Annotated in this window: 51 protein-coding genes (2 of these 51 cut by a window edge); 17 read left to right on the top strand and 34 right to left on the bottom strand. The window is 36.6% G+C overall.

What is annotated here, in order from left to right; translation table 11 throughout:
* Window positions 1–136: the start of a COG2958 family protein gene (locus JHT90_RS12085; protein ID WP_236253947.1), read on the bottom strand. 818 nt of this gene lie to the left of the window's left edge; 136 of the gene's 954 nt are visible here — the first part of the coding sequence; it begins with the start codon at window positions 134–136; the stop codon falls past the left edge of the window.
* A gap of 130 nt (window positions 137–266) precedes the next feature.
* Here JHT90_RS12085 and rlmKL point away from each other — a divergent pair, with 130 nt between their 5' ends.
* Window positions 267–2,438, top strand: coding sequence for a bifunctional 23S rRNA (guanine(2069)-N(7))-methyltransferase RlmK/23S rRNA (guanine(2445)-N(2))-methyltransferase RlmL (rlmKL, locus tag JHT90_RS12090; RefSeq protein WP_201091304.1), 2,172 nt, complete (start codon window positions 267–269; stop codon window positions 2,436–2,438).
* A 496-nt stretch (window positions 2,439–2,934) separates the two neighbouring features.
* On the opposite strand, the gene JHT90_RS12095 is transcribed toward rlmKL, so the two are convergent.
* The 7 genes from JHT90_RS12095 to JHT90_RS12125 form a co-directional block, all read right to left on the bottom strand.
* Entirely contained in the window at window positions 2,935–3,621 is a 687-nt protein-coding gene (locus JHT90_RS12095; RefSeq protein ID WP_201091306.1) for a hypothetical protein, read from the bottom strand.
* A gap of 27 nt (window positions 3,622–3,648) precedes the next feature.
* On the bottom strand, window positions 3,649–4,974 hold the full coding sequence (gene brnQ, locus JHT90_RS12100; RefSeq protein ID WP_201091315.1) for a branched-chain amino acid transport system II carrier protein: 1,326 nt from the start codon (window positions 4,972–4,974) through the stop codon (window positions 3,649–3,651).
* Between the two features lie 344 nt (window positions 4,975–5,318).
* Entirely contained in the window at window positions 5,319–6,020 is a 702-nt protein-coding gene (locus JHT90_RS12105; protein ID WP_201091324.1) for an ABC transporter ATP-binding protein, read from the bottom strand.
* Entirely contained in the window at window positions 6,020–6,787 is a 768-nt protein-coding gene (gene livG, locus JHT90_RS12110) for a high-affinity branched-chain amino acid ABC transporter ATP-binding protein LivG (protein ID WP_201091325.1), read from the bottom strand. The genes JHT90_RS12105 and livG overlap by 1 nt, the downstream gene beginning before the upstream one ends.
* Window positions 6,784–8,037 (bottom strand): high-affinity branched-chain amino acid ABC transporter permease LivM, encoded by a 1,254-nt coding sequence (livM, locus tag JHT90_RS12115; protein WP_201091326.1) that lies wholly within the window; start codon window positions 8,035–8,037, stop codon window positions 6,784–6,786. Before livM ends, livG begins: the two co-directional genes overlap by 4 nt.
* Window positions 8,034–8,945, bottom strand: coding sequence for a high-affinity branched-chain amino acid ABC transporter permease LivH (livH, locus tag JHT90_RS12120; protein ID WP_201091327.1), 912 nt, complete (start codon window positions 8,943–8,945; stop codon window positions 8,034–8,036). Before livH ends, livM begins: the two co-directional genes overlap by 4 nt.
* An 85-nt stretch (window positions 8,946–9,030) precedes the next feature.
* The gene (locus tag JHT90_RS12125) at window positions 9,031–10,143 is read right to left on the bottom strand and encodes a high-affinity branched-chain amino acid ABC transporter substrate-binding protein (RefSeq protein ID WP_201091328.1); all 1,113 of its coding nucleotides are present in this window, start codon (window positions 10,141–10,143) and stop codon (window positions 9,031–9,033) included.
* A 245-nt stretch (window positions 10,144–10,388) separates the two neighbouring features.
* Between JHT90_RS12125 and JHT90_RS12130 the strand changes: the two genes are divergently transcribed.
* Complete coding sequence (locus JHT90_RS12130; protein WP_201091329.1) at window positions 10,389–11,162, top strand: SDR family oxidoreductase; 774 nt, start codon at window positions 10,389–10,391, stop codon at window positions 11,160–11,162.
* A 148-nt stretch (window positions 11,163–11,310) separates the two neighbouring features.
* On the opposite strand, the gene satP is transcribed toward JHT90_RS12130, so the two are convergent.
* The 3 genes from satP to JHT90_RS12145 all read right to left on the bottom strand — a co-directional run bounded on the left by satP (window position 11,311) and on the right by JHT90_RS12145 (window position 14,179).
* Window positions 11,311–11,871 (bottom strand): acetate uptake transporter, encoded by a 561-nt coding sequence (satP, locus tag JHT90_RS12135; RefSeq protein ID WP_201091331.1) that lies wholly within the window; start codon window positions 11,869–11,871, stop codon window positions 11,311–11,313.
* Window positions 11,872–12,170: 299 nt separating this feature from the next.
* Complete coding sequence (locus JHT90_RS12140) at window positions 12,171–13,781, bottom strand: cation acetate symporter (protein ID WP_236254121.1); 1,611 nt, start codon at window positions 13,779–13,781, stop codon at window positions 12,171–12,173.
* 47 nt (window positions 13,782–13,828) lie between these two features.
* Complete coding sequence (locus tag JHT90_RS12145; RefSeq protein ID WP_201091335.1) at window positions 13,829–14,179, bottom strand: DUF485 domain-containing protein; 351 nt, start codon at window positions 14,177–14,179, stop codon at window positions 13,829–13,831.
* A 269-nt stretch (window positions 14,180–14,448) separates the two neighbouring features.
* On the opposite strand from JHT90_RS12145, the gene JHT90_RS12150 reads away from it, so the two are divergent.
* Window positions 14,449–15,600 (top strand): MFS transporter, encoded by a 1,152-nt coding sequence (locus tag JHT90_RS12150; RefSeq protein WP_201091349.1) that lies wholly within the window; start codon window positions 14,449–14,451, stop codon window positions 15,598–15,600.
* On the opposite strand, the gene murB is transcribed toward JHT90_RS12150, so the two are convergent.
* The 9 genes from murB to JHT90_RS12195 all read right to left on the bottom strand — a co-directional run bounded on the left by murB (window position 15,595) and on the right by JHT90_RS12195 (window position 23,027).
* Window positions 15,595–16,611 (bottom strand): UDP-N-acetylmuramate dehydrogenase, encoded by a 1,017-nt coding sequence (gene murB / locus JHT90_RS12155; RefSeq protein ID WP_201091357.1) that lies wholly within the window; start codon window positions 16,609–16,611, stop codon window positions 15,595–15,597. The two genes, JHT90_RS12150 and murB, sit on opposite strands and share 6 nt — an antisense overlap.
* Window positions 16,608–17,066, bottom strand: coding sequence for a low molecular weight protein-tyrosine-phosphatase (locus tag JHT90_RS12160; protein WP_201091358.1), 459 nt, complete (start codon window positions 17,064–17,066; stop codon window positions 16,608–16,610). Before JHT90_RS12160 ends, murB begins: the two co-directional genes overlap by 4 nt.
* Entirely contained in the window at window positions 17,066–17,833 is a 768-nt protein-coding gene (gene kdsB / locus JHT90_RS12165; RefSeq protein WP_201091360.1) for a 3-deoxy-manno-octulosonate cytidylyltransferase, read from the bottom strand. Before kdsB ends, JHT90_RS12160 begins: the two co-directional genes overlap by 1 nt.
* A complete protein-coding gene (locus tag JHT90_RS12170) occupies window positions 17,830–18,015 on the bottom strand; it encodes a Trm112 family protein (protein ID WP_201091362.1) in 186 nt (61 codons plus the stop codon). Before JHT90_RS12170 ends, kdsB begins: the two co-directional genes overlap by 4 nt.
* A 57-nt stretch (window positions 18,016–18,072) precedes the next feature.
* Window positions 18,073–19,068 (bottom strand): tetraacyldisaccharide 4'-kinase, encoded by a 996-nt coding sequence (gene lpxK, locus JHT90_RS12175; protein ID WP_201091364.1) that lies wholly within the window; start codon window positions 19,066–19,068, stop codon window positions 18,073–18,075.
* Between the two features lies 1 nt (window position 19,069).
* Window positions 19,070–19,507 carry an ExbD/TolR family protein gene (locus JHT90_RS12180; protein WP_201091366.1) on the bottom strand — a complete coding sequence of 146 codons (438 nt, stop codon included), beginning with the start codon at window positions 19,505–19,507 and terminating at the stop codon, window positions 19,070–19,072.
* Entirely contained in the window at window positions 19,504–20,211 is a 708-nt protein-coding gene (locus tag JHT90_RS12185) for a MotA/TolQ/ExbB proton channel family protein (RefSeq protein ID WP_201091368.1), read from the bottom strand. The genes JHT90_RS12180 and JHT90_RS12185 overlap by 4 nt, the downstream gene beginning before the upstream one ends.
* Window positions 20,212–20,278: 67 nt before the next feature.
* Window positions 20,279–22,498, bottom strand: a complete 2,220-nt coding sequence (locus JHT90_RS12190; RefSeq protein WP_201091370.1) for a DNA internalization-related competence protein ComEC/Rec2 — start codon at window positions 22,496–22,498, stop codon at window positions 20,279–20,281.
* A 4-nt stretch (window positions 22,499–22,502) separates the two neighbouring features.
* Window positions 22,503–23,027, bottom strand: a complete 525-nt coding sequence (locus JHT90_RS12195) for a DUF4124 domain-containing protein (protein ID WP_201091372.1) — start codon at window positions 23,025–23,027, stop codon at window positions 22,503–22,505.
* A 463-nt stretch (window positions 23,028–23,490) separates the two neighbouring features.
* On the opposite strand from JHT90_RS12195, the gene JHT90_RS12200 reads away from it, so the two are divergent.
* The 4 genes from JHT90_RS12200 (at window position 23,491) to JHT90_RS12215 (ending at window position 28,528) form a co-directional block, all read left to right on the top strand.
* Window positions 23,491–24,735: a hypothetical protein gene (locus JHT90_RS12200; protein WP_201091373.1), complete on the top strand. Its 1,245-nt coding sequence runs from the start codon at window positions 23,491–23,493 to the stop codon at window positions 24,733–24,735.
* A 179-nt stretch (window positions 24,736–24,914) separates the two neighbouring features.
* Window positions 24,915–25,697: a cell division protein ZipA gene (gene zipA / locus JHT90_RS12205; RefSeq protein ID WP_201095884.1), complete on the top strand. Its 783-nt coding sequence runs from the start codon at window positions 24,915–24,917 to the stop codon at window positions 25,695–25,697.
* Window positions 25,698–25,751: 54 nt separating this feature from the next.
* On the top strand, window positions 25,752–28,100 hold the full coding sequence (ligA, locus tag JHT90_RS12210) for an NAD-dependent DNA ligase LigA (RefSeq protein ID WP_201091374.1): 2,349 nt from the start codon (window positions 25,752–25,754) through the stop codon (window positions 28,098–28,100).
* Window positions 28,097–28,528 (top strand): hypothetical protein, encoded by a 432-nt coding sequence (locus tag JHT90_RS12215; protein WP_201091375.1) that lies wholly within the window; start codon window positions 28,097–28,099, stop codon window positions 28,526–28,528. The genes ligA and JHT90_RS12215 overlap by 4 nt, the downstream gene beginning before the upstream one ends.
* Before the next feature lie 16 nt (window positions 28,529–28,544).
* Here JHT90_RS12215 and JHT90_RS12220 read toward each other — a convergent pair whose 3' ends face one another.
* The 5 genes from JHT90_RS12220 to JHT90_RS12240 form a co-directional block, all read right to left on the bottom strand.
* Window positions 28,545–29,639, bottom strand: a complete 1,095-nt coding sequence (locus JHT90_RS12220; RefSeq protein WP_201091376.1) for a glycosyltransferase family protein — start codon at window positions 29,637–29,639, stop codon at window positions 28,545–28,547.
* 274 nt (window positions 29,640–29,913) lie between these two features.
* On the bottom strand, window positions 29,914–30,633 hold the full coding sequence (locus tag JHT90_RS12225) for a UDP-2,3-diacylglucosamine diphosphatase (protein ID WP_201091377.1): 720 nt from the start codon (window positions 30,631–30,633) through the stop codon (window positions 29,914–29,916).
* A gap of 8 nt (window positions 30,634–30,641) precedes the next feature.
* On the bottom strand, window positions 30,642–31,139 hold the full coding sequence (locus tag JHT90_RS12230) for a peptidylprolyl isomerase (RefSeq protein ID WP_201091378.1): 498 nt from the start codon (window positions 31,137–31,139) through the stop codon (window positions 30,642–30,644).
* Window positions 31,140–31,394: 255 nt separating this feature from the next.
* Window positions 31,395–31,772 carry a hypothetical protein gene (locus JHT90_RS12235; protein ID WP_201091380.1) on the bottom strand — a complete coding sequence of 126 codons (378 nt, stop codon included), beginning with the start codon at window positions 31,770–31,772 and terminating at the stop codon, window positions 31,395–31,397.
* A gap of 45 nt (window positions 31,773–31,817) precedes the next feature.
* A complete protein-coding gene (locus tag JHT90_RS12240; RefSeq protein WP_201091381.1) occupies window positions 31,818–32,558 on the bottom strand; it encodes an SDR family NAD(P)-dependent oxidoreductase in 741 nt (246 codons plus the stop codon).
* A 303-nt stretch (window positions 32,559–32,861) separates the two neighbouring features.
* Here JHT90_RS12240 and phaR point away from each other — a divergent pair, with 303 nt between their 5' ends.
* Window positions 32,862–33,374: a polyhydroxyalkanoate synthesis repressor PhaR gene (phaR, locus tag JHT90_RS12245; RefSeq protein ID WP_236253951.1), complete on the top strand. Its 513-nt coding sequence runs from the start codon at window positions 32,862–32,864 to the stop codon at window positions 33,372–33,374.
* Between the two features lie 34 nt (window positions 33,375–33,408).
* On the opposite strand, the gene JHT90_RS12250 is transcribed toward phaR, so the two are convergent.
* Complete coding sequence (locus JHT90_RS12250) at window positions 33,409–33,969, bottom strand: phasin family protein (RefSeq protein ID WP_201091386.1); 561 nt, start codon at window positions 33,967–33,969, stop codon at window positions 33,409–33,411.
* A gap of 284 nt (window positions 33,970–34,253) precedes the next feature.
* On the opposite strand from JHT90_RS12250, the gene JHT90_RS12255 reads away from it, so the two are divergent.
* From JHT90_RS12255 to JHT90_RS12275, 5 genes are all read left to right on the top strand, one after another.
* On the top strand, window positions 34,254–36,734 hold the full coding sequence (locus tag JHT90_RS12255; protein ID WP_201091388.1) for a DUF3141 domain-containing protein: 2,481 nt from the start codon (window positions 34,254–34,256) through the stop codon (window positions 36,732–36,734).
* 265 nt (window positions 36,735–36,999) lie between these two features.
* A complete protein-coding gene (phbB, locus tag JHT90_RS12260) occupies window positions 37,000–37,740 on the top strand; it encodes a beta-ketoacyl-ACP reductase (RefSeq protein WP_201091390.1) in 741 nt (246 codons plus the stop codon).
* A 68-nt stretch (window positions 37,741–37,808) separates the two neighbouring features.
* Window positions 37,809–38,993, top strand: coding sequence for an acetyl-CoA C-acetyltransferase (locus tag JHT90_RS12265; protein WP_201091391.1), 1,185 nt, complete (start codon window positions 37,809–37,811; stop codon window positions 38,991–38,993).
* A gap of 80 nt (window positions 38,994–39,073) precedes the next feature.
* Entirely contained in the window at window positions 39,074–40,774 is a 1,701-nt protein-coding gene (gene phaC, locus JHT90_RS12270) for a class I poly(R)-hydroxyalkanoic acid synthase (RefSeq protein WP_201091393.1), read from the top strand.
* A 115-nt stretch (window positions 40,775–40,889) separates the two neighbouring features.
* A complete protein-coding gene (locus tag JHT90_RS12275) occupies window positions 40,890–42,017 on the top strand; it encodes a methyltransferase (protein ID WP_201091396.1) in 1,128 nt (375 codons plus the stop codon).
* Between the two features lie 107 nt (window positions 42,018–42,124).
* On the opposite strand, the gene JHT90_RS12280 is transcribed toward JHT90_RS12275, so the two are convergent.
* The 8 genes from JHT90_RS12280 to sbcB form a co-directional block, all read right to left on the bottom strand.
* Complete coding sequence (locus tag JHT90_RS12280) at window positions 42,125–42,559, bottom strand: type IV pilin protein (protein WP_201091398.1); 435 nt, start codon at window positions 42,557–42,559, stop codon at window positions 42,125–42,127.
* 68 nt (window positions 42,560–42,627) lie between these two features.
* A complete protein-coding gene (locus JHT90_RS12285; protein WP_201091400.1) occupies window positions 42,628–47,979 on the bottom strand; it encodes a pilus assembly protein in 5,352 nt (1,783 codons plus the stop codon).
* A 188-nt stretch (window positions 47,980–48,167) separates the two neighbouring features.
* Window positions 48,168–48,725: a hypothetical protein gene (locus tag JHT90_RS12290; RefSeq protein ID WP_201091403.1), complete on the bottom strand. Its 558-nt coding sequence runs from the start codon at window positions 48,723–48,725 to the stop codon at window positions 48,168–48,170.
* Window position 48,726: 1 nt separating this feature from the next.
* A complete protein-coding gene (locus JHT90_RS12295) occupies window positions 48,727–49,500 on the bottom strand; it encodes a PilW family protein (protein ID WP_201091404.1) in 774 nt (257 codons plus the stop codon).
* Window positions 49,501–49,517: 17 nt separating this feature from the next.
* Window positions 49,518–50,021 carry a type IV pilus modification protein PilV gene (gene pilV / locus JHT90_RS12300; RefSeq protein WP_201091406.1) on the bottom strand — a complete coding sequence of 168 codons (504 nt, stop codon included), beginning with the start codon at window positions 50,019–50,021 and terminating at the stop codon, window positions 49,518–49,520.
* Entirely contained in the window at window positions 50,014–50,640 is a 627-nt protein-coding gene (locus tag JHT90_RS12305) for a GspH/FimT family pseudopilin (protein WP_201091407.1), read from the bottom strand. Before JHT90_RS12305 ends, pilV begins: the two co-directional genes overlap by 8 nt.
* A gap of 182 nt (window positions 50,641–50,822) precedes the next feature.
* Window positions 50,823–51,674 (bottom strand): formyltetrahydrofolate deformylase, encoded by an 852-nt coding sequence (gene purU / locus JHT90_RS12310; RefSeq protein WP_201091417.1) that lies wholly within the window; start codon window positions 51,672–51,674, stop codon window positions 50,823–50,825.
* 162 nt (window positions 51,675–51,836) lie between these two features.
* Window positions 51,837–53,273, bottom strand: coding sequence for an exodeoxyribonuclease I (sbcB, locus tag JHT90_RS12315; RefSeq protein ID WP_201095885.1), 1,437 nt, complete (start codon window positions 53,271–53,273; stop codon window positions 51,837–51,839).
* A gap of 150 nt (window positions 53,274–53,423) precedes the next feature.
* On the opposite strand from sbcB, the gene JHT90_RS12320 reads away from it, so the two are divergent.
* The 4 genes in view from JHT90_RS12320 to JHT90_RS12335 are tightly spaced (each overlapping or abutting the next) and all read left to right on the top strand, a layout consistent with a single transcriptional unit that may run on beyond the window.
* The gene (locus JHT90_RS12320; RefSeq protein WP_201091419.1) at window positions 53,424–54,185 is read left to right on the top strand and encodes an RDD family protein; all 762 of its coding nucleotides are present in this window, start codon (window positions 53,424–53,426) and stop codon (window positions 54,183–54,185) included.
* The gene (locus tag JHT90_RS12325) at window positions 54,182–55,177 is read left to right on the top strand and encodes a stage II sporulation protein M (protein WP_201091421.1); all 996 of its coding nucleotides are present in this window, start codon (window positions 54,182–54,184) and stop codon (window positions 55,175–55,177) included. The genes JHT90_RS12320 and JHT90_RS12325 overlap by 4 nt, the downstream gene beginning before the upstream one ends.
* Window positions 55,164–56,714, top strand: coding sequence for a DUF4129 domain-containing protein (locus tag JHT90_RS12330; RefSeq protein WP_201091423.1), 1,551 nt, complete (start codon window positions 55,164–55,166; stop codon window positions 56,712–56,714). Before JHT90_RS12325 ends, JHT90_RS12330 begins: the two co-directional genes overlap by 14 nt.
* On the top strand, window positions 56,698–57,671 hold the 5' portion of the coding sequence (locus tag JHT90_RS12335) for a DUF4350 domain-containing protein (protein WP_201091425.1). The gene runs 193 nt beyond the window's last position; only the first 974 of its 1,167 coding nucleotides appear in the window; the start codon lies at window positions 56,698–56,700; the stop codon falls past the right edge of the window. The genes JHT90_RS12330 and JHT90_RS12335 overlap by 17 nt, the downstream gene beginning before the upstream one ends.

Here is a 57,671-nt window from a genome sequence, read left to right on the forward strand (position 1 = left end):
TATTTCGTTTATCTTGATAATCTTCTGGATATCGTTCAATAATCGCTTTAGCGATTTCCCTAGCTGTAAACTTTTGATTAGGATGTTCAGCTAACCAAGTAGCAATCTTTTGAGTTTGTGATTGTTTACTCATCATCCATTACCCTTTTACTCTATAATTCTTTTATTACTGAGATTTAGCTGTTCAATATATCATATTCATCACTGCTAAGTCAGAAACAGTTATACTATACACTTTATAAAATATCTATTAGGTTTCACTTGCCATGTCTGATCAGTTTGAAATTATCCTTACCTGCCCTAAAAGCCTTGAAAGTCTTCTTAAAGATGAAGCGAGTGAGTTAGGTTTATTAGAAGCTAAAGAAAGGATAGCCAATGTGCAAGGGTTGGCAGATATGGAAACAGCTTATCGGTTATGTATTTGGTCTCGTTTAGCTAATAGAGTTCTTTTAGTATTAAAGCGTTTTCCTGTCAAAAATGCGCAAGAGCTTTATGATGGTATTTATCATATCGATTGGCGAGATCATTTAGAGCCAACAGGTAGCTTAGCTATTGAGTTTACAGGTAAAGGCAGCGGTATTGATAATACTCACTTTGGTGCCCTGAAAGCAAAAGATGCCATTGTGGATAGACTTAGAAATAAACGTGGTGAACGCCCATCTATTGATAAGCTATACCCAGATATTCGTATCCATGTCCGTTTAGAACGTGGTGAAGCAACCGTTTCTATTGATCTATCAGGGCAAAGCCTACATCAGCGTGGTTATCGTTTACAACAAGGTGCTGCACCTTTAAAAGAGAATTTAGCAGCGGCTATTCTAATTCGTGCTGGCTGGCCTAAAATTGCAGCAGAAGGCGGTGCATTAGTTGACCCTATGTGTGGGGTAGGCACTTTAGTCATTGAAGGCGCGATGATGGCGGCAGGTGTTGCACCAAACTTATACCGTGAACATTGGGGCTTTACTCATTGGTTAGGTGATATTCCTAGTATTTGGAAACGTGTCTATCAAGAAGCACAAGAACGTTCAGAAGAGGGTTTAGCCAAACCACCATTATGGATTCGTGGTTATGAAGCAGACCCTCGTTTAATTAAACCTGCCCACAATAATATTGCACGGGCTAATTTAGATCGTTGGATTAATATCTATCAAGGTGACCTTGCCACATTTGCGCCTCATCCAGATAAAGGCCAAAAAGGATTAGTAGTATGTAACCCTCCTTATGGTGAACGATTAGGTGATGAAGCTAGCTTACTCTATCTTTACCAACATTTTGGTGAGGCTTTAAGAGCTGAATGCCAAGGTTGGCAAGCAGGTATTTTTACAGGTGCGCCTGAATTATGTAAGCGGATGGGCATTCGTAGCCATAAGCAATACGCTTTCTATAATGGCACTATACCTTGTAAGTTAGTATTAATGGATATAGTGCCTGAAAAGTTTGTGGTACAACATACTGAACAGCAACAGCCAACTACTACTGATAATAGACAAGCGGCTATGCTATCAGAGGGCGCGCAAATGTTTGCTAATCGTTTAGAGAAAAACAAAAAACAACTCGCTAAATGGGCTAAGCAACAAGATATTAGCTGTTATCGCTTATACGATGCAGATATGCCTGAATATGCCTTGGCCATTGATATTTATAACGATTGGGTACATGTGCAAGAGTATGCACCTCCAAAAACCATTGATCCAGAAAAAGCACAAACTCGCTTGTTAGATGCTCTTTCAGCTATTCCTCAAGTATTGGATATTGAACCTGAAAAAATTGTGATTAAACGGCGTGAACAGCAAAAAGGTAAACGCCAATACGAACGGCAAAATAGTGAAGGCCACTTTATGGAAGTGGCAGAGGGTGGCGTTAAATTACTCGTTAATTTAAAAGACTATTTGGATACAGGTCTATTTCTAGACCATCGCCCTATGCGATTACGTATTCAGCAAGAAGCGCAAGGTAAACGTTTTCTTAATTTATTTTGCTATACCGCCACAGCCAGTGTTCATGCTGTAAAAGGCGGAGCTAGAACTACAACCAGTGTTGATCTTTCAAAAACTTATTTAGAATGGGCTAAACGTAATTTACTATTAAATGGCTATTCTGAACGGCAAAGGCTTATTCAAGCAGATGTGATGGAATGGCTAAAGAATGAGAAAGAAGAATACGATCTAATCTTTATTGATCCCCCTACCTTTTCCAATTCAAAACGTTTTGAGGGGGTGTTTGATATTCAACGAGATCATCCTAAATTAATTGAATTGGCGATGAATCGTCTATCTGATAAAGGCACCGTCTACTTCTCCAATAACTTTAGAAAATTTGAGTTAGATAAGTGTTTACAAGAAGAATACCAAATAGAAGAAATATCTGAACAAACTATAGATATAGATTTTAAACGCAATAATAAAATTCATCGAGCATGGCAAATTACTAAAAAATAACTTATTGGTATATTGCAAAGGATTAAAGAATGAAAGGAGTATCATTTTTTAAGTTAGATTCATATTTAATGAAAATAATCTGTATGTTATTGGTTATTTTATTGGTTTATTTAATGACCTATAAATGGCTACATGGTATATCTACCATGCGGCAGTTTAATTTATTTTTATATGTTGGGCTAGAAATTATTATATCTCTTTCTATAGTTATACTTATTTTGGCTAAAAAACCGTTCAAAAATAAAATAATTAAATTTATTGCTTATTTTTTATTGGGTTGGCTTGCGGATATAGTATTTGCAAATACCTACTACAATATTTATTTCTATTATCAGTATGGTTTTATAAAATTAAAACACTTTGAAATATTTATGCACTGGGAATATTACTTATTAATGCTAGTTAATCTATGCTGGCTACAATGTTTAATATTTGGCAGTTTTTTTGAGTTATATAGCAAATATATGAAAACTAGCCTTACTAACTTAAATTAACACTAATAATTTATAACACCCGCCACTTTTCCTAGATAACCACATCCCTGAAAGGTTTGGAAATTAATCGTTAGAATAGCCCGCATGGAATAAATATCGCCTGTTTCTTCATCAATACATTGTTCAGGTGCAACCCATAATTGTATGGTTTGACCGTTGGCTTCAGTGGCAAAATTCATTTGCCCATCTGGTAAGCGCTCATCCATATAAGGCAACACTAATGGGCTTTGATTCATTCTTTCCAATACCAGTCCTTTTGGTGCAATACTGGTTACCCATAATGGGTTTTTACCTATGGTGCGGACAACTACACGATTGTAATCATCTTCTTTACAACCTTTATTAGCATCTATGGTAAGACGATTTAACTGTTTAACTGTAAAACTTCCTTCACTGGTAGCCGTTGGCTTATTATTAATCACCCCTATTGCATCAATAAACAAGCCGCCTTGTGCTTTTGTTAATAAGTGGCTAGCATCCATTGTAAAATTTGTATTATCATCAATTAATTGAAAACGGTCTTGTGTACCACTTGTGCAATCTGTGGCTAGCCACATACCATTTTGTTGAGTCAAAACCGCTCGTAATTGGCTTTGCCCTAAATAAGTAGGTCGTTTTACTTCATTATTCTGGCAAGCTACTAACAATAGTACAGATAATAATAAACAACAACGTTGTACTAATCTCATATACATCCCTTTCAATTTGATAATGGGTCACTCTACCTTATAGGCTTTTCTTTTAGCCAATTGATCGATAATGCTAGCGATCACTAAAACAATTAAGGATGGTATTAACCACGCTAAACTTTTATCGGCTAAAGGTAAATGAAAAAACCATTCAGGTACAGCAAAATTTGCCTCTTTTAAGCCATCTACAATACCAAATATGAATGAAACCAACACTACGGACGAAAATACATACTGTGGAAAATACCAGAACTTCTTAAAAAAGCTCATCATCACTAATACAATACAGGGTGGATAAATAGCCACTAGAACAGGTGCTGAAACTTGAATAAGTTGGGTTAAACCAATATTAGAAATAACAAATGAGAAAGTACCCACACCTAAAATAACAGCTCGATAGGGAATTGGTAATAACATTGAAAAATAAGCACCACAAGCTGTAGTAACCCCAATTGCAGTCACAATACAAGCAATACCAATAATAAAGCCTAGAAAAATAGCACCAAAACTACCAAAGGTATGATCTACATAAGCATGCAATACTACAGCGCCATTTGTAGCATCTGGAGCAATTGCAGGGCTATTATTGCCTAGTTTAAATAAGGTAATATAAAGTAATGCTAATCCAATACCTGCAATCAACCCAGCATAAATAGTATAGCGAGTTAATAGTTTATCAGAGGTGACACCTCTTGCTTGAATAGCATTAATAATAACAATCCCAAAAGCTAGAGAAGCTAATGTATCCATCGTTAAATAACCATTCACAAAGCCTTGTGCAAAAGCAGCTGTTTGATAAGTTTGGGTAGCTTCTGCAATATTTCCAGCGGGATAAGCAAATGCAGCAATACCCAATATAATTAAGGCTACAATTTTTAAGGGAGCTAAGATATGCCCCACTGTATCCAGTAACTTTCCAGGATGTAATGAAATAAAAATAACTGCAATAAAATAAATCAGACTATAAATAAATAAAGCTAACTGCTGGTATTGCTCATAAGCGCCACCTTTAAGCAAGGGAAACACCCCTACCTCAAAAGACACGGTGGCTGTTCTAGGGCCTGCAAACAAAGGACCAATTGCTAAATAACAAACAACGGTTAAGATAATCCCCGCTGTTTTGCCAATAGGCTGGCTCAATTTAGCCATTGAACCGCCTACTTTTGCCATCGCTACAATGGTGATAACAGGTAGCGTTACCCCTGTTATTAAAAACCCTGCTGCCGCCAACCAAACATTATGCCCAGCTTGTAACCCAATAAAAGGAGGGAAAATAATATTTCCTGCCCCCACAAACAAAGCAAAGGTCATAAAACCCAATGCTAAGATATCTCGTGTTTTCAATGTATTCATTAAAGGCTATACCACATTAAATGGAAACTATTTAGCAAAAACTGCATAAATAATGCTGTGAATTATTTTCGAAAATAACTCAAGTCATTAATAAAACTGATAAATATAACAGAATTTGTTAATCATTGTGACTTTATTGCAACCCTAAAGTGCAACCAATGTGCTAAAAAGGTTGCAATTGAGGCTAAATAACAGATAATTTTTTTAGTAGCTAGGTTATAACTAGTAGCAGTGATTAGCCTAATCAATATTGCTAGTTTCTTTTGAAAACTAGCAATAAGGGTACAAGAAGATAAACAATAGACAGGTAATTAACTATAAAGTGCCAAATAATATAAATATAGCTATCCACCTAAATAAGCATTACGTACTTCAGGATCAGTTAATAGATCATGACCACTGCCTTGCATAACAATATGACCATTTTCTAACACATATGCGCGATCTGCTAATTTCAGCGCCTGATTCGCATTTTGTTCCACTAAGAAAACCGTAACACCCTCTTCCCGCAACTGCTCAATAATGGCAAAAATCTGTTGAATAATAATGGGTGCTAAACCTAATGAAGGTTCATCTAACAATAATAATTCTGGTTTACTCATCATCGCTCGGCCAATGGCTAACATTTGCTGTTCACCGCCCGACATGGTTCCTGCACGTTGTGTAAAACGTTCCTTTAGACGTGGAAACAAAGTTAATACTTTGTCCATTTGCTCATCATAATCTTTACTGCTGGCAAAAAAACCACCCATCGCCAAGTTTTCTTCAACGGTTAAACGTGAAAATACCCGACGCCCTTCTGGAACAATAGCAATACCCTGCCGCATAATATGATGCGTAGGTTGCCCCACTAACTCTGCCCCTTTATAGACAATACTGCCACTCTGCGCCCTTGGTGAACCACAAAGCGTCATTAATAAAGTAGATTTACCTGCACCATTAGCACCAATCAAAGTAACAATTTCGCCCTTTTCAACACTAATAGAAACATCATGTAGTGCTTGGATTTTGCCATAAAAGGTAGAAACTTGATTAATCGTTAACATTATTCTTCCCCCAAATAAGCTTTAATCACTTCGGGGTTATTACGCACCTCTTCAGGTAAACCTTCAGCCAATGGCTTACCTTGATTAATCACCACAATATAATCTGAAATAGTCATCACTAATTTCATATCATGTTCAATTAATAACACGGTTACATTGTAGTCATCACGTAATAAGGCGATTAACTCTTTTAAATCTTCTGTTTCTTTAGGGTTTAAACCAGCAGCAGGCTCATCTAGCATTAATATTTCTGGCTTGGTCATCATACAGCGAATAATTTCAAGACGACGCTGTTGCCCATAAGCCAACGTACCTGCTGTACGATTAGCCACATCAATTAAGCCTACTTTTTCTAACCATTGGCTGGCATACTCTAACGCTTGACGCTCACTTCTGCGGTAACTAGCTGTTTTTAAAAGACCACCAATAAAACTAGTATTTAAATGGCGATGTTGCGCAATCAACAAGTTTTCAATAGCGGTCATTTCAGAGAATAAGCGCACATTCTGAAAGGTTCTAACCACACCTTTACGCGCCACCTTATGACCCGCTAATCCTTGAATTTGCTCCCCTTTTAATGTGATAGTACCACTTGTGGGCTTATAAAATCCTGTTAAGCAATTAAATACCGTCGTTTTACCTGCACCATTAGGGCCAATTAAAGAAAGAATTTGTTTTTGCTTAACGTTAAAACCTACTCCATCAACCGCTAATAAACCACCAAAGCGCATCGCTAAATCTTTAACTTCTAATATCACTGGACTCATCGGCGCTTTAACTCCAGATGGGGTCTTTGCATAGGTAGTAAACCCTGTGGACGCCAAATCATAATAACAATCATACTAAGCCCAAAAATCAACATACGGTATTCTTGGAACTCTTGCATATTTTCTAACATTCCCATAAAAATAGCGGCCAGAATAACCCCAAGTTGTGAGCCTAATCCACCTAACACCACAATAGCAAGAATCATGGCTGAGCCTAGAAAGGTAAAATCGCCTGGATAAATGGTGCCTTGTTTAGCGGCAAAAATACAACCTGCCAAACCAGCAAAACTAGCGCCAATGGTAAAAGCAGAAAGTTTAATTAAAGTAGGATTCAACCCCAAAGCACGACAAGCAATTTCATCTTCACGCAATGCTTCCCAAGCTCTGCCAATAGGCATACGAATTAAGCGATTAATCACAAATAAAGCAAGCAACACAAATAGCAGTAGAATAAGATAGATAAAGATCATCCTGTAATCACTGCTGAACTTTATTCCAAAAAACTCATGAAAGGTAGTTACTCCTTCTGGTGCTCGCCTACTAAAAGCAAGGCCGAAGAAGGTAGGCGCATCTACTGACATTCCCCTAGGGCCATTAGTAAATTGGGTTAGGTTATTCAGTAAAATTCGAATAATCTCACCAAAGCCTAAGGTAACAATAGCTAGATAATCACCTCGTAACCTTAAGACAGGAAAACCTAATAATAAACCAAAAACAGCTGCTGCTAATCCCGCTAAAGGTAAAGATGCCCAAAAACCAAGACCTGCAAACTCCATTAAAAATGCATAGGTATAGGCGCCTACAGCATAAAAGCCGATATAACCAAGATCTAATAAACCTGCCAAACCTACCACAATATTTAGCCCTAAACCCAATAAAGCATAAATAAGAATAGTAGTAGCTGTGGTCATGATTACCTTAGACCCCATAAAAGGAATAAGGAATGCCACAATAATTAACGCCAGCATTAGCCATATTTGGGTTGACTGCATGGTTAATTTAGCTTTAAGGCGAAGGGGGATAAATGAGGAGTTGGGATGACGTGGAAATTTAGTGGTTAACAGATCGCGAATAATACACCAAATAAACATGGCTAGCGCAGTCATCGCAATCAGCCATAGGGTTTTAGCATCAGCACCTTCGACAACAAAGCCGACTCCTTGCTTTGTTAATTTAAGACCAAACACCGAGTAAGCTAAAATAACCACTAATAAGGCATTAATAAACGCCATACGAATGGATTTATTCATACCTTTTCTACCTCTGGGCGACCTAATATGCCTGTTGGCCTAAATAATAAGATAAGCACTAATAAACTAAAGGCCACCACATCTTTATATTGGTCTCCCAAAATATCGCCACCAAAAGCTTCAGCCACTCCCAATACTAAACCACCTAGCATTGCACCAGGAATGCTGCCAATACCACCTAATACAGCTGCAGTAAAGGCTTTTATACCTGCCAAAAAGCCCATATTGGTATTAATCACTCCATATTGCATACCTAGTAAAACAGAGGCAACTGCCGCTAACATGGCACCAATCACAAAGGTTGAAGAAATAACCGTATTAGTATTAATACCTAATAAATTAACCATCTTCATATCTTGTGAACAAGCACGACAGGCACGCCCTAAACGCGACTTAGCAATAAACAGACTAAGGCTAATCATGGCAATTAGCGTCACTACCCAGATAAATAATTGCATATAGGAGATCATTAACTGCCCCCCTGCTAGCTCTAAATTACCTGAAATAAGAGGTTGAATAGATTTATCGTCTGTACCTTGACCTAATTTTACATAGTCTTGTAAAAAAATAGACATACCAATAGCAGTAATCAACGGAATCAAACGGTTACTACCACGTAAGGGGCGATAAGCCACCCGTTCAATACTATAACCATAGGTACAGGTGACAATCATACTAACAATAAAAGCACCTATAATTAATAATGGTACGCTTTCTAAACCCATCATACTAAGGCCTAGCAAAGCAATAAATGCTATATAAGAACCTATCATATACACTTCGCCATGGGCGAAGTTAATCATACCTATAATGCCATAAACCATTGTGTAGCCAATGGCTATTAATGCATAGGTACTTCCTACAGTTAAACCATTTATTAACTGCTGCAGATAATGGTAATAATCCATAGTGAACCTTATTTAATTTTTATATTACGACTAGTCAAAATCCTATAAAAAGTAGGTAAACTTGCTACCTACTTTTATAAATAAATTATTTGGCTAGTGTCTTACTACCATCTTTATGCCATTCATACACAGAGAATTGGAAACCATTAATATCACCTTTCTTATCAAAAGAGATATTCTCACCCAATACTAGATTAAATTTCTCACTATGAATTACGTCAGCTACTTCTTCTGTATCAGTTGATTTAGCTTTTTCAATACCTTGCGCAATCACTTGTACAGCTGCATAAGCAGGTAATACAAAGGCGCCTGCCGCATCTACTTTTCTCGCTTTTAATGCTTCCACTACAGTAGCATTACGTGTATCACTATCTACTGATCTTGGTAAGGTAACTAATAATCCTTCAGAAGCTTCACCAGCAATAGCTGATAACATTGGATTACCAGCACCCTCAGGCCCCATGAATTTTGCATCCAAGCCTTTTTCTTTAGCTTGGCGAAGTAACATACCTAATTCTGGATGATAGCCACCAAAATAAACAAAATCTACATTCTCACGTTTTAATTTAGTAATTAAACTAGAGAAATCTTTATCGCCTACATTAATACCTTCAAAGGTAATTACTTTAACGCCTTTTGCTGACACTACATCTTTAAACGCTGTAGCAACGCCTTCGCCATATTGTTGTTTATCGTGGATAACAGCCACTGCTTTCGGCTTAACTTTTTCTGCAACATAACTAGCGGCTACAGGTGCTTGCATATTATCTAAACCGATAGTACGAAATATCATTTGATAGCCACGCTGAGTAATTTCTGGCGCTGTAGCCGATGGCGTAATCATTAACACACCATCTTCATCATAAATATTAATAGCTACTTGAGTAGGGCCTGAACAAGTATGGCCGACAACAAATTTAACACCATCATTAACAATTTTATTAGCTACTGCTACACCTTGTTTAGCATCACACATATCATCATATTTAACGGCTTCCAATTTAGCACCATTGACACCACCTGCTTTATTGATTTCATCAACAGCCGCTAATGCACCGCCAAAAACCATATCACCATATTGTACAACTGGGCCAGTTACAGGACCTACCACACCAATTTTAATAGTATCTGCAGCTAGGCTATAACCGCTCAAACCAATAAAGGCTACCGCTGTTAGTAATTTTGAGAAATGATTCATTCGATAAACCCCGTTAAATTTATTTATTTTGTGCCTATTCAATTGATTTATATAGAATAAGCAATTTAAACTTTAGAAAACATAAACAATTAACTTTTTCCATGATTATCTTCATTTAATTGTTATATTCATTTTTAACTTTACTTAGCTATCATAACAAAAAGATACACTACCTATGCAGTGGAATTTTATAAACATACTAGAGTAAACTGATAACTATATAATCTTATAAGGAATTATTTATTTTGGCAAAAACTATCTTTATTACTGGCTGTTCAAGTGGCATTGGATTGACCTCAGCGCATTATTTAAAGAGCCTTGGTTTTAGGGTCATAACCTCATGCCGTAAGGAAAGTGACTTTCATAATTTACAACAGCAAGGCTTTGAAGTTGTGTTACTGGACTTGGATAACAGTGAAAGTATCAATCAAGCTAGCCTACAAATAGCAGCAATGAGCCAAGGTAGACTTTACGGCCTATTTAATAATGCGGGTTTCGGTATTTATGGCCCTTTACAAGAAATCAGCCGCCAACAACTAGAACAACAGTTTGCTACTAATGTATTTGGTTTACATGAGATAACCAATAAACTATTACCATTGATGCTACCGCATAATGAAGGGCGTATTGTACAAACTAGCTCGGTAATGGGATTTGTTGCCACCGCAGGACGAGGGGCTTATGCTGCTAGTAAATATGCTGTAGAAGGTTTAACTGATGCATTGCGTTTAGAATTACATGGCACAGGTATAAAAGTTAGTTTAATTGAGCCAGGCCCAATCCACACATCATTTTCTAAAAATGTAAATCAAGTGGATGAAGAAAATAAGGTGGTAAATCCAAGCATTGCGGCTAAATTTTCATTAACAGCAGATGATGTTATGCCCTATTTAAAACATGCTTTCACCCATCCTAGACCGAAAATTCGTTATCGAATTACGCTGATTAGTAAAAGTATGTGGCTTGCCAAACGCTTATTACCTAGTAGTTGGCTAGATAAGATCTTATTAATGAAATAATTGCGTAGCTTACACTTACAAAACCATAAGCTACTACTTAGCTGTTGCTATATAATTTTAGACGAGGCGAATGACTGAAAACAGTACAACTAGTACGGCAAAGTCATTCAACGACGTATAAAAATATAGAGCAATAGCTATATATTATTTATGCACCTATTGGCAATACCGTCCTACCATATTGCTCATTGAGCACCTCCGCCATTGCTAGATAAATGGCACTAGCACCACAAATAATTCCCTCAAAACCAGCAATTATGAGAATTGTTTTACTACCAATAATATTGCCTATTGCTAATAAAAAGAACAGTACCACTAAACTACCGAACACAAATTGTATGGTGCGATTACCATTTAATGTACCAAAGAACATAAACAAGGTAAAAATACCCCATAGTCCTAAGTAAATACCTAAAAAGCTTGAGTCTGTTGCAGAAATAGCACCTGATAAAGGTAAATACCAAATACCTACTAATGTTAACCAAAAACATCCATAGGAAGTAAAAGCTGTAGCACCAAACGTATTACCTTTTTTATACTCCAATATCCCAGCAATAATTTGCGCAATACCCCCATAAAAAATACCCATTGCGACAATGGCAGTTACTGCGGGGAAAAATCCTGCATTATGAATATTTAATAACACGGTGGTCATTCCAAAACCCATTAAACCTAATGGCGCTGGATTCGCTAATGTCGTTGTTGTCATCTTTTTTATAAACCTCTTTATTATTTTAAAAATTACTTAGTTTTTTACAATGCATCGTTATTATTTTTATCGCTGATTATATGGTTATAATCATTGATTCAGTTTATTAGATTAAAGTTTTAGATGCAATCTTTAATGATTCTAATTAACTAAAAATAGAGGTTATAAACTATTGAAGAAGTAGAAAAAGCTCAGCAAGACAAACGTTATCACTAAAAAAAATCTTACTCAATAGGCCTAAATAAAAATACCAGAAGATGACTTCTGGTATTTTTTTATCTTTTTAATTATCAAATTAATTAGTGTGAAACTGCACCACTTGCACCTATACCCGTTTGTGAACGAATAAACTGTGGTAAGAAACGTGCACGCTCTTGATTGGCTTGGACAGATCTATCAGTCACAGAGAAAATCCACACCCCCATAAAGGCAACAAACATAGAGAATAAAGCAGGATATTCATAAGGGAAAATTGCTTTTTCATGGCCTAATATTTGTACCCATACAGTTGGCCCTAAGATCATCAATACTACAGCTGTCGCTAATCCTAAACCACCGCCCCAGAAAGCACCACGAGTGGTTAAGCCTTTCCAATACATTGATAAAAACAGAATAGGGAAATTACAACTAGCTGCAATCGAGAAGGCTAATCCCACCATAAAGGCAATATTTTGTTTCTCAAATAAGATACCTAATAACACAGCAACAATTCCCAATGCCAAAGTAGCTAGACGAGTTACGCGCATTTCTGTTCTTTCACTTACATTACCATTTTTCAACACGCAAGAATAAAGGTCATGAGAAACAGCAGAAGCGCCTGCTAGTGCCAAACCTGAAACTACTGCTAAGATAGTGGCAAATGCAACAGCAGAAATAAAGCCAAGGAACAAGTCACCACCCACTGCATGAGCAAGATGTACAGCAGCCATATTATTACCACCCAACAACTCACCTGTTGGCGTATGGAAAGCAGGGTTTGCTGTTACAAGCAGAATAGCACCAAAGCCGATAATAAAGGTTAAGATATAGAAGTAACCAATAAAGCCTGTTGCATAAAACACACTCTTACGCGCTTCTTTAGCACTACTTACGGTAAAGAAACGCATTAAAATATGTGGTAAACCTGCTGTACCAAACATTAATGCAAACGCTAAGGAGAATGCAGAAATAGGATCAGGTGCAAGTCCGCCAGGGAACATAATAGCATTACCTTTTGGATGTAACTCAATGGCACGACTAAATAAAGTACCTAAGTCAAAATTAACTGCTACCATTACCATAATTGCCATAAAGCTAGCACCAAATAACAGTAATACCGCTTTAATTATTTGTACCCAAGTAGTTGCTAACATACCGCCAAACAGCACATACAGCACCATTAAAATACCTACTAGCACCACAGCAATATGATAGTTTAGACCAAACAGTAACTCGATTAATTTACCTGCACCCACCATCTGTGCAATCAAATAAAGCGCTACCACGATTAATGAACTAAATGCTGATAAGGTTCGAATAGCACGCTGTTTAAGGCGATAAGAAGCTACATCGGCAAAGGTAAATCGTCCTAAATTACGCAGACGTTCAGCAATCATAAATAAAATTAGTGGCCAACCTGCTAAGAAACCAATGGAATAAATTAATCCATCGTAACCAGAAGTAAACACTAACGCTGAAATACCTAAAAACGAAGCTGCTGACATAAAGTCGCCAGCAATCGCTAAACCATTCTGAAAGCCAGTGATTTTACCTCCAGCCGTATAATGATCGGCTTTTGATGTATTCCGTTTAGCAGCCCATTTAGTAATATACAAAGTGGCTGATACAAACAGAAGAAACATTACAATTGCGGATAAATTAAGTGGTTGTTTCTCAACCACTCCGTCAATGGTGCCAGCGGCTTGTACCATCGTTGTACACAGAAGCAGAGTACTGATCTGTAATATTCTTGTTATCATTATTTTATCTCCTGCATATCTTTTAGCGCTTCGACAACTTCTTGATTTAAACGATCAAAATCACCGTTGGCTTTGTAAACATAGATTCCTGAAAGAGCAATGGCTAATAAAATCAAACCAATCCCCATTGGAATTCCATAGGTGACAGAACCACCTTCGAAAATAGGTGTTCCAACAAATTTAGGTGCATAAGCTAATAGCAGAATAAAGGTACAGTAACTCCCCAACATAATACTAGACAATACCCAAGCAAAAACTGAACGTTGTCGCACCAGTTTCTCAAAGGTAACATTAGACTCAATTTTTTGATAATGCACGGAAGCATCATCATTGTGAACGACATTTGACATATCTACTTTCCTCATAATTATTATTATTACTATTTAACAGTTCTTATTTTTATAGTTGCGTCTAAAGTATAGAGAGGAATATTTTGGTTGGTAACTGCTACATTAGTCCAATATTACTTAAATAATAAATTTATAATCCTAAAACTAAATACATTTTTGAAAACTATATATTAATTAGTCTTTTATCAAGATAATCTAATAGACAACTTAATAGAAAAACGTATGATAAGTGTGCCCTACTGTATAACAATACTTATTAACTGAATAACATGACTAAAACAACTAAAATATCTCTTATCTTAGCCATCTGTGGCTTTGCCTGCTCCATCGGTTTACGTGCTTTTGACCCTGTTATTCCTGATATAGCAATAACTTATAATGTATCTATCAAAGTAGCTTCATTGTCAGCTGCTATTTTTGCTTTAGCCTATGGCTTTGGTCAATTGCTGATGGGGCCTTTGTCTGACAAGCTAGGCCGTTATCGGGTATTAACCCTTGCCATGATAATGGTGAGCTTTTTTTCATTACTTGCTTTAGTACCTAACACTTATTTTATGCTTATCCTTAGCAGGTTTGGTGCAGGATTATTTGCTTCTGCTGTTGTCGCCAGTTCACTGGCATTATTGGGGCAACTATTCTCCGCTAACAAACGAGGAGTAGTTATCGCACGTTTTATGATGGCTGTTATTACCGCCCAACTACTAGGTGCTGTGATAATGAGCCATGTTAGCCCACACTTTGAAATTATGTTCTTAGTGCTGGCAGTATTGCCCATAATTGGATTGGTATTATTATACTCAGTACGCTATGAGCCTATTCTTAATGAACAATCACAAGGAAAACTAACAGATCATATTGGTAGTATCTTTAAACAAACACATTTACCGTTAATGGCTTTATTAGGTTTGTTAGATGGTATATTAGTGTTTGGCCCCATCCCTTATATCTCGGTAAAACTAGCTACTTTCTCAGTCAACACTGCTATTGCAGGCTATGCAATTGCCTGCTTTGCAATAGGTGGCTTAGTGTTTGCAGTGATTAGCCAATATCTTATTCGCTTACTAAAACAATCACAGTTTACGGTAGGTATTATTTGTTTATCCTTGGTATGGCTACTTATCGCCTATAGCTCCGTCTATTGGCTAATATTATTGGCCATGTTTTTAGTTGGATTATCCTTTTATATTCTACACAATATGCTGCAAGTGAATGCTAGTAACTGCTATCCACCTGCTAGGGCTAGCGCAATGTCATTATTTGCCTTTGCATTTTTTTTAGGGCAAGGAACAGGCCCCATACTATTTGGTAGTTTGGTGAATTTATTTGGTCTTAATCAAAGTTTTATCATCTTTGCTTTATCAGCATTTGTGGTAGGAATAGTAAGCTGGCCGAAGCGTTATAAAATTTCAGATCAATTATAAAATTACAGGCTCTGGCTCTAATTCAATACCAAACTTTTGCTTTACGGTTGCTTGTATTTTTTGTGAGAAGGCTAAGATATCTAGCCCTGTAGCTTTTCCATAGTTCACTAGCACAAGTGCTTGTAAAGGATAAGTACCCACCTCATTATCACGTATCCCTTTTAATCCTGCCTTATCAATTAACCAACCCGCCGCTAATTTAACATGATCATTGTCATAAGGATAAGTTACTAAATCAGGGTAGTGTTGTTGTAACTGCTTTGCCTTTTCAAGGCTAACAATCGGATTTTTAAAGAAGCTGCCAGCATTACCTATTTGCTTCGGATCAGGCAACCGCTGTTGACGTGTTTTAATTACTAAATCACTCACCTGTGCATAGCTTAATTGATCTGTTTGCTCTGGCAAACTCTGTTGTAAAGCTGCATAGCCTATATGTATCGGTGCTTTATAATCCAATTTTATTTGCACCTTGGTAATAATCCACTGCTCAGGTTGATGTTTAAATAAACTATCACGATAACTAAAACAACATTGTTCTGTAGTAAATGTATGTAAATCACCTGTTTTTCTATGCAACGCCTGTACTAAATGACAAACATCTTTAAACTCAATGCCATAGGCACCAATATTTTGCACGGGGGCGGCACCTACCGTACCATAGATGAGGCTTAAATTTTCTATACCGCCAAGCCCTTGTGCAACAGACCAACGCACTAATTCATGCCAAACAACACCTGCTGCCACTTCAACAATAGCCACTGAATCTTGCTGTTTTATAATCTCTATACCTTGAGTTTGTAACAATAACACCAAGCCATCAATATCTTTTGTAAAAACGATATTGCTGCCACCACCGATTACAGTAACCGCTAGATCATTGTTTTTTGCCCAAAGTAATGCTTGCTGTAATGTGCTAATTTCTTTTACAACAAATAGATAACGGGCTTTAACATCTATGCCAAAGGTATTAAACGGTTTTAAGGAGACATTTTCGGCAATTGCTAAATTCACAACTGTTCCTGAATACGTTTAACAATCAAATCGCAATTTGGCTCTAATTGTTCAAACATTGCTTCAAAGTCTCGTATATCACCATAATAAGGATCTGCTACTTCTGCTTTGCGTGTATCAGCGTAATTTAAAAACAAATCAACAACCGCTGTCTTTTGTGGCATCTGTTTTAATGCGATGAGATTATTGTTATCCATGCCTAAAATCACATCAAAACGCGCAAAATCTTCTGGCTGAATTTGTCTAGCACGCAATCCAGAAATATCATAACCTCTCGCTTTAGCTGTTTGTTGGGCTCTTTTATCAGGTGCTTCCCCTTCGTGCCAACCGCCTATTCCTGCTGAGTCGACAGTCACCTTATCAGCCAAACCTGCTTGTTTTAATTTTTGACGAAGTATGCCTTCTGCCGAAGGGGAACGACAAATATTCCCCAAACAAACCATTAAAATACGCACTATGCTTGTTCCACTATTTGTCTAATACGTTGTAAATCTTCCATCGTATCTACACCCGCAGGAGGTATTTCTAGCGCATCGCCCACATGGATTTTTACACCATTCCATAAGGCGCGTAATTGCTCTAGGGACTCACAACGCTCTAACCAACAAGAACCCCAATTCACATAATCATGTAAGAAGCCTGCCCGATAAGCGTAAAGACCGATATGACGACGGAAAGGAATACCCTCAGGTAAACGTTCAGGATTTTCTAACATCGCATCCCGAGCCCATGGCATAGGCGCACGGCTAAAGTTTAACGCATAGCCATGACAATCGGTGACTACCTTTACAAAATTAGGATTAAATAAACCATCTAGCTCTTTAATAGGCTCAGATAAGGTTGCAATCGCTGCTTCATTAAACAACGCGAGGTTTGCAGCCACTTGGTTGATAATACTGGCAGGTATTAAAGGTTCATCACCTTGTACATTAACCACAATATCATCATCAGCCAATCCTAACATAGTGGCTACTTCTTCTAAACGATCAGTACCTGTACGATGGTCACCACGTGTCATTAATACAGGGGCATTAAAGGCTTCACAAGCCTCTTTTATACGTGAGTCATCAGTAGCAATATAAACTTGTTTAGCGCCACTTTCTACTGCCCGCTGCCATACATGTTGTACCATGGGTTTACCTGCTATTTCTAACAGCGGCTTGCCAGGTAAACGTGTTGATCCATAACGTGCTGGAATAACAACAATAAAAGGGGTAGTCATTTAGCCAATCGCTCATCAGTCGTTAAGGTACGTGCTTCTTCAACGATCATCACAGGAATACCATCACGAATAGGATAAGCAACACCAGCCCCTTTGCTGATAAGTTCTGTTTTGTCTTTGCTAAGTTCCAAAGGTCCTTTACAAATAGGACAAGCCAATATGTCGAGTAAACTTTGATTCATTCTAATAACCTCAATAGTGAGTTACTGGCAAAATTATTTGGCTTATTATAAACAGTTTTAGCCAACAAGCTCGCTAATTTTTTGATCAAACCATTTCACAAAAGTCGTAGAAGGCGCTGTGGCCACTTCCAAATACCACCAATGCGGCTGAGCAAAACCTTTACATTTCACCGCATCTTTCTCTGTCATAATTACAGGGTATTGATCAGTAAAATCTAAACTAGTTTTATCAAAAACTGCGTGGTCTGCAAAAGGATGGGCAACTACTTTCCATCCCAATTGCTGCAACGTGTCAAAGAAACGCTGTGGATTACCAATACCCGCTACAGCGTGCAGGGTTTGTTGTGGCTTAAAGTAATCCAGTGACTGTCGCTCTCCTGTTAATACATTAATTAACTGCAGAGGTTGTAACTGCATTGCATAACCATCATCATTATCTTGCTCAGCACCATTATAAATAATGGCATCTACTGCTTGTAAACGACTGGCAGGTTCGCGTAAAGGCCCCATAGGTAAACAATAACCATTACCTAATCCTCTTGCAGCATCTATCATCACTAATTCTAAATCACGGGCTAATTGATAATGCTGTAGACCATCGTCACATAAAATAATATCTATTTTTTCAGTGGCTAGTAAATGCTTGACTGCCTCAGTTCGACTGGGATCAATTACTAAGGGAACTTGAGTTCTTTTTACAATCAATAACGGCTCATCGCCCGTTTCACTGGCTGATTGGTTTTCTGTTACACGCCATGGAAATTTAGCAGGCTTTGCGCCGTAACCACGACTCACCACTCCTACCGCTAAGCCTTTACTTCGACAGTAATCAATTAACCATAAAATCATCGGTGTTTTACCTGTTCCACCCACTGTAATATTCCCTACTACAATAATTGGAACAGGTGCTCGATAAGCTACTTTTTTACCTGAAAGGTAATCCTCGCGACGCTTTAGTGCTTGCTTAGCATATAGTTTTGAGAATGGAGCAAGCCAATAAAAAGGCTTTCTTTGCCCATACCAAGACGCCACTAAGCTATCACTAAATGACATATTACTGGTCAGACTCCACAGTGACTAAGCGTAATTTAGAGAAACCTAACTGCCCTGCTGCGGACATTGCTGTAATAACTGCTTGATATTTAGCATTAGCATCGGCTGTTACTAATACTGGCAAATCCCTATCACCTTTAGACTCAGCGACTAATGCCTCACTTAATGCACCCTCTGTTGCTTGTGGCAAAACTCTGCCGTTCACGGCATATTTGCCATCATTACTAATCGTAATCTCTAAACGATCTACATTAGTAGAGGTAATAGGATTATGTATACTTGACTCTGGAAGCTCGATAGTTAATTGATTTTCGCGAGTAAAAGTTGTTGTTACTATAAAAAATAACAAAAGCACAAAAATAATATCTATCAACGACGCTAAATTGATGAAAATCTCATCACGGGCAGCTCCATTACCCCGTCCTCTTTTAAATCTCACGTTGATTCGCCTCGAGCTACTGGTGCTTTACTCACTGTTTTAGTAGTTTTACGTTTTTTGGTTGGCTTAACATCTGGTGCATAGGTAGTTTCTCTTTGGTTATAACTATCATCAATCGCATCAACCAAACGAGTAACATTTTGCTCCATTGTTACTACTAACTCATCCACTTTACGCAATAAAAAGCGATGAAAAAATACTGAAGGTATCGCTACAATCAAACCTGTAGCAGTGGTTACTAAAGCCATAGCAATCCCACCTGCCAATTTAGATGAATCAGGTGCACCACCTGCTAAAAAAGCACTAAAAATTTCAATAAGACCAAAAATTGTCCCCAATAATCCTAATAATGGTGTGATTGCAGCAATCGTACCCAATGTATTTAAATAGCGCTCTAAATTGTGAATAACAAAGCCACCTGCTTCTTCAATAGCTTCTTTCATTTGTTCGCGGCCTTTATGGGCAGTGGAAAGGCCAGCCGCTAAAATTTGTCCTAGTGGAGAATCATTCCGTAATTCTTCTAAGCGTAAATGATCGATTTGACCTGATTTAAACCAAGTCCATACTTTCCCCATCAGTGGAGCAGGCGCTACTTTTGTTGTTCTTAAAACAATCAGCCGCTCAATAATAATACCCATTGCTACAATAGAGCAAAGGATTAACGGGAACATCATGATCCCACCTGCTTTAACTAATTCCCACACAGTTTTTACGCTCCCTTTTCAAAATGACAACTTTATCATAAGGCTAACTGATAATAATAAACTGATGTCATTGTTTTCGCCAAAAATATTTTGTATCACGCTGCCTGATAGCAGATTGAAATGCACCTAAATGAATCTGTAAAGCACCTGTTAATGCTGTATCTTCAACCCTAGCACCTATTTTTTGGTAACGCTCCAAACTCGCTAAACTTGGATGACCAAATGGATTTAACCACCCTCTTGAAACGATTATATACTGAGGCTTGATAGACGCTAAAAAGTTCCATGATGAACTATTCTTACTACCATGATGGGGAGCTAATAGCCAATTAACTTGCTTATTATTTTCTGTCAACCAAGCTTGTTCAGCTTTACGAGAAATATCACCTGTTAATAACAGTTTTTCACCATTGGCTTCTACTAATAATACACAGGAAGCATCATTACCATTTTTGGCTGTAGACCATTGCCATAATGAAAACCTTACCCCATCCCACTGCCAACTACTATTTTGACAAGGCTTAATCATTAATTCACTGGTTAATTTATTAGGCTCACCACTTATTAACACTTGAATAGCTAAACGCTTACTAATCGCTTCTAGTCCACCTGCATGATCTGTATCAACATGGGAAATGATTACTTTATCAAGCGATCTAACTCCTTGCCGCTGTAGAGAGGGAACAATAACTCTTCCTCCTAAATTAAAATCACCAAAACTAGGCCCTGTGTCATATAACAGGCTATGATTTTTAGTTCTAACTAACACAGATAGTCCCTGCCCTACATCAAACACATTCACTTCAGCTTGATTTTCTTTGATAGTATTTGTATTAGCAAAAAATAATGGCAAACAAAAAACGATGCCAAATACTCGTAGTAAGGCACCCTTAGGTAGTAATATCAAAACCACACCTAAAAAAGCTAATACAAATGCCCACCAAGCAGGCATAGGAGCTACCCAAGCGGGCACTACCTCAGCAATAAAGGTCAAAATAATAAAAAGTAGTTTTAAAGTAGAACCTGCCAACCAGAGAAAAACAGCTCCAACATAAGGAATGTTGATAAATAATGTTCCCAATAATGCACAAGGTACAATAATAAAACTAACCAGAGGTATTGCTATTAAATTCGCAATGGGACTAGTTAAACTGACAGGCAATAACAAAACCAATAATACGGGTATTAATCCAATAGTAATGGCCCACTGAATTTTTATGGCACTTAGCCACCAATTGTTATGGCTTAATCGACCTGAAAGTAACAATAATAAAATAGCTACAGCACTAAATGACAACCAAAATCCAGCTTGTAAACTGGCTAAAGGGTCTGCAGTAAGAACGATAGCTAAAGCCATTAAAAATGGAATTGTTACACCTAAATATCGAAATCTTAAACGCCATAACAATACCAATGCCAACATAATACAAGCACGCTGTACAGGTACTTCGAACCCTGCCAATAAACCATAAGCTAAGGCACCTAGCATTGCTAAACCACAGGCTATAGGTAACCATGGTAACCTTTTAGGCCACCACCCTAAACGCACTAAAGCTGCTATAAAAAAATAAAGAAAACCTGCTAACAAGGTAATGTGCTGTCCTGAAATAACCATTAAATGAACAGTGCCTGTTTCCTGTAGCACTTGCCACTGGCTTCTAGACAGTACAGAACCATCACCTAACACTAAAGCGATTAAGCCTGCTGTTTGGTTAGCGTTTAGTTGCGCTAATATTTTTTGCCGTAACTGATAACGCCAATTAATGATAGTTGAGCTTTCTTGTAAACGATAAGCTTGTTTAACTGTACCTGTGGCACCAATATGTTTAGCAGTTAACCATGCTTCATAATCAAATACATAAGGATTAACTGTACCTCTAGGGTACTTTAATCTAACTTGTAGGCGCCAATATTCCCCAGTGGCTACTTGTTCACCTTTATACCAAGTAAGCCTAATATTAGTAGGTAGCTGAATACCTTTGGCTTTAGCATTTTTTAATTGAAAACGAACGACCTGTTCAGATTGCTCTGGCAAACCTACTACCGTACCCTCCATCCATAAGGTTTCGCCATCTAACGCTGGATTTAAACGATCATCAATGGTTTGAATCGCGCCATAACATCCCCATGCAATACCTGTTAAAAGCATGCCTAGAGGATAAAGACGCCAAGGTAACAAAGTTAGCCCTACACAAGCTAAAAAGATACACACTGAAATAGAAGGTAATACAGGAAAAAAACGAATAGATAATAAACCAATAATAAAAGCTATTAACGCTATTTGCATAAGATTAATTTATATTGTCTTCAATAGGCTGTTCGTCATAAAAAAACGTTTCATCACTATCCATATTATCATGCTGAATATTAATTACACATCCTTCTAATAAAGAAATTGTCACCATTTCATTATTATCATCTTGGAACAATACCTTATTACCATCAGAAGAGATAGGTGCGCCCCACACTTTAATCACATCTGCTAAGTACATGCCTAAGACCACTTGTTTAGTCTGCACCAATTGATTACGCTGTACTTGATCGTATTTAGCACAATATTTTTTTCTAATTTGTGCAGGCGACATACGATAACGTATTCTCTCTGCTACCATATCATCTACCACTACAGGTATTTTTTGTAACTCAACAGTACCTTGCTCATAGCTTGTTACACCACCTTCTCCCATCATTGTTTCTGAACAAGGCTTATCCGAAAAAATACGTTGCCCCTGAGCGTCCACACAATAGTGAATAGCTGGCTCAGCAGTTATTGTGAAACTGAGTAGAAATAATAAATAATAGTAAATCCTTTTCATCTTACTTCTTCATTAATAACAAGTTTTATTAATCTATCACAAATCGATAACATTTTTTTAATATTAAACTCACCCAATAGTATAATTTCTTTATTGTTATCAGCTAATCAGCCATTGCTTTATAAAACTAATTTCTAACTCTATTAAAACTAAATCTAGACTAGCTTTTTTCGATAGAATTTCTGTTTTGATTTAAATTGTTTAATAATACATGGATAGTGCATTATTTAGACCTAAATAATGTATATGTGATTCTATTACTAGATATGGACTGTGCTGTAGTGGTTACAATAAAGTGCGTAGATAAGTATTAATTTGCGTTATGAGCTACTGGATAAACAGTTAAAGAATTTATTTTTTAAATAACACTGTTCAACCGATTGTAAACACTATATTTTTACATCCAAATATTGGTACACTAGTACTTAGCTAGTTTTTCTTTAACTTAACAAATGAATGGATTATGAAAACAAAGAAAAAAATATCTTTTAAGTTCTACATTATTTTTTTAATTGTAATTTTATTATTAATTTGGGGACAAACTAAAGATGTTACTCTGTTGCCTGCGGTAAAAAATCAGCTTAGCCATATTAGCCCTCAAACAAATATTGCGCCTGCCAATAATGCTTTTGTAGCCATGGCTGGATTTAATGTATATAACACTGAAGATATGGTAGATGAAGGTTTTATAGTTATTCTAAAAGCGATTAAATCTTCTGAACAAACCCCATTTGAATACAATATGATCTTTCAAGCAGCCAAAGGTCATGAATTAACTAAGCTTTATCAATTACCCTGTGATGCCAATTTTAGCAATAACCAGTGCCTTCAAGATATTACTGAACAAGCAGCAGTGATAAGACAATTAATGCAAGAGCAAAAAGGCTTTGTTAATAATTATTTGGCATTACAAAAATTTCCTGAATTCGCCCATATTCTACCTGCTAATCTTAACAGTACTGTACCTTACCAATATATCAGTAGTGTTGCACAACTATTAATGGCTAATGCTATTTTAGAAGTTAATGCAGGAAATATCGATGAAGGACTCTCTTTCCTAATCAATGACATTAAGTTTTATCGTCATATGTTAAATAGCAAGCAGAGAAATAAAGAAGATACTGTTATTTTCATTAATAGGTTAAATCAACATTATTTTGTTTTGGATAGACTGCTACATTCTGGTATAAACCTTGCTCCTTATTTGCCTGAGCTAATGCCATTATTAAAACCATTAACTCCACAAGAACGAAACTTAGTATGGACATTAGAAAATGAAAGAAATTATCAAATAGCAGTACAAATATCTTTAGGTCATATGTACTTCTATACAGGTTATAATGAAATTAGTGGTTGTTATAATGATAGCTGTGCATTTGATCGTTATTTTTCAAGATTACTTTATAAATTTAATGGTACCTTAAATGCGGTTTATTTAGATTGGCAGCCCACTATAGATTTTGCCAAAGTAGATTACCCTTTAAACGATAACTTTTTAGAAAAATTAAAGTCATTGAGGGAAATAGAAAAGAATCATCATACTTTCAATGTTTATCGTTTGTATGAACGTTATGGTTTTTTCTTTCTTAAAAACTATGTGGGTGAAAAACATAAAAATACTATTTATTATGAAGAAGGCTATACCAATATCGAAACCCTCTCTGATGTCTGCTATTCGCTGAATCTCGCCGCCGCAGTGCGAGCATGATGTGGGGTTTTCTTTAGCCATCTACTCTGCCTAACCTGGTGCTGGCCCCCCTTCTGGCGGGCATCAGACAAGATGACAGCGCAATATACGAACGATCGAGGTTTTTTGTTTCAAACGGAAGGCGGCATACGAAATAGGGGTCCGTCTCGTGGGCTCGGAGGTGTGTATAAGGGCCAGACATTGGGTTGCGTGAATTGCTAATTATTGTTGGCATCATAGTTATTGCAGCCATTCTGTTCGATGGCTGGCGTCGTATACGCGGTAGTCGTGGTAAATTAAGGCTAGACCGAAACCTTAGCCCTTATTACGACAACACAGATGCCCCTAAAGCAAAATCTAAAAATCCTACATCTTTCCTGTCAGAAACAGAAAATGAACAGGAAGATACTCCCTTTTTGTCAACAAAAGATGAGTTAGATCACATACCCTCTAAAGAAGAGCAACAAATCAGTCTAAATCTTGCAGAGGAAGAGGCTCAATATAATAAGCAACACAGCCCTAAACCAGAAATAGATGATAAACCACAACCCATAGAAGAAGTGTTGATTATCAATGTAGTGGCACTTGATCCAGATGGCTTTAAAGGGCCTGCATTATTACAAAATATACTTGAAAGCGGACTACGTTTTGGTGAAATGGATATTTTTCATCGCCATGAAAGTATGACGGGTAATGGCGAGCGCTATTTTTCAATGGCTAATGGTGTAAAACCTGGTACATTTGATCTTGATGATATTGATCACTTTTCTACGCGAGCTGTAAGCTTCTTTTTAGGCCTACCAGGTCCCAAACACCCAAAACGTGCATTTGATGTGATGTTAGCTGCTGCGCGTAAATTGAGTAATGAGCTAAATGGCGAGTTACACGATGACCAACATAGTGTAATGACAGCCCAAACCATTGAACATTATCGGCAACGAATTGTTGATTTTGAACGCCGTAAACTCAAAAAGAAATATTAAGCCTATTTTTAAGGTGCTGTAACAAACAGCGCCTTTTCTCCCTTTGGTACGACTATGCTGACAAAAGAACAAGCTATCTTACGTATAGAACAACTTCGTAAAGAACTTAATCATCATAGTTATCAATACTATGTACTTGATAACCCCACCATCCCCGATGTGGAATATGATCGTTTATTTCGTGAGTTACAAGCATTAGAAGAACAATTCCCTGAGTTAAAAACCTCTGACTCACTGACTCAGCGCGTGGGTGGAGAGGCATTACCACAATTTAACACAGTCCAACATGAAGTACCTATGTTAAGTCTTGGTAATGCATTTGCAGAAGAAGATTTAAAAAATTTTGATCGACGAGTTAAAGAAGGCTTATCAACCTCCACTGACATTGTCTACTGCTGTGAACCTAAGTTGGATGGATTAGCAGTTAGTTTAGTTTACGAAAATGGTATTTTTGTTAGAGGGGCTACCCGTGGAGATGGTGCTACTGGTGAAGATATTACAGCAAATATCCGTACCATTCGCAATATTCCTTTAAAATTACAGGGTACTGGCTGGCCTACACGTTTAGAAGTTAGAGGTGAAGTTTATATGCCTCGAGCTGGTTTTGAAAAGCTTAATGCCTCAATACTGGCTAATGAAGGTAAACCCTTTGCTAATCCCCGCAATGCAGCGGCTGGCTCACTTCGCCAACTCGATTCAAAAATAACAGCCACACGACCACTTACTTTTTGCTGCTATGGTTTTATTACAGATGATAATGAATTAGCTAGTAGCCAACAGCAAGCCTTACTACAATTAAAGCAATGGGGTATTCCCATCAGTCCTGAATTAAAGTTAGCCACTGGTTTTACTGAATGCTTTAACTATTATCAAGATATTGGTCAACGACGGGATAGTCTTGGCTATGATATCGATGGTGTTGTATTTAAAGTTAATCAAATAGAAGATCAACAACAATTAGGCTTTCGTTCTCGTGAGCCGCGTTGGGCTATTGCTTATAAATTTCCTGCTCAAGAGGAAATAACAGAACTATTAGCTGTTGAATTCCAAGTTGGTCGTACAGGGGCGGTTACTCCAGTTGCAAGATTAAAGCCTGTGCATGTGGGCGGTGTAGTTGTATCTAATGCCACGCTACATAATATGGACGAAGTAACCCGCCTAGGCTTAATGATTGGTGACTCTGTTATTATTCGTCGTGCAGGGGATGTTATTCCACAAATTACCAGTGTTGTATTAGAACGCCGTCCTAGTGATGCTAAACCTGTACAAATTCCTGAACACTGTCCCGTTTGTAACTCAATGGTTGAGCGTACTCAACTGATAAAACGCAGTAAAGGCCAAGAACATATTTCAGAAGGTGCTATTTATCGTTGTACAGGTAGACTATCCTGCCCTGCACAAGTTAAACAATCCATTATTCATTTTGTGTCACGTAAAGCTTTAGATATTGATGGTTTAGGCGATAAAATCGTTGAGCAATTGGTTGATAATGGTTTAATAAGCTCGCCTGCTGATTTATATCGACTTACCTTTGAACAAATCATTGACTTAGAAGGCTTTGCCGAAACTTCTAGCAATAACCTACTAGCTGCTATAAATAATAGCAGAAAACCTGATTTAGCAAGATTTATCTATGCGTTAGGCATTCCTAATGTGGGTGAAAGTACCGCTAAATTATTAGCGCGTTCTTTTGGTTCGCTCGCTCGTATTAAACAAGCTTACCCAGAAGTACTCACCTCATTACCTGATATTGGTTTAGAGGTAGCTTATGAGATTAATAACTTCTTTGCTGAAGACCATAACCAACAAACGCTACAGCAATTATTAAGTTATATTGAATTACAAAATGAAGGCGATATTGCTGAAAATCTAACAGCTAGTTTTACCCTGACTGATTTGCTAAAAACGTTAACTATCCCTTTTATTGCAGATACCACAGCAGAACGTTTAACAAAACGTTTCAACAGCCTTGAAGCGATTATAAAGGCTGATAAAATTGATTTATCTGGGGTAGACAAACTCTCAGAACGGGCGAAAGATAGTTTACTGGATTATTTTAAGCAACCGCAAAATATAGCGAAAGCAAAGGCTATAGAAGCTCAGTTAAAAGACTTTGGTATGCATTGGCAAAGTGAACCCAAGCAAAGCCAACAGAACTTACCTTTGGCAGGTCAAAGCTGGGTATTAACAGGCACTCTGCCTACGATGAAACGTGATACTGCGAAACTGTACTTAGAACAACTAGGTGCTAAAGTGGTTGGTAGTGTTTCAGCAAAAACGTCGGTAGTCGTAGCAGGTGCTGATGCTGGCTCTAAACTCACTAAAGCCAATGAGTTAGGTGTTACTGTTTGGGATGAAGAAGCATTAACTAATCTATTGAAAGAAAACGGGATAATATTGTGACAGTTGAAGAAACAAAACCTAAAAAAGGTGCTAGGCTAGCTAATAAACGTCGTATTGCTACTATCCTAATCCTTTTATTATGTTCATTTATTTTTGTTGCGTGGCAAGAGGCCCCAAGGCTGACTATTCACAATATTTCTAATCAACCCTTACTCTATATAGTAAAAGTAAATGGCAATGAATCATCTGTGGGAAGTATTCCTTCTAATACAGAATTTACAATCAATTTGCCTTTTATTAAAGGCAGAAATGCGGCCATTTATTTTCAGGCCAAAACAAGCGATAAAGTCATTAGCTCTTTAGCACGCACAGGTTACCTAGGGGGTATTCATTTTTATATTCAACCTGATTTGAATATAAGCATGGAGCCTACCCCTTTAGGCTTTATGACAGAGCAACAAGAAAAAGATGAAGTTATTATCAAATAATCTCAATTAGATTGGATTAATTTATTAACTGCTGCTTGGTAAGAAAAGCTAAAAAATCTTGCTGTTGTTTAACTGTAGCAATATGCTGGTAATCTGTTGGCCATTGCCCTTGTTTAAATTGATCATAAGCTTTTGGATTATAACGAGGAAAATCTTTATTCATCGCCTGTAGCCAATACGCAGCTTTTTGACACCCTTCATACCCATTGCTGCGAAGTGATAAAGCATAGAGTAACTTTAACAATCCACTCCTTTGTTTTTTCGGGAATGATCGAATCTTTAAACGTAACATTAAGCGCTTGAAAAAAGAGGGACGAATGATGGTTGTTAATATCTCTGCACTCTTCTCAGGATAGTCTATTTGATAAGCATAGCCATATTTTTCAAAAAAACATTTTCCCATTTGATGGAAAAACTCTTTTTTACTCCAATAATGATAAATTATATTATGTGCTACTAAGGTTCTTTGCTTATCAAAACTCATCGCCAAACAAAATTGTTCTAATACTCGACATTGAGGATCTTCTAGCCACAACTCGTCAATAAGCTCAATGGCCTTTTCTATTAACGAACTATCCTCTGCAAAAACACCTAATACACCAGAATTAAGGATTTTTAGTGAGGTATCTAGCTGTGGGTAGTTTGCTATTAAGTATTTATTTACTTTACCCATTAAATCATCATGAATGCATTGATTCCAATTACCTTCAATACAATCAACTAACACCTGCCCCTTAGTAAATAAAGTAAATAACTGATTGGCATCTGTTGTTAAAATAGTATCAGTATCTAAAAATACCGTCCGCTCAGCATAGGGTAACGCTGTTAAGATACCCACTGCCTTACGCCGATAATGATAATTTGTTGGCCCTAGCCAATCCTTTAATAACTGTTCATTAAGTGGCAAAATTTCTACAGGCCACCCTTCATAATCCGTTGGTCTATCGGTTATTATTCGAATGCTAAAGTTTGCTTGTTTAGTATGCCGTAAAATACTTAGAATACTTAACTTAGTTTCAATCTGATAATTCAGATTATCCCCATACACAATATATAATAATTGATTTGCTACTTTATTTGGTATTACGCCAGAATAATTATTCAATACCATTATTCTTTTTTCCCTGCTATTTGTTTATCTTATTGAAACAAAACATCATTAAGGAATTATTAAAAATAATATTTTTCTAAAAATAAATAATATCATTATAATTAATAACAGGCTCCCTAATCATGTTTATTAATCACGTAAATTTTGATAATTTATTTTATAAAAGCTGACAATTATTATTGTCCCTGTTTTGTATATATTCTGTAACATGCGTTTAAAAACAGAGGTTTTTAATGCTTAAACAGTTAAGTCTACTCAAGAGGCGTGATAAATATTAATTAGTAGGCTCTAAGCTCATACCTTCTGGGGTAATTCTTAATACCTTACCATTAGGTTCCCAATCACCTAATACGATTCTTTTGGCAGGTTGTTTATTGGCCACTAATTCATGAATAGCTGGTCGATGTGTATGGCCATGAATTAACCGTTGTATTTTATATTTCTCTAATAATTTAACAACTTCTTCAGGCGTTACATCCATGATATCCGCTGACTTCCCCCCTTTTTTCATTTTACTTTCTGCACGTAATTTAGCAGCTAATTGTTTTCTTTTTTTAAGGGGTAATAACCGTAATAGGAATAAAATAAAGGGGTTACGATAAAAACGCCGTTTTTGCTGATACTCAATATCTTTTGTACAAAGAATATCACCGTGTGACAGTAATATAGGGGTACCGTAAAAAGTGGTTAAGGTTGGATCTTTCAGTAATTCACAACCTGCTAGCTTACAAAAGGTTTTGCCAATAGCAAAATCTCGATTACCGTGCATTAAATAAATTTTTATACCCTGCTCACTGAGTTTTTTTAGTTGGCGAGCAATACTATGTTCAAACTCTCCCATAGCATCATCACCCACCCATACATGAAAAAAATCACCTAGGATATATAACGCTTCACAATCCTGTGTTTTAGTGCGCAAAAAAGACAAGAACGCCTCAGTAATATCTGGGCGTTCTTCATTTAAATGTAAATCAGCGATCAGTAAAATGCTCATTTACTTTCTTAGTCTGCTACAACCTCAGCTTTCTCAATAATTACATCTTCCACAGGAACATCTTGATGACCTGCTTTAGATGTTGTAGCAACCTCACGAATCTTATCTACCACATCCATGCCATCTACTACTTCACCAAACACAGCATAACCCCAACCTTGTGGAGTAGGTGCAGTATGATCTAAGAAAGCATTATCTTTGACATTGATAAAAAATTGCGCACTGGCTGAATGAGGATCCATGGTACGTGCCATAGCAATAGTACCGCGCTTATTAGAAAGACCATTATTGGCTTCATTCTTAATAGGTGCATTGGTTTCTTTCTGGTTCATGCCTGGCTCAAAGCCGCCACCTTGAATCATAAAATTGTTTATTACGCGGTGAAAAATAGTGCCATTATAATGACCATCTTTTACATATTTTTCAAAATTAGCTGTGGTTTCTGGAGCTTTCTCAGCATCAAGTTTTAATGTGATAACGCCATGGTTTGTATGTAATTTAATCATAGTCTATTAGTCTTATAAAATGTCGATAGAAGTTTTTAAGAATACCATAAATATCTTTTACGCATAATTAAATGCATTAAAATATAGTAACATAAGTTAAAATTTCTCAGCAGATTAATTCACTATTACTGTTGTATCTAGCACAGAGGTATTTGCTACGGCACAACGGGGTATAGGTATCAATAGCATCATTAGTAAGATCGTGATGATTTTATATTTTCTAGCCATATTATTTTCGTCTACCTAACATAATTGCTATTGCTGAGAATTAATTGCTTGTTCAATATAATTGACAATTTCAGCGACGGTATTAGTAAAAACACCTGTCTGCCCTGCCATATGTGCATTATACCATGCTTCATAACCTTCTAAATAATCACTATCAACTTGTGCATTGGCAATCTTCGTTGTTAAACTTTGCTGTAAGGTTTCTACAGACACGGGGGCATGTCCAATCTTATCAGTAAAACCTGTGGGGCTATTGGAATTAGCGATTTTAACATCACGGATAGTAATATGATAAATAGGCAATTGATCGCTACCAAGCTCAACTTTATTTATAATCACCGTAGAATTTTCTTCTTGCTCGCGCTGTTGATATAACCAAACTTCCCCTACCTTATATTTATCCATCAAAACTCCTTAAAATATAAATAGACGGAGTAAGAAGAGTACTCCTTATTGCGCGGTATAACCACCATCGACTAATAAACTAGTACCCACGATAAAACTCGCGTCCTCTGATGCTAAAAATAATACAGCTTTTGCAATCTCTTCTGCTTTACCTAAACGCCCTATGGGATGTAATTTAACTAAATCGGCTTTTAGTTCTGGCGTCATATAATCCAATGTATGGCTACTAATATAGCCAGGGCATACCGCATTAATGCGTATCCCTTTTGCCGCATAAGTAATCCCTAATGAACGAGTCAAATTGATAATACCCCCTTTAGTGGCAGGATAAACAGTATGGCCTATTTGTCCAACACAGCCTAAAGCGGTAGCGTTATTAATAATAGCTCCTGATCCTTGTGGTAACATATATTTAAGCGCATATTTATTGGTTAAAAAAATACCTGTTAAATTCACATCAACCATTTGTTGCCAATCTTCTAATAATAATTCCTCACAAGGCTCTTTATTACCACGTATACTTGCGTTAGCAAACACTACATCTATATGTCCATAAACTTTTATTGTTTCTGCAAATAAATTGGCTATTTCACCTTCATTAGCTACATCAGCCTTAATATAACGGGATTTAGTAACAGACGTTAATGCCTGAATAGGTGAGGTGGCATCTTCATGAATATCAGTAAATACCACTGTAGCCCCCTCTTGTAACATCAGTTCAGCAGTGGCAAAACCTATATCACTGGAAGCACCTGTTATAATAGCTACCTTATCTTTTAATCTCATCGAGTTAACTCCTCTGTTTATTATTTTCATAGAATCTAAAATAGCTAATCAACAACAAGGAAATTTACAATTAGCTTATATATTCATTAACCTACATACTTCATCTTATTTTTATAATTTGTAAATTATGTACAACATAACCATAAACAATAATCAACTATTAGTAAATAATTATCTGTAGATTAATCTTATTAGTACATTGATAAAACTTTATAAATTATTAATTTACAAATAATAGCAGGATAAGTGGATTACTGTTGTATAATTAACGGGATTAATTTTTTACTATAAATGAGCAGTTTAATGTCTGATACATCCACCATCCATTTAATCAAAAAATATGCTAACCGTCGCTTATATGATAGCCACACAAGTACCCATATTACCTTACAAGATATTCGTAATTATGTAATTGAAGAAATTCCTTTTCAGGTAGTAGAAGCAAAATCTGGCGAAGATATAACCAGAAGCATATTACTGCAAATCATCCAAGATGCAGAAACCGATGGTGATCCTATTTTTTCTAGTCAGGCACTAAAAAACATTATTCGTTTTTATGGCCCTTTCCAAGGCATGCTTGGTAGTTATCTTGAAAAAACCTTAGAATCGGTTATGGAGATTCAAAAGCAATCGGGTATGCCTTCCACTGAAGCATGGACTGACTTTATGTCTAGTCAAATGCCAGTTATGCAAAAAGTCATGCAAGAATATCTAGAGCGCACCAAACAACTTTATATGAACACACAGAACATGTTTGGTATGTTTCCTACCTTCCCCACACCTTTTAATCAAAACAAAAAAAAGGAGGAGAATTAATATTCTCCCCCTTGTTATTTCTAACAGCTAATTATTAGCTTGCTTTACGGCTAGTTGCAGCTTTAGTTGCTTTATCAGCAGCTACTGTAGCCGCATTGATATTGTTTTCTGTCATTTCAGCTACTTTCTTAGCGGCTTTTTGCAAGCTTTCATAAGCTGTACCAGCACCTTCTAAAGCTGATTTTAATACAGAAACCACTGGCTCAGAACCAGCAGGTGCATTTTTAACAATATTTTCAACAAGTTCTTGCACTTGCTTACCGCCTTGGTTTACTTGATTTTCAGCTAATTTACTGATGCTAGCTTGAGTTTTAGAGATTAAATCATATACTTGACGATTGAACTCTAAAATACGCTCAGCTTGAGCAGCAGGTTGTGATAAAGAAGCCTGTAAACTAGCAAATGATTGTGGATCACGTACAGTTAATAGTTTACGAAAATTTTCAAAGCTTTCTTCTGAAGACGCTTTTAAGGTATTTAATTGAAGTTGTGTTAATTGCTCAACACCTTCAAATACTTTATCACTTAGTTCTTTTAATAGATCAAGATTTTTAACTTGAACATCTTGTAATTTATCAGTATTAAACGTTGCCATGGTTAAACTCTCCACAATTTTATATTAATTAGGTACTACAATTTCTGCATTGATACAGCTAAAACTTTTCTCAACATGTGCGCCTATTTTTGGCCAATTAAAATATTTTTGCAAGCATTATTTTTGCACCGCACAATAAATTTTACTACAATATATTATCTAACATTATTTGTTTTTGATTTTGTTACTAAAATGCTATATTAGCTAGTATTAGTAAGATGTTAACTTTATGGCATATTATCAAAAAGGATAAATTTTGCCACCTCACTATGGGAGATTTAAGTATGAGCCAAGATGATTATATTGCAAAGCAAGAAAGAGCAATATCCTCTATTACCTCATTACTCACTGGCTTACGTAAGCTCAGCTTATTACATATCGATATTAATCAAGAATCCATTAGTAAGTGGCAAGAAGATAATATTACGCCTATTCAAAAAGATATTCTTAAAGTTCCAACAGTAGAAGATTGGCGCGAATATTTGGCAGATATTCCACAAAGACTTACCCTATTTTGGGATACATTACGCCAACGTGGTGACAATACCCTTACCTATCAAGCTGAAGATCGTCCTTTATTACTAAAGTTTGATTACGAAGTATTAATTGATGGTAGAGATTTAGCTGAACCTTGCAACTATGCTTTATTAGAAATCAAACCGCTACCTGGCCAAGTTATTAATGAAAAATTACAACCTATTGTGGTGGTTGATCCAAGAGGTGGTCATGGGGCAGGTATTGGTGGTTTTAAAGAGGACTCTGAAATTGGTGAAAGCTTAAGAGCAGGTCATCCTACTTATTTTATTTCTTTTACTTATAGCCCAGTAAAAGGACAAACCTTAGAAACCATTACAAAAGCACAGGCTGTTTTTATTGAAGAAGTGATTAGACGCCATCCAAAGCATGATAAACCAATTATCATTGGTAATTGTCAAGCAGGCTGGGCAATTATGCTGTTAGCTTCAGAACGCCCTGAACTGCCTGGTGGTATCATTATTAATGGAGCACCCCTAGCCTATTGGTCTGGAGTAACAGGTCGCAATCCAATGCGTTATGCAGGTGGATTAATGGGCGGTGCTTGGGGAACTCGACTCGCAAGTGACTTAGGTAATGGCCGTTTTGATGGTACATGGTTAGTCACTAATTTTGAAAACTTAAATCCCGCTAATACTTTTTGGGGTAAATACTATAACCTTTACTCAAAAATAGACACTGAGCCACCTCGTTTCCTAGATTTTGAACAATGGTGGGGCAATCCTGTACTTTATAATAGTGAAGAAATTGAAGCGATTGTTGATGAGCTATTTATTGGTAATCGCTTAACCAACTCTGGCCTTGGTGGGCAAAATAAAATTTTCCGTAATATTGAATCGCCCATTATTGTATTCTGTTCATCAGGTGACAATATTACCCCTCCACAACAAGCATTAAACTGGATTATTGATGTTTATCCAAATGACCTAGACTTAAAGAAAGCGGGTAAAACCATTATCTATTTACAACATCATAGTGTTGGTCATCTTGGTATCTTTGTGTCTGGCACAGTTGCGCGTCGTGAACATCGACAACTTATTGCTTCTTTAGATGCAGTAAAAGCATTACCTCCAGGACTCTTTGAAATGATCATCAAAGATGTGAAAGATAAAAATGGCAAAATTATAGATCATAAAGTTGTTTTTGAAACACGTAGTATTAAAGACTTACAAACAGGTGATGCCGACGGTAGAGACGATGAAAAAGTATTCTCTTTAGTGAGTCGTATTTCAGAAACCAATAGTAACCTTTATGAATGGTTAATTCGTCCCATCTTACGCCTGTCTATTAGTGAGCCTGTCGCGCAGTATTTAAGAGATGCTAATCCATTCCATGTCAATCAAGTAGCATGGAGTAGTATTAACCCGATGACTTGGTGGCTACCAGGAACTGCTGAGATGATAAAAGCTAATCGTCGCCCAGTACGTGCTGATAATCCTTTATTAGCGTGGCAAGAAGCACTTTCTAACAACATTACTAATGTATTAGATGTATATCGCGATACGCGAGACTCTACCCAAGAAATGTGTTTTTACACGGTATATGGCATATTGAATGCGTTAACTAATTCTCATGCTAACTATTTAGAACAAAGCACCATCAATCAAAGTAAAGAACTAACACATCGCCTTGAAAACTCACTAACCCAAGGTAATGTTCAAGATGCAACGATACGTATTCTACTTTTACTCGCTAATAAAGCAGGCATGGTTGATCGTGACTTCCTTGCAGGATTTGTGCAACACTATCGTGAGACTAAAAACTATAATCCATTAACTGATAGAAAAGCATTAAGAGAAATTATCAATCTACAAAGCTTACTTGTATTTACCTTACCTGAGGAAAGTTTAAATACATTAACCAACTTATTACCTTCCATAGAGGTTCGTAAAGAGGTGTTAGAAAGTGTCGCTATATCTGAACCAGCCCTCATTCAAACCAATGATAAAACACAAGCGTTATGGTTAAAGATTAATGATATTTTATTAGGTGAAGCGGCTAAATCTGTGCCTGCTATAAAAAAAGTTGCTCCCGTGAAAAAAGCTGTTACACCAGCTAAAAAGAAGGTAACTAAATCGGCTAAGCAAACAGCTACTAAACCAACAATGGCTCAAAAAGCTAAACCTAAAGTAGCAAAAAAATCTGTTGCAGACACAGCTTCTAGCAAAAGAACTACGACTAAAGTAGCCAAAATAACAACAAAACCCAATGATTCTACAAAGAAAAAATAACTTGTAATAAATAGCCACATAATGGAGATGAAATTCACTTTCATCTCCAGCTATTTTCTTATACAATGAAGAGATGATTTAAACTCTTAAACACAGTGTGTTACACGCTCTTCGGTAGTTTTTTATTATCCCAGATCAATAATATATTAAGTAAATAAATTACCAACTGATCATGTTCGTCAGATCAATAATATTTTGCCGTGATTGTGTTTAGCTATAGCTATAAAAGAAATAACTATGTCAACCACAATAATAAGGGTAAATTATGAGCAAAAAAATAGCATTAGTAACTGGCGGTATGGGTGGTATTGGTACTAGCATTTGCCAACGTCTTTATAAAGATGGGTTTAGAGTTATTGTTGGTTGCTCTGTAAACTCACCAAAGAAAGATGAGTGGTTAGCCAAGCAAAAAGCTCAAGGCTTCGAATTTGAGGCACTTGCCTTTGATGTTAGCGACTGGGACTCCGTAACTTCAGCATTTGAAAATGCTAAAGAACAAATCCAAGGTATTGATGTATTAGTAAATAATGCTGGTATTACCCGCGATGGTACCTTTAAGAAGCTAACACCTGAAAAATGGTATGCGGTTATCAACACTAATTTAAATAGTGCTTTTAATGTAACTAAACAAGTAATTGATGGCATGTTAGAAAAAGGTTGGGGACGTATTATTAATATCTCCTCAATCAATGGCCAACGTGGTCAGTTTGGTCAAACTAATTACTCTGCCGCTAAAGCAGGTTTACATGGATTTACCATGGCTCTAGCAAAAGAAGTAGCCAGTAAAGGAGTGACTGTAAACACTATTTCCCCTGGCTATATTAAAACTGAAATGACCGCTGCTATGCGTCCTGAAGTTTTAGAATCAATTGTTGCTGGTGCGCCTGTTGGGCGTTTAGGTAATCCAGAAGAGATTGCTGCGATGGTAGCCTTCCTTGCATCAGATGATGGTGCTTATTGTACGGGTGCAGACTTCTCTGTAAATGGCGGAATGAATATGCAATAATGGCTGTTGCGATTCTTACTAACAACAAATTTTAATTAAAATATATTTATCTAACATAGGAAATCGATATGTCTAAAGATGTTGTGATTGTGGCGGCCACACGTACACCGATAGGAAGCTTCCAAGGCTCCTTAAAAGATGTTTCTGCTGTAGATTTAGGTGTTACTGTTATTAAATCTCTTCTCGAAAAAACCAAAGTAGCTCCTGAACAAGTGTGTGAGGTAATTTTAGGACAAATTCTTACTGCTGGTTGTGGGCAAAATACAGCTCGCCAAGCCTCTATCAAAGCAGGTATACCTTACACAACACCAGCCATGACAATTAATAAAGTGTGTGGCTCAGGCCTTAAAACAGTTCATCTTGCTACTCAAGCTATTCGTTGTGGTGATGCTGAAATTATTATTGCAGGTGGTATGGAGAATATGAGTTTGGCTCCGTACCTTGTAACAGGCTTACGTAATGGACTTAGAATGGGACCTGGTAAAACCATCGATACTATGATTCAAGATGGCTTATGGGATGCATTCAATGACTACCATATGGGTATTACTGCTGAAAACTTAGCAGAAAAATATAACATTAGCCGTCAAGAGCAAGATGAGTTCTCCTTAGCATCACAACAAAAAGCTGTTGCTGCTGTTGCTGCTGGTAAATTTAAAGACGAAATCACACCTGTACACATTCCACAACGTAGAGGTGATAGTGTTGTTTTTGATACAGATGAACAACCTCGTGCTAGCACTACTATTGAAACATTAACGCGTTTAAAACCAGCCTTCAAACGAGATGGCGGTACAGTAACAGCTGGTAATGCATCAACTCTAAATGATGGTGCAGCAGCAGTCATGTTAATGACAGAAGATAAAGCTAATGAACTAGGGTTACCTATTTTAGCCAAAGTAACTTCCTATGCGAGCGCAGGTGTTGATCCAGCAATTATGGGGATTGGCCCAGCAGAAGCTACTAGAAAATGTTTAGCTAAAGCAGGTTGGAAAGCTGAAGATCTGGATGTTGTTGAAGCTAACGAAGCTTTTGCTGCTCAAGCCATTGCTGTAAACAAAGAACTAGGTTGGGATACTAGCAAAATCAATGTTAATGGTGGTGCAATCGCATTGGGTCATCCTATTGGCGCATCAGGTTGTCGTGTACTTGTTTCATTACTTCACGAAATGCAACGCAGTGATAAAAAGAAAGGGTTAGCGACCCTTTGTATTGGTGGTGGTATGGGTGTAGCTATCGCTGTTGAGCGTTAATCCTTACCCTATCACACAATGGATATCTTGCTACAAGGATGTAGCATTTTCCGCATACACAAAATAAAAGAGTATATTTTATGGAAACACAAGATACACTTGCTACTTATTGGTCAATCCAAACGCCTTTTGTAACATCCATTGCAATTGAACAGTTACGCTTGTGGACTACAACATCCTCTTGGTTTAAAGAATGCGATACTAGCCATTGGTTTGAAGTAGATCAAACTAAACTAGAACAATTACAAAATGATTATCAAGCAGAATGTGTGAGTTTAGGTAATCAGCTGTTGAATTTACAGCCTTTTAATTTTACAGATAGACGATTTAATTCAGAAAATTGGAATACCCCCCTTTTTGGCTCTGTTGCTGCTTTCTATCTATTAAATAGCAAATTCATGTTATCGCTGGTAGATTTACTTAATATTGCGGACAAAAAAGCAGCTGAACGCATGAAGTTTCTAGTTGAGCAAACAATTTCCGCTGCTGCGCCAAGTAATTTCTTTTACACTAATCCCGATGCATTAGAAAAAGCCATGCAAACCAATGGTGGCAGCTTAGTTTCAGGCTTAATGAATCTACAACAAGATATGCTCGAGGGCAAGTTACGCCAATGTGATAAAGATGATTTTGAAGTAGGTGTCAATCTGGCGATTACAGCAGGGGAAGTAGTTTTCCAAAATGAGTTTTTTCAGCTTATCCAATATGCTCCAAAAACTCGCACGCAATATGAAATACCTATATTGATTGTACCACCTGCTATTAATAAATTTTATATTCTTGATCTACAGCCCCATAACTCTTTTATTAAGCATCTGGTTGAACAAGGACATAGAGTTTTCTTAATGTCCTGGCGTAACCCTGATAATTCTATGGCTAGCAAAACATGGGAAGATTATTTACAAGAGGGTGTAATCACTGCTATTCGTGTCACCCGAGCCATTTCAGGTGTACATGATCTTAACCTATTAGGCTTCTGTATAGGTGGCACTTTATTAAGCTGTGCACTTTCTGTATTAATTGGTCGAGGTGATTCACAACCTAACTCGTTAACACTATTCACTTGTTTCCTTGATTATGAGGACACAGGGCCTATTAATGTCTATGTAGATGAAGCACTTGTGGACTTCCAAGAAAACACCATAGGTGGCAAAAATGGTACTGTTGGTATTTTCCGTGGTGAAGATATGTGTAATACCTTTTCTATTCTGCGCCCAGATGAACTTTGGTGGAACTATACTACTAGCAAATATTTAAAAGGTGAAAAACCCAGAACCTTTGATATCCTTTATTGGAATAATGACAGTACTAACATGCCAGGCCCTATGTACTGTTGGTATCTACGTCATACATATCTGCAAAATGATTTAAAATCTGGCGAGTTAAAATGTAAAGGTATACCTGTAGATTTTACTGTTATTAATACACCCACTTATCTATATGGATCGGAAAAAGACCATATTGTTCCTTGGAAAAGTGCTTACGCTTCTACTAAACTACTATCAGGTCCAATACGTTTTGTATTAGGTGCATCTGGCCATGTTGCAGGTGTTATCAATCCCCCTGCCGATAATAAACGTAATTACTGGACAAATGATAAGCTCACTAAAAATCCTGATGATTGGCTCAAAAAAGCAGAAAGGCATGAAGGGAGTTGGTGGCCAGATTGGTTTGCTTGGATTAATCAACGTGCTGGCAAAAAGACAGCCGCTAGCAAAGTACTAGGTTCACCAGAGTACCCAACAATTGAACCAGCCCCTGGTTCTTATGTCAAAAGTTAATAGTCAGTTTACTCTTTGAAAAGGCTCTAATTTTAGAGCCTTTTTTATTTATTCATAGCCAATTACTTGATGATCATAGATAATTACTACTTTTAATTGCCTGCTATTTATTACAATGAGTAAAGTACTTACCACGCCTTTTGCCAGACTTAAACTAGATCGTTACCCTACAGATAGCCATCCCTCTTTACAAGCGTTTGATGCTGCTGATGAATACTTACTCAACGAGCTAGCTACTATCAATCCTGCAAAAGGCAGTAGCATACTTATATTAAACGATAGCTTTGGTAGTCTTGCTTGTAGCTTAGTTAATCAATTGTCTATCAGCAGCTGTGGTGACTCTTATCTAGCAGAACGCGCACTTTATAATAACCTTGCTGAAAATAATATTCCCTTATCTACCATTAACTTTATACCAAGCACTGAATTATTATTAGGGCAATTTGACGTGGTTCTGATTAAAATACCCAAAACTCTTGCTTTATTAGAAGAACAATTAATCCAACTGCAACCACATATTACAGCCGATACCTTAATATTAGCGGGAGCAATGATAAAACACTTATCAAAAACTGCTAGCGAATTAATAGAAAAATACATCGGCTCTGTACAAGCTTCTTTGGCTGTAAAAAAAGCCAGATTATTACGCGTAACACCAACCCATAAAAAACTAGCAAAATCACCTTATCCTAGTTATTACAAGGTTGAAGAATTAAACTTAACACTGGTTAATCACGCTAATGTATTCTGCCGTGAAGGACTGGATATAGGTTCAAGGGTATTGATGCCCTATTTAACTTACCAACCAAACTTTATTAACGTCGCAGATTTAGGTTGTGGTAATGGCATCTTAGGTATTATTTTCGCACTCAATAATCCACAAGCTGAAATTATATTAGTTGATGAATCCTATATGGCTATTGCTTCTGCAAAAGCAAACTGGCAACAGGCACTTCCTAAGCGCTCAGTAACTATCAAAGTAGCTGATGGTTTATTACACCAAGCTAATAATTCTTTAGATTGTATACTTTGTAATCCACCCTTTCATCAACAACAGGTGATTGGTGACTTTATTGCCAAAAGAATGTTTAAACAGGCTAGAGATTGTCTGAAACAACAAGGAGAGTTATGGATTGTTGCCAATAGGCATTTAAATTACTATCAATTACTTAAAAAATTATTTAGACAGGTTACAACTATTACTCAGACTAATAAATTTGTAGTACTAAAAGCTACAAAATAAAGTACAAATAAATAATCTAAAAAAAATGGTAATTAACATCGCCAATCAATTAAGAGATCAAAAGACCTCTTGATAGTAAAATATTTTTGCTTGATCTTATAACAGTTTTACAGACTACTACATCCTTGAGTCCAAACATCAATACCATTAAAATTAGAAGTTTTTGTACCCGATTGATTAACCGTCATTGTACTTCCAGCGTATTTTTTTAATCTACCAGTAGAAGTAGCAGTTGCCGTTATTGTATAAGTCGTTACTGTATTAACAAGACTTACAGTAAAATCCGCGGTATTTGAACTACCATCAATAGGAATTACTTTAATAACAAGGCCATCTTTTACATCATCATTAGAATAAGAACCATACTTGATATAATACTGATTCATTAATGCATCAGCCTGCATTAACCCCGCTTTACCATTATCACAAGCCGCTCTGATTGTATAATTAGCATACATAGGATAGGCGATAGCAGATATAATTGCCAAAATAGCCACAACAACAAGTAACTCTACTAAGGAAAACCCTTTGGTTTTTTTCATATTTATCTCCATACACCTACCAATATTTAAGAAAGGGTCTTAAGTGTTTAAGACCCTTACTCCACTAATTAAATCTCTGGATCAAATAAATCGGTCCAACTCATTTTTTTGTATACAGCAGTTGTACTTCCTTCATATTCTTTCCATTGGAATGGTTTACGATTACCATCCTCACTACCAGTTGCCAAATCTTCGTAGTTCCAAACAGGCGTACACCAATTTCCTTCACAATAAGTATTGACGCCTGGTGGAATACCTATAATAACACTACTTCTGAACAATGAATCGCCAAAATATGATTCACCTGTTACTAAGTTAAATCCATAAGCGCGTTGCCAACCACTTGCTAAGCGACAGGTAGAAGCACTATTTGGGTTAGGTACATAGGTATTAAAGAATACACTTGCTTCCTCTCTATTTTGGTTAGTGACATTCCGAGCCGCTGACATGCTGGAAATCATTTTCTCACCCACACCATTACCTGTCAAACCACTAGGATCTGCTGCACCAAAATTTACATAGAAACCATATTCATTAAAGGCTGCTTCCAAAGAAAGACTATTACCTTCATCTTTAATAGTATCTGATGTTACCTGCGCCATTAAAGCCTCAGTTAATACTGTATTATCTCCATCGGATGCTCTCACATTAAACCGAAATGAATAGAATTTATCTTTGTTATAGGTCACTAAAGGATGACCAAGATAACCAGTACCAATATTAACGGAGTATTTACCTTTGTTTGCTGAGTCTACAAACTCATAAACAGCGGGTGGCATATAAATACGTTGTGCTAGGGCTTTATCTCCTGAAGCTCCCACTCTGGCAATAACACCATTCTCTCCTACAGGTTTTATAGCGCCATTGTCAATGGTGAAACGCCATAGTTGCCCACCCATATCACCAACAAAGATATCACTAATTAATTTATTACCACTGCCATCTACCTCTCTTTCCACAGTAGTAACTGAACTAGGTATACTATATTTCATGTTGCTGTAAGCGCTTTGGTCTGCTTTCCAGATTATACCTCCTGTAACAGCATCTAATATATAGATTTCATTACCCATATAATCAACAGTTCTTTCGGCCATATCATCTTGTTGAGGATCATAACCACCACCAAAGATAACTACATTTCTTACCTCTGTACCCACTTGCATTTTACCTGTCACTGGCGTTGACCAAGTATAACCAAGATTATTAAATTGATCACCTTTATTACCTTCTATTTTCCATAATAATGAAGGTGACGTTTTACTACTAATATCAATAGCATATAATGCACGACCGCCACGACCTGTAGCCACATAAGCAATTGCCCTTTCACTATTGTTTACATAGCCATCATTATCTTGATCATCATGATAGATATGGACAGTTCCATCTAAAGCATAGAGTCTTGGCACATCAAGACCAATCGTTTTTCTTTCCTCTAGCTCGGGGATGATTGGTAACATTTCACTTGGAATAATAGCATATAACTGTTCTCCATTAGTTACATCAAAGGCACGGAAGAAACCATCATTACCAGCAAGTAAAGCCACTTGTTGCAAACCTGTTCCTAAGAATTTAGGCTCATTATAATCAACAATTTCATTGCCTTTATCATCAACCTTATAACTAGCATCACAAGAAATAGGGTCTGCATTCTCTTGGCCTTTGACTGAACATTGACCATAGTTTACAAAGTTTACTGCACTATGGGCAAAATCACCTAGTCTAAGATCTTTTTTGTCAATAATGGTATCTACACTCGCTTCACCATCTCGAGTAAAGGCAAAACCGCGTAGGAAGTTAACATAACCCTTAGTTAATTTAACAACATCATCGTCTTCTTCTGTAGATACTTGCATATCATCAGGTGTTATTTTAGCTGCCCCTGATGCTGCCACATTACTAGCTTTGAAGTCGATGAGTGTATTGCCTTTCATAACATACATATTACGATTATCTGGATTATCGGCTAATTTACCTAACACACCGCCACGATGAACATCGCCTCCATCTCCTGTGACTACCGTGCCATCATCTTCTATTTGTACTTCGCCAGTATACCACCAGCTAGTCGTTTTAGGATCAATGAAATAATAACCATCTGAAGATTGAAATACTGCTTCCACGCCTTCTGAATCCACTAAAATTGCTTTTTGACCTTGTGTAGTATAGCTAGTACCATCATCATTTCTAATGGTCACTGTTGTTGGCTTATATACTAAACCAAAGCGCTTCATATTTCCTGCCCAATGGTTACGATTAGAGGGCTCCATTAATGAATAATAGATTTCTCGACGTTGGATATAGCGATTTTCATTACTGATAGCCACCTGTCCACTGGTATAGTTATAGAAAGTGCCTTTAGCTGTATCCATAATATCCATAAATGCATTTACTAAATCATTGCTAGTTTCAGCATAGAAATAGCGACCTTTATTAGAAATACTGTTAGCATTAACTAAGCGCTGTAAAAATTCACCTGCACTTTTACTACCAAAAGCAACAGCGTGGGTAGTAACCCAATTCTCTCTACCATCATCATTCAAGCCTTGGCTGGTAGTTGACATAAAATTGACCAGTGCTTGACCACACATTTGTGAACTTGAACCATCTGATCTACCATTATATTCACAACTTGTAGTTGATTTATTATAGGGTCTACCTGTATAAGATACTAAACCTTTACGCCAGTTAGTACCATTCACATTAGCACTACCATCAGACATTAATACCAAATGTGTCGCCTGACAACTGCTTAATAATGGACTAGGTTGTGGTTGGCCATTCCAATAGAACGTACCTTGATAAGGACCTGTAGGTGCATTACTACTTGGATAATTGGATATATAACGTGCCGCATCTAACATTGCAGGCATGGTCGGTGTTTGTGCCACAGTTGCTTCTTCTTCATTAACGGCATTCACAATCCTGCGACGTATTGTTAAGCTATTGGGCGCCATTAGCTCCTGCCTAGCAGTAAAGGTTATTTTCATCGCATTAGCATAACCAGTATCATAAGGTTTAAACTGCATATTTCTACTGGGTGAATGCAGGAGAACAACTAGCCCATTACCATTTTGCCAACCATTTTGCTGTATCTTTGCCCTCATTAAATTAGTGATATCACATTGCACTGGAACATCGCGAGAGTTAGCAGGAATAGTACAAGTACTGGATACAGCGAACGGTGTTCTTTGTCCTAAATCATTTCTAGCAACTTTAAGCCGCTCTGCAGATACCGCATTATCCAAGGAGATTTGTATTGTACCTCCATAATTATTATTAGGAACTAGTTGCAATGTAGCTTCAACCAAACCCTTATCAGCTAAACTATCAGTACCTGCTGCTACAGGATTTTTTATTAATAAATTTGAAAAATAAGCACCTACTCTATAGTTACTGTAAGCATATAGAATATTACCTGATAATGTTGGTGTATTACTGCTACTACCTGTTTGATAACCATCAGCACTACGAGAAGCTAAAGATTCCTCCCAGGTTTTGGTCATACATCCTGTTTCACCACCCGTATACTCAAACTCTAATACTGGACGGAAGCTTGAGCTTTGATCATAGGTAAAGGCAGATCTATAACCATTACCTGATTGGTGTTCTAAAAAGAAAGCAACAGATTGACCACCACACCATTCTTGAGCCTGTACAATTTCACTTAAAACATTAGAAATATCAGGTGTTTTAACATATTTTGTAGCTAAATCATCACCTGCATTCGTTTTCCAAATTTCAGTTATTGACCAAGAAGTACTACTACTTGTTTTATTTCTTTTGGTAAAGTCATCACTTGTAGCATTAAACTCTTTAGCATCACCTGTTTTTTCACCTGTAATTCTTAAAGTAACAGGCTTATCATTCCCCCCAGCAGGTATCATTTTAATTGTAGCCTTAGTAATAGTCGCACCTTGAGGGATATAAACATTATTAAAACGTACAGCTGCAGTGGACGTACCTGTTTGATTAGAAGTATAAGTAAGTTTTAACTTAGGTGCTGCTGCGCCAATGGTATGATATGGCTTGGAATAAGCTGTAGCACCGCCTGTCCAAAATCTAATGGCTAAGTCAGCCATTGGAGCGCCTGAAGCAGCTGCATCTGATTTAAAATTATTTCTGTAAGTCGAGGCAGAGTCTTTATCCGTTGTAGAAATACCAAGCGCTTCTTGAATGGCTGTTGTAATATTAAGGGTAATTTTCTTATTTTCTTGCCACCAACAATAAGCTCCATCCTGAGGAGATCCCCAAGCGGAATCTGCATCTCCCCCTATATCATTATTCCAAGTAGTCTGATTTTGTCTTACACCCCAGTATCTTGAGGAATAACCAGTTGACCCTGATTTAAGATAAAAATTAAAATCACTTGTGGTGCCTGATGTATTATAAATAGGTGAATCCACATTAGGAGCAGGGAAATTTCTCGCTGAAGAGACACGCCAATTAAGCCATTCTGCTTCACCTTTATAACTATAACTATTTACAGTACAAAAAGTATTCCCATTACTCTTATAGAAACCATCTTTCTTTGGAGTAATTATTAAATGAGCTTTCTTAATCGTAGCATCTGAGGGAATATTCACCCCTTTAAAAATAAACAATGCTTGATCACCATAACCTGTTTGGTTATAGCCAGTACCATTTAAACCTGTGATAACATCACGACTTTCACCATCAACTATTTCTTTTTCTATAATATGATTTCTTTTACCACTACCAGTACCAGTGGTGTTGAATATACTGGATTGACAAAACTCTGCCTCATCATCCAATACAAGCGAACAAACATAACTAATTGCGTTTGAATAAGTAAAACTATCATACGCTGATCCTGATTGTACTCTAGGTAGCAAGAACAAAGTGTTATAACGATCTACATCTAGATCAAATTCCCTTTCTACATTGTTATAATCTGCCCCAATATCACCCATTAACATCACATTACTGGTAACAGAAACATTTTTTCTAGAGCCATTAATGGTAGGCTGATGAGCATCATCTAGCCCATTCGTGGAACGAGCTGCGGTTTCTTTTATTGAGCCATCATCAAGTGCATCAATATCAACAACTGGATAAACTAATTTTGCAGCTTTACCTACACTTGTATCCGAACCAACTGTGATATGTGGGTATTTCATTACCCCAACACGTACCCCTCTCAACGAAGTATTAAGTAATGTTTCTGTTACCGCATCTCGAAGACCTTCAATTCTTCTCGTACTAGTACCATTGATATTGGTATCACGCATTGATGTAGAATAGTCCAATAAAAATATAATATTGGGTTTAGCCACATTGGTGTACTGCTCTGAACCAAAAAATACTTCACTATCATCAGCGTAAGTTATACTTGTATGTAAGATAGCACTGGCTATCAACATTGTAGAACTCGCTACTTTAAATTTATTCAAAATCATATTGCCATCCTCAGACGCTATGAAATAGCTAGAAATCAACTACAACTTATTTTCTAACTAAAATGTCTTTACCAAAAATTAAAACAGCCCAAATTTATATATTAATATTATCTAATTTATATCAAACTACTAAAAATACTCTTTATACTCAACTACTAATTCTTTAATTTGTGATGAATTACAATATCTTATTTACTACCTGTTACAGCATAGGTTTGTAAATGTCGGCTAACAACACATCCAGCATTTTCTCTCGCTTGGTTATTTGTGACATCTGTTCCAGCAGGGCAAGCAATACCTGTAATAACAACAGCAATACAGTCCTTGCTATTAGCTCCACAAGTCACAATAGCCGCATCATTTCCAACGGCAGGAACACAGGCAAACCATGCCGAAGTTATACGTCTCCTATCGTTTGGCTCATCTAATACACTTTCGACAACATTTATAATCGTTGAATTGTCAGAAGCATGGGTTCTAAATTGCTGGTCAAAACCACTTGAACATAAATTAGTACGTAAGCTTGTAACAACAGTTGCATCTGTATTCATTAGTTCTAATAAAACGTCTGAACCAGATGATGCCGCTTGATAAGCTTGCTTTTGTAAAACACTATTATTGGTTATCACAGCATGAGAGGTACTATTCGCAGCCACAGATAAAGCCAATACCATCATTACTAACAACAACATTAACACTACTAATAAAGTGGAGCCTTGTTGTTTGCTTTTAGTTAATTTACACATATTATAAATTCCTCAATCTATAAGTAGCTGAGTAACTTCTTTGAACAGCTGTAAAGGCTTCATGTTTCTCAGTTCCTGAACCTGCTGCTGTCTTTACATTAATATAAAAAGTTATTAATTTCGCTGCCTGTAGATTTACAAGATTACTCATATTCGTATCATCATAATTAGTATCTCCACCAGTCCCAATAGTAACTTCGCTAAACTCTCCAGTATCATTCTGGAGTGTCAGCACTATTTTTTCTATGCGGACTCCTTCAATACGATCATTAACTAAATCAAAATTATTTGATGTTGCAACACTCCTACCTTGAATACAAAGATCTTCTGGATAAGTATCACCACAATTTTGATATACCATATTACGATAGTAGAGTTTTCGGCCAAAACAATCCTCAGCTGTCAATTGTGTTTCACCTGATTGAGCAAATTTCTCATCTATACCATATGCAAACATAACCCCAACAGGCGTCTTTAATGGCACAACGGCAAAAGAACGCTTTCTATGTTCATCAGTATTTTTTCCTGACCAACCTATCTCTCCCCCAGCACTACAACCATTATAGCCAGCCCTACCAGCTTCTGAGCCCAATAAATCCAGCACTGTTTTTGCTCTATCTTGGTTAACGGATAAATTATTGGTAGTAGTACCTAAAGATGAAGATGAGATCATCACTTGGGTGACACCTAGCAATAAGATCATCCCTAGTAATAAGGCTATCATTAGCTCAATAAGAGAAAATCCATTTTGCTTTACCTGTAAAAAACTTTTCATAAAAGTCCCACTTAATATTATAATGCTGTATTAACAATAAAATAACTGTAGTAGCTACCTACTGTTGATGAGTCAGAAGCTTGGCCTAGCTCTCTTGCCGTATCCCATGTAATAGAAAGCTTGTAACGTTTATTGTCGGGGACACCCATGATATCTGACTTCGACAGTTCTAGATCCCATGTAACATTTTGAACAGCTAATCCACTAATTTGCTCATTAAAATTATAAATATCATTTACTGCCATATCAGCACCACTACACCATTTTCCTAGTCCTTGGCACGCTGATTTTTTTGAACCTACTTTCTTAAGGTATTCATCTATATTGGTAGGATTTACTCTTATCTTTTCAATAAAAGTATTAGCCATTAATGCTATTTGTTCTGTTTCATAAGCTTTCACATTAACTTGCGAACTACGAATAATTAAAATAGAAGCACCTAATATGCCAATAACTAAAATAACGAAAGCAATTAATACTTCTAATATACTAAAGCCACGCTGAGTATTTACCTTAATCATTACTGCAGCTCTCCTGTTCTACTCTACTTTGCCCAATGGCAGAAACATTCATAACATTACACTTTTCAGTGGCAGCACTTGTTTTAGCTGTTATCTTCCATTTAACAGTCCCTGCTCCCTTTGGAAAATAATCCTTATTTAATGTCAAACCTGTGGAAGGAACATAAGCTCCATTATCATTATATTTAACAAATGAATCAGGTATACCATGGATAGCTGAGCTACTATCTGGGTAAAACGCTATAACCTTACCTAAACTTCCAGTGCTTCTATTGGTTATAACTATTGAGTTTGCAAGAGTCATCTCTCGAAGCCGATCTTTTATAGGACTTGCATAAAGAAAAACACCTATCTTTTTACTCTTTGTGAAATCATCTTCACATACATACTCATCTGAATCTTGAGTAAATGGACAAACAATTACTGGATTATTATGTGTAACTGCTGCTGTCTTTGCATACTGAAGCAAGCCTACTAACTCATTTGTTGTAGCAGTTATAGCATTTTTCTTTGACACACTAGAAAAATTAGGTACAGCTATAACTGTCAATACCGCCACAATCACTATCACCATCATTAGTTCTAAAGCTGTAAAACCCTTTTCTTTAAAAATTTTCATATTATGAACCTTAATTTGTTGGTTATTTATCCATAAATTAACTAACACTCAACACGTCAGCCCACCAATAAATAGTATAAAATTTCACTTATTACCATTATTTACAAAACCATTACTAATGCAACGAACAAACCCTCTAGATTTGCTAAATATCACATTTTAAAAATATTTTGCTATGCAAATCATGCAAAAACGACAGTTTTATTTTCATGCACTAACACTCGATCTTCTAAGTGATAACGCAACCCCCTTGCCAATACCATTTTTTCTACATCTCTTCCTAATCTTACCATGTCCTCAATGCTATGTTGATGAGATATACGTACTACATCTTGCTCAATAATAGGTCCTGCATCTAATTCTTCTGTCACATAGTGGCAGGTTGCACCTATCAGTTTCACACCGCGTTGAGCTGCTTGGTGATAAGGCTTTGCCCCAACAAAAGAAGGTAAGAAACTATGATGAATATTAATAATTTGGTGGGCGTAATGTTGACACAGCGAAGGTGGCAGAATTTGCATATACCTTGCCAAAACAATACAGTCAGCCTTGTAGTCTTCTATTAATTGAGTAACTTTAGCAAAACTCTCTTGTTTATTATTAGCATCTACAGGTACATGATGATAAGGTACGCCATACCATTCAACCATACTCCGCAAGTCATTATGATTGGAAATAACACCCACAATATCACAATCTAACTCATTACTATGCCAACGATACAGTAAATCAATTAAACAATGTGACTCTTTACTGGCCATTAACACCACTTTTTTCTTTTGATTAGACTCTGTTACCTGCCAAGTCATTTTGAACTGGTCAGCGACAGGTGCAAAAGCCTGTTTAAAACCATCTAAATCAAAAGGTAAAGATTCTGCTTGAATCACATGACGCATAAAAAACTGGCCATTTGCTAAATCTGAATGGTGGTTTGCTTCCAGAATCCAACCATTATAGGTAGCTAAAAACCCACTTACTTTAGCTACAATACCAATCCCATCAGGACAAGAAATTACCAACCGAAAGGTATTCATAAACACTCCCATAGTCTACAACGGCGGGTATTGTAAGTTGTATATTGCACTTAGTCCATTAAGTTAAGTGAGGTTATTAATAAAATAGTTTTTTTGAAAAAGATATGCAGACATGTATATTACTGTCTTAAATAAAGAATTTGCCATTATTAAACCTTTAATTTATAAATATTTTTGCTCTAAATAAGCTATGTAATTTTGCCATAGTGTTAAGATTTGTTGTTGCTGTATATCACTATTATCAAATAATTCTTGGCATGCGCTGTTAAACTGCTCAAGGGTAATAGGCGCTCCTTTACTAATATCTTGTAAACGTGCTTTACAAAAATGATGCCATTGTATTTGTTCTTCCTTGTTCAGTGTATTAGGATAGTTTCTAGCTCGATAGCGAAACAATAACTCTGGCAAACGCCCATCCTCAAAATGCCCCATTTCATCAATAAGCCTCGCTGGGTTTGATTGCCGTATATGATCACAAAGCCTTTTATCACGTTCTGATAAAAACCCAGCATATAACTGCTGTTCAGGATCATCTATAGTCTCTGCAAACTGCTTACCCTCGCTACTATAAACCTCCATTAATTTACTTTGCCATAAAGGTTGTGAATCAACCAATTGCGCAGCTTGCTGCAAGCAAGCAGCCACATCCAATTGTAAACGCTCAATATCTTGTTCTCTTAACACACCCATAGGGGCAATAACAGGGCAACGATTGATATGAATAAGTTTTAGGGGAATTGGAGGAATATCATCTGGTAATTCTTCGTATTTAGTGTATAGATATTGAACAATTTCATCAGCATTTAATGTTAATAATGGCGTAATATCTTTTTGTAAATCACACACAATAACCGCATTTTTATTAACAGGATGCCATGCTAAAGGTAAAACAACCGACAAATAGTGACGATCAGCAGAGAAACGACCCGAAATATGCACCATTGGCTTTAATAAATTAATTTTAGTTTGCACTTCTTTTTTAAAACGCAGATTAAACAAATACTTATAAAGTTGAGGTTGTTTTTCTTTTACTAATCTAGCTAATGCTATTGTTGCTCTTACATCTGATAAAGCGTCATGGGCCTGCTCATGCTGAATACCATTTGCTGTTGTTAATAGTTCTAAGCGTAACGATATTCTACCCTCTTGTTGCGGCCATACAATACCTTCTGGACGAAGTGCATAGGTTGTTCTTAATAGGTCTATAATATCCCAACGACTATTACCCCCCTGCCATTCCCTCGCATAAGGATCATAAAAATTACGATAAAGGCCATAGCGGGTTACTTCATCATCAAAACGAATACTGTTATAACCTGCGGTGCATGTTTGTGGTAAAGATATCTCCTGATATAAGCGTTGAAAGAAAGTGGCTTCATTGACACCTTTCTCCAATAAAATATCTGGAGTAATCCCTGTGACTAAACAAGCCTGAGGATGGGGTAAAATATCCTCACTTAATTGACAATAGATATTAATAGGCTCTGCTATTTCATTAAACTCTAGGTCTGTTCTAATACCAGCCACTTGCAAAGGTCTATCAGCTCGCGGATTAATTCCTGTTGTTTCAAAATCATACCAAAAAATGCTAGTTGTCATATTTTGCTCATTTTCATTATTTTCCATAACAGATTACTTGATTTTATCAGTATTTTTAAGCATATTAATTATTCATAAATAATTAATAAAAGGTTGTTACAATATTTCAGCTACCATGATGAGTTATTGTATAAGGGATTTTGTATTAGCATGAACCATAAACTAGCTAAATTAGATACACTTTACAAAATAGAAACACCTGAGGGTATTAATTTAGTTTTTCGTCCTGCCAGCCCAATGATACGTTCATTAGCATTACTAATAGATGTTATCTTTCAATTCATTATTTTTGGTATTTTTTCAGCTATTGTCTTTTTTTTAATAACACTGCTTGACTTTAATGGCATGGCAATTATCAACTATATTGGTGGCTTATTTCTTATTTTGTCATTTATTATGGTTTGGTGGTACTTTGTATTATTGGAAGTATTGAACAAAGGACAATCACTAGGTAAACGCTTTTGTAATATTCGCGTTATTCATGATGATGGCACACCTGTTGGTTGGACAGCCTCATTACTTAGAAACTTATTAAGAGCGGTTGATCTACTACCTTCTTTTAGCTATGCTGTCGGCCTTCTTGTTGGTTTAAGTAATAAAGAATTTAAACGATTGGGTGATTTAGCGGCAGGTACCTTAGTGGTCTATAATGAAGAACACCTTAAGCCACAACCATTACCTGATATTGTTGCTTCACCTTGCCCGTTTCCGCTTACCCAAGAAGAACAACAAATTATTATAGCCTATGCAGAACGACGTCAAACCCTATCAACTGAACGTCGCCAAGAGCTTGCCAATATATTAAGTCAGCACTTCAACCTAAAAGATGAGCAGATGGAACATAAGCTATACCAAATTGCACAATACCTTATCGGTGCACAAGAGTCCTCTCATTTAAGGAGAGAGTCTTGAGACAACATACCTTTGAAAACCATTATCGGCAAACATGGCTTGATTTTGCTAGTCAGCTTGATCGTTTGGAAACAGGTAATAAAAAGCAATTAGCTGCCGCAAAACAAGAGGATATTAATTTCCCAGAAAGCTATCAAAGTATCTGTCAACATCTTGCCATTGCTGAATCAAGATACTACAGTCCAACGCTTATAAATTATTTACAACAACTTGTGCAAAGAGGACATCGAGTTCTTTATCAACATCGCAGTAATTTTTGGCTACGTATTATTCAATTTATTATCAGAGATTTTCCACAGTGCATTAGACAAGAAAAGAAGCTTATTCTTACTGCCACAGCTTTATTCTATGGCTCTGCACTAGTAAGCGCTTTGATTACTTTCTATTTTCCCGATTTTATCTACGTTTTCATGTCAACTAATGATATTTATGATCTTGAAAGTATGTATGATCCGTCCTCTCAGGTAATTAGACCTCTTGTTAGAGAGGGTGATGAAAATTGGTTTATGTTTGCTTACTATATTAATAATAATATCAGTATTGCCTTTGTTACCTTTGCAGGCGGAATTATTTTTTGCCTAGGAACGTTATATTACCTTCTAATAAACGGTATTATTATTGGTATTGTAGCTACTCATCTTAGTGTAAACGGTTACGCTGATACTTTTTGGCCTTTTGTTATTGGACATGGTTCATTCGAGTTAACAGCTATTGTTATTGCGGCAGCAGCTGGCTTAAAACTGGGTTTGGCAATTCTTATACCACAACGTAAAACGAGATTAGAAGCATTACGGTATACCGCTAAAACTGCTATAAATTTGGTAATTGGCGCATTTATCATGTTGCTTATTGCTGCTTTTATTGAGGCGTATTGGTCATCCATGAATAGCGCTTCGCATTTACGATTTGCGGTAGGTATCCTGCTATGGATAGCTGTTATCAGTTATTTCCTGTTTACTGGAAAAACAAGGCAAAGCCATGAAACTAACTGATACCACCATTGAAATACGTCCTCGCAGTGCTTGGGAATCAATTGATCTTGGTATTCTACTGGCTCGCCGTCATGGTTTACTATTAATAACTTCTTGGGCAATAGTCACATTACCTATTTTTTGTTTATTAACAGTTATTTTTTGGCAAGCCCCTGTTATAACTATCGATACATGGGAAATCCCCATATTACCTATTATCGTTTTTTGGTGGTTAAAACCTATTTTTGATCGAATTCCCCTGTATATCTTATCCAATGCAGTTTTTGGACAAGTTCCTACATTAAGCGAGACATTAAAGTTTTGGTTAAAGAGTTTAAAAAATAATACGCTTGCTGATTTAACAATACGCCGTTTTAAACTAGCAAGAAGTTTTGAGCTACCTGTTAGCCAACTAGAAATGTTTAGAGGTAAAGCAAGAAAGCAACGCTTAAGAAACTTACACTTAGGTAATAACAGAGCAGGCCTATTAACCTTATTATTTATTAATATTGAAGGGATATTAATTACTACCCTATTAACATTGGTCTATATGTTAACCAGTAGTACACCTAGCATTTTACCTACTCAAGACTATACAGCTGAAACAATATTGATGGATCAATTACCCTTTTGGCAAATACATGCCTATTTCTTTTTTTATACATTAGTACTGCTTATTACAGAACCCCTGTATGTTTCCTGTGGTTTTTGTTTATATTTAAATCGCCGAATTGGTATGGATGCATGGGATATTGAATTATCATTTAAACGTCTTAGCCATCGTCTAGCACAAACGCTTTCTATCTTATTGCTTAGTGGCTGTTTAGTTTTGTTCATTGGTTATCCTAGTCACTTGCAAGCTGAGCCATTAAACAAACAACATGCTACAGATACACAACTGCAACGCGAGACAGATAAGCAGCAAATAGAACAGATTTTAAAATCACCTCCTTTTTATGAGCAGGAGGAACAAACAAGATTGCGCTGGATTAATGATCCCACATCACCACCAAAACCTTCTACTACAGAATCCTCATCATTTAATGGGCTAGCTTGGTTGTCATTGGATTTTTTTAAAATTGTTATTTGGGCATTTGTTATTTTCGTTGTACTGCTAGTTGTTTGGCTATTTGTTAAACATCTTTCAATCACAAAGAAATACCAAAAAGTTGTTACACCTCCTGAAAAGTTATTTGGTTTAGCGATCACTCCAGAAAGTCTACCAACTAATATCGTGGAAGAATTTGAACGACTCTGGCAACAGGGGCAAACACGTCAAGCACTTAGTTTGCTATACCGTGGATTATTAAGCCATTTAGTCCATCAGTATCAAATACCTTTAAAAAGTTCCCACACAGAAGGTGAAATCGTTTCCTTAACAAAACAAACACAAATATCCGCTGTAACAGAATTTACCCAAAACCTAACTAATCAATGGTTACTCATGGCCTATGGCCACTATCCTATTCAGCCTGAACAAAAACAAGTATTAATCACAGGTTGGCAGACATTAATGCAATTTAACGACAAGGAGGCAACCCATGAGAAGACTCTCTAGGGGAATGATATTGCTACTTGTTATCTTCTTTCTTTTATTAACCCTTGTTATTGGCTATATTTATATTAATACTGAAAGTTATACAACAATCATTGTTAAACCTAAGCCTTATAAAGTAAGAACTAACCCTTATCTTGCTGCTGAACACTTTTTAACAGCGAACAAGCAAAAAGTTACTAGCCGAAAACACCTTAATTTTTTTGATAAATTACCAACCACTAAGCAAACCGTTTTGTTACTGGGAGAACATAGCCATTTAACGCCACCCCAGAATAAAAAGATTCTTGACTGGGTGAGTAATGGCGGACAGCTTATTGTTGAAATTAACCACAACAAAGATTACAGAAAAAACGCTATTACTGACCCTTTACTTAATGACCTAGGCATAGAACTAGCCATATTAAAAATGGATAATCCTGATAAAGAATTACCTACTAAACTTTATATTGAAAATGAAACAACACCTATTACTTTAAATTTTCTTCCTTACTATGCTTTAATCAACACAGACAACAAGGCTACACTTTGGGCGAATGACGACAAGGATAATACTCATATCCTACAACTCCCCCATCATAAAGGAAGAATCACTGTTATTTCAGATGCTAATTTATGGAAAAATAAATCTATTGAACAACATGATCACGCATGGTTACTACGCTATTTAACAACAGGCAATGATGTTGTACTGGTTTACAATTCTTTTTCACAAACACAAACAGAACATCCTAATTTTTTTGTAAACTTGTTTAAACATTTTCCCTATACTTTACTGGCACTTATCTTATTAATTATTGCTGTGCTGTGGTATAAAGGAATGCGCTCTGGCCCCTTGGAAGCACTGTTTAGTAGAAACCGCCGTCGTTTACCTGAACAACTTTCAGCACAAGCCAATTTTTTATATAAGAAAATAGGGGCAACGCAACTTATTGCAATTCTACAACAGGATATTAACTA

It is taken from the genome of Entomomonas asaccharolytica, from assembly GCF_016653615.1.
In the GTDB taxonomy this organism is placed as follows: domain Bacteria; phylum Pseudomonadota; class Gammaproteobacteria; order Pseudomonadales; family Pseudomonadaceae; genus Entomomonas; species Entomomonas asaccharolytica.

Coding starts and splice junctions, on each gene's coding strand:
- rlmKL (WP_201091304.1), top strand. CDS start 267: ATGTCTGATCAGTTTGAAATTATCCTTACCTGCCCTAAAAGCCTTGAA.
- JHT90_RS12095 (WP_201091306.1), bottom strand. CDS start 3,621: ATGAGATTAGTACAACGTTGTTGTTTATTATTATCTGTACTATTGTTA.
- brnQ (WP_201091315.1), bottom strand. CDS start 4,974: ATGAATACATTGAAAACACGAGATATCTTAGCATTGGGTTTTATGACC.
- JHT90_RS12105 (WP_201091324.1), bottom strand. CDS start 6,020: ATGTTAACGATTAATCAAGTTTCTACCTTTTATGGCAAAATCCAAGCA.
- livG (WP_201091325.1), bottom strand. CDS start 6,787: ATGAGTCCAGTGATATTAGAAGTTAAAGATTTAGCGATGCGCTTTGGT.
- livM (WP_201091326.1), bottom strand. CDS start 8,037: ATGAATAAATCCATTCGTATGGCGTTTATTAATGCCTTATTAGTGGTT.
- livH (WP_201091327.1), bottom strand. CDS start 8,945: ATGGATTATTACCATTATCTGCAGCAGTTAATAAATGGTTTAACTGTA.
- JHT90_RS12125 (WP_201091328.1), bottom strand. CDS start 10,143: ATGAATCATTTCTCAAAATTACTAACAGCGGTAGCCTTTATTGGTTTG.
- satP (WP_201091331.1), bottom strand. CDS start 11,871: ATGACAACAACGACATTAGCGAATCCAGCGCCATTAGGTTTAATGGGT.
- JHT90_RS12140 (WP_236254121.1), bottom strand. CDS start 13,781: ATGGTACAAGCCGCTGGCACCATTGACGGAGTGGTTGAGAAACAACCA.
- JHT90_RS12145 (WP_201091335.1), bottom strand. CDS start 14,179: ATGTCAAATGTCGTTCACAATGATGATGCTTCCGTGCATTATCAAAAA.
- JHT90_RS12150 (WP_201091349.1), top strand. CDS start 14,449: ATGACTAAAACAACTAAAATATCTCTTATCTTAGCCATCTGTGGCTTT.
- kdsB (WP_201091360.1), bottom strand. CDS start 17,833: ATGACTACCCCTTTTATTGTTGTTATTCCAGCACGTTATGGATCAACA.
- JHT90_RS12170 (WP_201091362.1), bottom strand. CDS start 18,015: ATGAATCAAAGTTTACTCGACATATTGGCTTGTCCTATTTGTAAAGGA.
- lpxK (WP_201091364.1), bottom strand. CDS start 19,068: ATGTCATTTAGTGATAGCTTAGTGGCGTCTTGGTATGGGCAAAGAAAG.
- JHT90_RS12190 (WP_201091370.1), bottom strand. CDS start 22,498: ATGCAAATAGCGTTAATAGCTTTTATTATTGGTTTATTATCTATTCGT.
- JHT90_RS12195 (WP_201091372.1), bottom strand. CDS start 23,027: ATGAAAAGGATTTACTATTATTTATTATTTCTACTCAGTTTCACAATA.
- JHT90_RS12200 (WP_201091373.1), top strand. CDS start 23,491: ATGAAAACAAAGAAAAAAATATCTTTTAAGTTCTACATTATTTTTTTA.
- ligA (WP_201091374.1), top strand. CDS start 25,752: ATGCTGACAAAAGAACAAGCTATCTTACGTATAGAACAACTTCGTAAA.
- JHT90_RS12220 (WP_201091376.1), bottom strand. CDS start 29,639: ATGGTATTGAATAATTATTCTGGCGTAATACCAAATAAAGTAGCAAAT.
- JHT90_RS12225 (WP_201091377.1), bottom strand. CDS start 30,633: ATGAGCATTTTACTGATCGCTGATTTACATTTAAATGAAGAACGCCCA.
- JHT90_RS12230 (WP_201091378.1), bottom strand. CDS start 31,139: ATGATTAAATTACATACAAACCATGGCGTTATCACATTAAAACTTGAT.
- JHT90_RS12235 (WP_201091380.1), bottom strand. CDS start 31,772: ATGGATAAATATAAGGTAGGGGAAGTTTGGTTATATCAACAGCGCGAG.
- JHT90_RS12240 (WP_201091381.1), bottom strand. CDS start 32,558: ATGAGATTAAAAGATAAGGTAGCTATTATAACAGGTGCTTCCAGTGAT.
- phaR (WP_236253951.1), top strand. CDS start 32,862: ATGTCTGATACATCCACCATCCATTTAATCAAAAAATATGCTAACCGT.
- JHT90_RS12250 (WP_201091386.1), bottom strand. CDS start 33,969: ATGGCAACGTTTAATACTGATAAATTACAAGATGTTCAAGTTAAAAAT.
- JHT90_RS12255 (WP_201091388.1), top strand. CDS start 34,254: ATGAGCCAAGATGATTATATTGCAAAGCAAGAAAGAGCAATATCCTCT.
- phbB (WP_201091390.1), top strand. CDS start 37,000: ATGAGCAAAAAAATAGCATTAGTAACTGGCGGTATGGGTGGTATTGGT.
- JHT90_RS12265 (WP_201091391.1), top strand. CDS start 37,809: ATGTCTAAAGATGTTGTGATTGTGGCGGCCACACGTACACCGATAGGA.
- phaC (WP_201091393.1), top strand. CDS start 39,074: ATGGAAACACAAGATACACTTGCTACTTATTGGTCAATCCAAACGCCT.
- JHT90_RS12275 (WP_201091396.1), top strand. CDS start 40,890: ATGAGTAAAGTACTTACCACGCCTTTTGCCAGACTTAAACTAGATCGT.
- JHT90_RS12280 (WP_201091398.1), bottom strand. CDS start 42,559: ATGAAAAAAACCAAAGGGTTTTCCTTAGTAGAGTTACTTGTTGTTGTG.
- JHT90_RS12285 (WP_201091400.1), bottom strand. CDS start 47,979: ATGATTTTGAATAAATTTAAAGTAGCGAGTTCTACAATGTTGATAGCC.
- JHT90_RS12290 (WP_201091403.1), bottom strand. CDS start 48,725: ATGTGTAAATTAACTAAAAGCAAACAACAAGGCTCCACTTTATTAGTA.
- JHT90_RS12295 (WP_201091404.1), bottom strand. CDS start 49,500: ATGAAAAGTTTTTTACAGGTAAAGCAAAATGGATTTTCTCTTATTGAG.
- pilV (WP_201091406.1), bottom strand. CDS start 50,021: ATGATTAAGGTAAATACTCAGCGTGGCTTTAGTATATTAGAAGTATTA.
- JHT90_RS12305 (WP_201091407.1), bottom strand. CDS start 50,640: ATGAAAATTTTTAAAGAAAAGGGTTTTACAGCTTTAGAACTAATGATG.
- purU (WP_201091417.1), bottom strand. CDS start 51,674: ATGAATACCTTTCGGTTGGTAATTTCTTGTCCTGATGGGATTGGTATT.
- sbcB (WP_201095885.1), bottom strand. CDS start 53,273: ATGACAACTAGCATTTTTTGGTATGATTTTGAAACAACAGGAATTAAT.
- JHT90_RS12320 (WP_201091419.1), top strand. CDS start 53,424: ATGAACCATAAACTAGCTAAATTAGATACACTTTACAAAATAGAAACA.
- JHT90_RS12330 (WP_201091423.1), top strand. CDS start 55,164: ATGAAACTAACTGATACCACCATTGAAATACGTCCTCGCAGTGCTTGG.